54 protein-coding genes (1 of these 54 running past the window's edge) are annotated in these 56,441 nt (G+C 68.9%); 31 read left to right on the forward strand and 23 right to left on the reverse strand.

Going from position 1 to position 56,441, the window contains the following annotated elements; genetic code table 11:
* From VKV26_16365 to otsB, 5 genes are all read left to right on the forward strand, one after another.
* A partial coding sequence (locus VKV26_16365) for an AAA family ATPase (GenBank protein ID HLZ71477.1) occupies window positions 1-2,092 on the forward strand: 2,092 nt, incomplete at its 5' end.
* A 532-nt stretch (window positions 2,093-2,624) separates the two neighbouring features.
* A complete protein-coding gene (locus tag VKV26_16370; protein ID HLZ71478.1) occupies window positions 2,625-4,514 on the forward strand; it encodes a peptide ABC transporter substrate-binding protein in 1,890 nt (629 codons plus the stop codon).
* 149 nt (window positions 4,515-4,663) lie between these two features.
* A complete protein-coding gene (locus VKV26_16375; GenBank protein HLZ71479.1) occupies window positions 4,664-5,581 on the forward strand; it encodes an ABC transporter permease in 918 nt (305 codons plus the stop codon).
* Window positions 5,582-5,595: 14 nt separating this feature from the next.
* Window positions 5,596-6,522 carry an ABC transporter permease gene (locus tag VKV26_16380; GenBank protein HLZ71480.1) on the forward strand — a complete coding sequence of 309 codons (927 nt, stop codon included), beginning with the start codon at window positions 5,596-5,598 and terminating at the stop codon, window positions 6,520-6,522.
* A gap of 8 nt (window positions 6,523-6,530) precedes the next feature.
* Window positions 6,531-7,355, forward strand: a complete 825-nt coding sequence (gene otsB / locus VKV26_16385; GenBank protein HLZ71481.1) for a trehalose-phosphatase — start codon at window positions 6,531-6,533, stop codon at window positions 7,353-7,355.
* Between the two features lie 178 nt (window positions 7,356-7,533).
* On the opposite strand, the gene VKV26_16390 is transcribed toward otsB, so the two are convergent.
* The gene (locus tag VKV26_16390; GenBank protein ID HLZ71482.1) at window positions 7,534-8,190 is read right to left on the reverse strand and encodes an NUDIX domain-containing protein; all 657 of its coding nucleotides are present in this window, start codon (window positions 8,188-8,190) and stop codon (window positions 7,534-7,536) included.
* 159 nt (window positions 8,191-8,349) lie between these two features.
* Here VKV26_16390 and VKV26_16395 point away from each other — a divergent pair, with 159 nt between their 5' ends.
* The 5 genes from VKV26_16395 (at window position 8,350) to VKV26_16415 (ending at window position 13,453) form a co-directional block, all read left to right on the forward strand.
* Window positions 8,350-9,015: a hypothetical protein gene (locus VKV26_16395; protein ID HLZ71483.1), complete on the forward strand. Its 666-nt coding sequence runs from the start codon at window positions 8,350-8,352 to the stop codon at window positions 9,013-9,015.
* Complete coding sequence (locus VKV26_16400; protein HLZ71484.1) at window positions 9,008-9,385, forward strand: hypothetical protein; 378 nt, start codon at window positions 9,008-9,010, stop codon at window positions 9,383-9,385. Before VKV26_16395 ends, VKV26_16400 begins: the two co-directional genes overlap by 8 nt.
* On the forward strand, window positions 9,382-10,125 hold the full coding sequence (locus VKV26_16405; protein ID HLZ71485.1) for an ImmA/IrrE family metallo-endopeptidase: 744 nt from the start codon (window positions 9,382-9,384) through the stop codon (window positions 10,123-10,125). Before VKV26_16400 ends, VKV26_16405 begins: the two co-directional genes overlap by 4 nt.
* A 97-nt stretch (window positions 10,126-10,222) precedes the next feature.
* Window positions 10,223-11,500 (forward strand): hypothetical protein, encoded by a 1,278-nt coding sequence (locus VKV26_16410; protein ID HLZ71486.1) that lies wholly within the window; start codon window positions 10,223-10,225, stop codon window positions 11,498-11,500.
* Between the two features lie 36 nt (window positions 11,501-11,536).
* Window positions 11,537-13,453, forward strand: coding sequence for an ATP-binding protein (locus VKV26_16415; GenBank protein HLZ71487.1), 1,917 nt, complete (start codon window positions 11,537-11,539; stop codon window positions 13,451-13,453).
* 15 nt (window positions 13,454-13,468) lie between these two features.
* On the opposite strand, the gene VKV26_16420 is transcribed toward VKV26_16415, so the two are convergent.
* The 3 genes from VKV26_16420 to VKV26_16430 are packed head-to-tail and all read right to left on the reverse strand — an operon-like array spanning window position 13,469 to window position 16,653.
* Window positions 13,469-14,875, reverse strand: coding sequence for a DNA methyltransferase (locus tag VKV26_16420; GenBank protein ID HLZ71488.1), 1,407 nt, complete (start codon window positions 14,873-14,875; stop codon window positions 13,469-13,471).
* Window positions 14,876-14,926: 51 nt separating this feature from the next.
* Entirely contained in the window at window positions 14,927-15,796 is an 870-nt protein-coding gene (locus tag VKV26_16425; GenBank protein HLZ71489.1) for a S8 family serine peptidase, read from the reverse strand.
* Window positions 15,793-16,653, reverse strand: a complete 861-nt coding sequence (locus VKV26_16430) for a GAF domain-containing protein (GenBank protein ID HLZ71490.1) — start codon at window positions 16,651-16,653, stop codon at window positions 15,793-15,795. The genes VKV26_16425 and VKV26_16430 overlap by 4 nt, the downstream gene beginning before the upstream one ends.
* Before the next feature lie 147 nt (window positions 16,654-16,800).
* Between VKV26_16430 and VKV26_16435 the strand changes: the two genes are divergently transcribed.
* The 3 genes from VKV26_16435 to VKV26_16445 all read left to right on the forward strand — a co-directional run bounded on the left by VKV26_16435 (window position 16,801) and on the right by VKV26_16445 (window position 19,563).
* Entirely contained in the window at window positions 16,801-17,139 is a 339-nt protein-coding gene (locus VKV26_16435) for a hypothetical protein (protein ID HLZ71491.1), read from the forward strand.
* A gap of 281 nt (window positions 17,140-17,420) precedes the next feature.
* Complete coding sequence (locus VKV26_16440; GenBank protein ID HLZ71492.1) at window positions 17,421-18,212, forward strand: RHS repeat-associated core domain-containing protein; 792 nt, start codon at window positions 17,421-17,423, stop codon at window positions 18,210-18,212.
* Window positions 18,213-19,239: 1,027 nt separating this feature from the next.
* A complete protein-coding gene (locus VKV26_16445; protein HLZ71493.1) occupies window positions 19,240-19,563 on the forward strand; it encodes a hypothetical protein in 324 nt (107 codons plus the stop codon).
* A gap of 201 nt (window positions 19,564-19,764) precedes the next feature.
* Here VKV26_16445 and VKV26_16450 read toward each other — a convergent pair whose 3' ends face one another.
* Complete coding sequence (locus VKV26_16450; protein HLZ71494.1) at window positions 19,765-20,313, reverse strand: TetR/AcrR family transcriptional regulator; 549 nt, start codon at window positions 20,311-20,313, stop codon at window positions 19,765-19,767.
* Window positions 20,314-20,608: 295 nt separating this feature from the next.
* Between VKV26_16450 and VKV26_16455 the strand changes: the two genes are divergently transcribed.
* From VKV26_16455 to VKV26_16475, 5 genes are all read left to right on the forward strand, one after another.
* Complete coding sequence (locus VKV26_16455) at window positions 20,609-21,655, forward strand: ABC transporter ATP-binding protein (protein ID HLZ71495.1); 1,047 nt, start codon at window positions 20,609-20,611, stop codon at window positions 21,653-21,655.
* Window positions 21,656-21,689: 34 nt separating this feature from the next.
* A complete protein-coding gene (locus VKV26_16460) occupies window positions 21,690-22,487 on the forward strand; it encodes an ABC transporter permease (protein HLZ71496.1) in 798 nt (265 codons plus the stop codon).
* 112 nt (window positions 22,488-22,599) lie between these two features.
* The gene (locus tag VKV26_16465) at window positions 22,600-22,887 is read left to right on the forward strand and encodes a DUF1330 domain-containing protein (protein HLZ71497.1); all 288 of its coding nucleotides are present in this window, start codon (window positions 22,600-22,602) and stop codon (window positions 22,885-22,887) included.
* A gap of 166 nt (window positions 22,888-23,053) precedes the next feature.
* A complete protein-coding gene (locus VKV26_16470) occupies window positions 23,054-23,623 on the forward strand; it encodes a YceI family protein (protein HLZ71498.1) in 570 nt (189 codons plus the stop codon).
* A gap of 37 nt (window positions 23,624-23,660) precedes the next feature.
* Window positions 23,661-25,907, forward strand: a complete 2,247-nt coding sequence (locus tag VKV26_16475) for an MMPL family transporter (GenBank protein HLZ71499.1) — start codon at window positions 23,661-23,663, stop codon at window positions 25,905-25,907.
* A gap of 70 nt (window positions 25,908-25,977) precedes the next feature.
* On the opposite strand, the gene VKV26_16480 is transcribed toward VKV26_16475, so the two are convergent.
* The 10 genes from VKV26_16480 to VKV26_16525 form a co-directional block, all read right to left on the reverse strand.
* Window positions 25,978-26,994, reverse strand: a complete 1,017-nt coding sequence (locus tag VKV26_16480) for a cytochrome b/b6 domain-containing protein (protein ID HLZ71500.1) — start codon at window positions 26,992-26,994, stop codon at window positions 25,978-25,980.
* Between the two features lie 73 nt (window positions 26,995-27,067).
* Window positions 27,068-27,820: a 4Fe-4S dicluster domain-containing protein gene (locus VKV26_16485; GenBank protein ID HLZ71501.1), complete on the reverse strand. Its 753-nt coding sequence runs from the start codon at window positions 27,818-27,820 to the stop codon at window positions 27,068-27,070.
* Complete coding sequence (locus VKV26_16490; GenBank protein ID HLZ71502.1) at window positions 27,817-28,797, reverse strand: FAD binding domain-containing protein; 981 nt, start codon at window positions 28,795-28,797, stop codon at window positions 27,817-27,819. The genes VKV26_16485 and VKV26_16490 overlap by 4 nt, the downstream gene beginning before the upstream one ends.
* 62 nt (window positions 28,798-28,859) lie before the next feature.
* The gene (locus tag VKV26_16495) at window positions 28,860-31,352 is read right to left on the reverse strand and encodes a xanthine dehydrogenase family protein molybdopterin-binding subunit (protein HLZ71503.1); all 2,493 of its coding nucleotides are present in this window, start codon (window positions 31,350-31,352) and stop codon (window positions 28,860-28,862) included.
* A gap of 26 nt (window positions 31,353-31,378) precedes the next feature.
* Window positions 31,379-32,188, reverse strand: a complete 810-nt coding sequence (locus VKV26_16500; GenBank protein ID HLZ71504.1) for a (2Fe-2S)-binding protein — start codon at window positions 32,186-32,188, stop codon at window positions 31,379-31,381.
* A 468-nt stretch (window positions 32,189-32,656) separates the two neighbouring features.
* The gene (locus VKV26_16505; protein HLZ71505.1) at window positions 32,657-33,412 is read right to left on the reverse strand and encodes a response regulator transcription factor; all 756 of its coding nucleotides are present in this window, start codon (window positions 33,410-33,412) and stop codon (window positions 32,657-32,659) included.
* A gap of 420 nt (window positions 33,413-33,832) precedes the next feature.
* Window positions 33,833-34,813, reverse strand: coding sequence for a phosphotransferase (locus VKV26_16510; GenBank protein HLZ71506.1), 981 nt, complete (start codon window positions 34,811-34,813; stop codon window positions 33,833-33,835).
* 281 nt (window positions 34,814-35,094) lie between these two features.
* On the reverse strand, window positions 35,095-35,277 hold the full coding sequence (locus VKV26_16515) for a flagellar biosynthesis anti-sigma factor FlgM (protein HLZ71507.1): 183 nt from the start codon (window positions 35,275-35,277) through the stop codon (window positions 35,095-35,097).
* Window positions 35,278-35,425: 148 nt separating this feature from the next.
* Complete coding sequence (locus VKV26_16520) at window positions 35,426-35,683, reverse strand: carbon storage regulator (protein HLZ71508.1); 258 nt, start codon at window positions 35,681-35,683, stop codon at window positions 35,426-35,428.
* 134 nt (window positions 35,684-35,817) lie between these two features.
* Window positions 35,818-36,636, reverse strand: coding sequence for a FliA/WhiG family RNA polymerase sigma factor (locus tag VKV26_16525; GenBank protein HLZ71509.1), 819 nt, complete (start codon window positions 36,634-36,636; stop codon window positions 35,818-35,820).
* Window positions 36,637-37,192: 556 nt separating this feature from the next.
* Between VKV26_16525 and VKV26_16530 the strand changes: the two genes are divergently transcribed.
* The 6 genes from VKV26_16530 (at window position 37,193) to VKV26_16555 (ending at window position 43,384) form a co-directional block, all read left to right on the forward strand.
* Entirely contained in the window at window positions 37,193-38,377 is a 1,185-nt protein-coding gene (locus VKV26_16530; GenBank protein HLZ71510.1) for an acyl-CoA dehydrogenase family protein, read from the forward strand.
* A gap of 228 nt (window positions 38,378-38,605) precedes the next feature.
* Entirely contained in the window at window positions 38,606-39,682 is a 1,077-nt protein-coding gene (locus VKV26_16535; GenBank protein HLZ71511.1) for a class I SAM-dependent methyltransferase, read from the forward strand.
* A 199-nt stretch (window positions 39,683-39,881) separates the two neighbouring features.
* On the forward strand, window positions 39,882-40,394 hold the full coding sequence (locus tag VKV26_16540) for an acyl-CoA dehydrogenase family protein (GenBank protein ID HLZ71512.1): 513 nt from the start codon (window positions 39,882-39,884) through the stop codon (window positions 40,392-40,394).
* Window positions 40,286-41,065 (forward strand): acyl-CoA dehydrogenase family protein, encoded by a 780-nt coding sequence (locus VKV26_16545; GenBank protein HLZ71513.1) that lies wholly within the window; start codon window positions 40,286-40,288, stop codon window positions 41,063-41,065. The genes VKV26_16540 and VKV26_16545 overlap by 109 nt, the downstream gene beginning before the upstream one ends.
* Window positions 41,066-41,584: 519 nt before the next feature.
* Window positions 41,585-42,412: an alpha/beta hydrolase gene (locus VKV26_16550; protein HLZ71514.1), complete on the forward strand. Its 828-nt coding sequence runs from the start codon at window positions 41,585-41,587 to the stop codon at window positions 42,410-42,412.
* A gap of 114 nt (window positions 42,413-42,526) precedes the next feature.
* Complete coding sequence (locus VKV26_16555) at window positions 42,527-43,384, forward strand: MBL fold metallo-hydrolase (GenBank protein HLZ71515.1); 858 nt, start codon at window positions 42,527-42,529, stop codon at window positions 43,382-43,384.
* 139 nt (window positions 43,385-43,523) lie between these two features.
* Here VKV26_16555 and VKV26_16560 read toward each other — a convergent pair whose 3' ends face one another.
* Together VKV26_16560 and VKV26_16565 are read right to left on the reverse strand one after the other, a co-directional pair.
* Window positions 43,524-43,892, reverse strand: coding sequence for a hypothetical protein (locus tag VKV26_16560; GenBank protein HLZ71516.1), 369 nt, complete (start codon window positions 43,890-43,892; stop codon window positions 43,524-43,526).
* On the reverse strand, window positions 43,883-44,113 hold the full coding sequence (locus VKV26_16565) for a hypothetical protein (GenBank protein HLZ71517.1): 231 nt from the start codon (window positions 44,111-44,113) through the stop codon (window positions 43,883-43,885). The genes VKV26_16560 and VKV26_16565 overlap by 10 nt, the downstream gene beginning before the upstream one ends.
* 136 nt (window positions 44,114-44,249) lie before the next feature.
* On the opposite strand from VKV26_16565, the gene VKV26_16570 reads away from it, so the two are divergent.
* From VKV26_16570 to VKV26_16590, 5 genes are all read left to right on the forward strand, one after another.
* Complete coding sequence (locus VKV26_16570) at window positions 44,250-45,071, forward strand: SDR family oxidoreductase (GenBank protein ID HLZ71518.1); 822 nt, start codon at window positions 44,250-44,252, stop codon at window positions 45,069-45,071.
* A 204-nt stretch (window positions 45,072-45,275) separates the two neighbouring features.
* Window positions 45,276-47,315: a S9 family peptidase gene (locus VKV26_16575; GenBank protein ID HLZ71519.1), complete on the forward strand. Its 2,040-nt coding sequence runs from the start codon at window positions 45,276-45,278 to the stop codon at window positions 47,313-47,315.
* An 80-nt stretch (window positions 47,316-47,395) separates the two neighbouring features.
* Window positions 47,396-48,616: an LLM class flavin-dependent oxidoreductase gene (locus VKV26_16580; protein ID HLZ71520.1), complete on the forward strand. Its 1,221-nt coding sequence runs from the start codon at window positions 47,396-47,398 to the stop codon at window positions 48,614-48,616.
* A 50-nt stretch (window positions 48,617-48,666) separates the two neighbouring features.
* Window positions 48,667-50,325 carry an amidohydrolase family protein gene (locus tag VKV26_16585; protein ID HLZ71521.1) on the forward strand — a complete coding sequence of 553 codons (1,659 nt, stop codon included), beginning with the start codon at window positions 48,667-48,669 and terminating at the stop codon, window positions 50,323-50,325.
* Between the two features lie 82 nt (window positions 50,326-50,407).
* Window positions 50,408-50,875: a nuclear transport factor 2 family protein gene (locus VKV26_16590; protein ID HLZ71522.1), complete on the forward strand. Its 468-nt coding sequence runs from the start codon at window positions 50,408-50,410 to the stop codon at window positions 50,873-50,875.
* Between the two features lie 14 nt (window positions 50,876-50,889).
* Here VKV26_16590 and VKV26_16595 read toward each other — a convergent pair whose 3' ends face one another.
* The 6 genes from VKV26_16595 to VKV26_16620 form a co-directional block, all read right to left on the reverse strand.
* A complete protein-coding gene (locus VKV26_16595; protein ID HLZ71523.1) occupies window positions 50,890-51,711 on the reverse strand; it encodes a class I SAM-dependent methyltransferase in 822 nt (273 codons plus the stop codon).
* Window positions 51,712-51,961: 250 nt separating this feature from the next.
* The gene (locus tag VKV26_16600; protein HLZ71524.1) at window positions 51,962-52,438 is read right to left on the reverse strand and encodes a pyridoxamine 5'-phosphate oxidase family protein; all 477 of its coding nucleotides are present in this window, start codon (window positions 52,436-52,438) and stop codon (window positions 51,962-51,964) included.
* 86 nt (window positions 52,439-52,524) lie between these two features.
* Window positions 52,525-53,466, reverse strand: a complete 942-nt coding sequence (locus tag VKV26_16605; protein ID HLZ71525.1) for a hypothetical protein — start codon at window positions 53,464-53,466, stop codon at window positions 52,525-52,527.
* A gap of 150 nt (window positions 53,467-53,616) precedes the next feature.
* Window positions 53,617-54,120 (reverse strand): MerR family transcriptional regulator, encoded by a 504-nt coding sequence (locus tag VKV26_16610; GenBank protein ID HLZ71526.1) that lies wholly within the window; start codon window positions 54,118-54,120, stop codon window positions 53,617-53,619.
* A 5-nt stretch (window positions 54,121-54,125) separates the two neighbouring features.
* Window positions 54,126-54,512, reverse strand: coding sequence for a hypothetical protein (locus tag VKV26_16615; protein ID HLZ71527.1), 387 nt, complete (start codon window positions 54,510-54,512; stop codon window positions 54,126-54,128).
* 93 nt (window positions 54,513-54,605) lie between these two features.
* Window positions 54,606-55,445 (reverse strand): family 1 encapsulin nanocompartment shell protein, encoded by an 840-nt coding sequence (locus VKV26_16620; GenBank protein HLZ71528.1) that lies wholly within the window; start codon window positions 55,443-55,445, stop codon window positions 54,606-54,608.
* Window positions 55,446-55,645: 200 nt separating this feature from the next.
* Here VKV26_16620 and VKV26_16625 point away from each other — a divergent pair, with 200 nt between their 5' ends.
* Together VKV26_16625 and VKV26_16630 are read left to right on the forward strand one after the other, a co-directional pair.
* Window positions 55,646-56,182 carry a hypothetical protein gene (locus tag VKV26_16625; protein ID HLZ71529.1) on the forward strand — a complete coding sequence of 179 codons (537 nt, stop codon included), beginning with the start codon at window positions 55,646-55,648 and terminating at the stop codon, window positions 56,180-56,182.
* Window positions 56,183-56,376: 194 nt separating this feature from the next.
* Window positions 56,377-56,441: the 5' end (the start) of a type I phosphomannose isomerase catalytic subunit gene (locus tag VKV26_16630; protein ID HLZ71530.1), read on the forward strand. The gene runs 880 nt beyond the window's last position; only the first 65 of its 945 coding nucleotides appear in the window; its start codon is at window positions 56,377-56,379; its stop codon lies off the right edge, out of view.

Raw genomic sequence — 56,441 nt, forward strand, 5'->3', positions numbered from 1 at the left:
CATCGGCCGCGACGAGGAGATTCGGCGCGTCATCCAGGTGCTGTCGCGCCGCACCAAGAACAACCCCATGCTCATCGGCGAGCCCGGTGTCGGCAAGACCGCCGTCGTCGAGGGACTGGCCCAGCGCATCGTGCGCGGCGACGTGCCGGAGGGCTTAAAGAACCGGAAGATCGTCGCCCTCGACATGGGCGCCCTCATCGCCGGGGCCAAGTTCCGCGGCGAGTTCGAGGAGCGCCTCAAGGCGGTGCTCAAGGAGGTGCAGGAGTCGCAGGGGCAGATCGTCCTGTTCATCGACGAGCTGCACACCATCGTCGGCGCCGGCAAGGCGGAAGGCGCGATGGACGCCGGCAACCTGCTCAAGCCGATGCTGGCCCGCGGCGAGCTGCACTGCATCGGCGCCACCACGCTGGACGAGTACCGCAAGCACATCGAGAAGGATGCCGCGCTGGAGCGCCGCTTCCAGCCGGTGCTGGTGGGCGAGCCGACGGTGGAGGACACGATCAGCATCCTGCGGGGCCTCAAGGAGCGCTACGAGGTGCACCACGGCGTACGCATCAAGGACAGCGCCCTGGTCGCCGCGGCCGTGCTCTCGCACCGCTACATCGCGGACCGCTTCCTGCCGGACAAGGCGATCGATCTCGTCGACGAGGCGGCCAGCCGCCTGCGCATGGAGATCGACTCGATGCCGCAGGCGCTGGACGAGACCGAGCGGCGCATCATGCAGCTCGAGATCGAGCGCGAGGCGCTGAAGCGCGAGCACGACGCCGCTTCTAAAGAACGGCTGGTGAATCTCGAAAAGGAGCTGGCCGACCTCAAGGAGCAGAGCAGCGCCCTCAAGAGCCAGTGGCAGCGCGAGAAGGCGGTCGTGCAGTCGATCCGCGGTCTGAAAGAGCGCATCGAGCGGCTACAGGTTGAAATCGATGCCGCCAAACGCCGGGCCGACTGGGAGGCTGCGGCGCGGCTGGAGTACGGCGAGCTACCCGAGCTGGGCCGCCAGCTCGCGCACCAGGAAGCCGAGGTCGGCGCCCTGCGCATGGTCAAGGAAGAGGTTGGCGAAGAGGACATCGCCACCGTGGTCAGCCGCTGGACGGGCATCCCGCTGAGCAAGCTGATGGAAGGCGAGCTGCAGAAGCTCGTGCAGATGGAAGAGCGGCTGCACCTGCGTGTGATCGGCCAGGACGAGGCGATCACCGCCGTGGCCAACGCCGTGCGCCGCTCGCGCGCCGGGTTGCAGGACCCGAACCGGCCGCTGGGCAGCTTCATCTTCCTCGGCCCCACCGGCGTGGGCAAAACCGAGCTGGCGCGGGCGCTGGCCGAGTTCCTCTTCGACGACGAGAGCGCGATGATCCGCATCGACATGTCCGAGTACATGGAGAAGCACACGGTCTCGCGCCTGGTCGGCGCCCCGCCCGGCTACGTCGGCTATGACGAGGGCGGCCAGCTCACCGAGGCGGTGCGGCGCCGGCCCTACAGCGTGGTGCTGCTGGACGAGATCGAGAAGGCGCACCCCGACGTCTTCAACGTGCTGCTGCAGGTGCTGGACGACGGCCGCCTGACCGATGGCCAGGGCCGCACCGTGGACTTCAAGAACACCGTGGTGATCATGACCAGCAACATCGGCAGCCCCTACATCGCCGAGGCGGGTGGCAACGTGACCGCGGCCGTGCGCGAGCGCGTGCTGGAGGCGCTGCGGGCGGCGTTCCGGCCGGAGTTTTTGAACCGCGTGGATGAGATCATCGTCTTTCACGCCCTCAGCCGCGAGCACCTGGCGAAGATCATCGCGATCCAGCTCGCCGGCGTGGCCAGGCGCCTGGCGGAGCGGCACATCGGCATCAGCTTCACGCCGGCGGCGGAGCAACTGCTGATCAGTGAGGGCTTCGACCCGACGTACGGCGCCCGCCCGCTGAAGCGCACGGTGCAGCGGCTGGTGCTCGACCCGCTGGCGTTGCGCGTCTTGCAGGGCGACTTCCGCGACGGCGATCGGATCACGGTCGATGCCGCAGGCGGGGCGCTCAGCTTCCAGGCGGAGCATCCAGCGAAGGCCGAAGGCGAGCCGGGCGTGGTCCAAGGCGAAGCGGTGCGCTCGTCGTAAGGGAATGAGCCGGTAATTCAAGCGGCGGTGCGGAGACGCGCCGCCCCTTTTGTGCGCCGTCGGGGACAAGCCCTCACTCCGCCGTTGCTCGCTCCCAGTTCTGGGAGAGCGGGGACGGCGGTGCTGGCACCGGCAAACCGGCCGCGGTGTGGCGCGGCGCCGCCGGGACAGGCGCACGCCATGCGCCCCTGCAGGAGCTTGCTAACCCGATCCCGCCTCGGACCTTCCTCCCCAGGATCGCCCCTCTCCCTCGCCCAGGATTGGGAGAGGGAGAGGGGCCACACAGATGAGGTGAGGGTGAGGGCCACTCCCGCGCCCGCCGCTCATCCGCAAGCGGCTTGTTCACGCTGGGCGGCGCGCGTATGGTAAGTGCCACCTGAAAGATTGCTGAAAAACTGACGGGCGGGCGCCCTGCGGCCCCGCGCGCCGTTGGCCACGAAAGGAGAGTTGCGGCTAACACAAATCTATGCTTTTCTATCTGCCAATCGGTGCGGGATCTGCCCGTGGACGTCAAACAGGAGGGAAGTGCTTCATGCTCCGCGAGAAACGATCGCCGGTATTGCTCACCGGCGTCATGGTAGCGGTGGCCGCGCTCGGCCTCGCCTGCGGCAGCAGCAATAACAACAAGACCAGCAAGGCGACCAACGCGGCGCCGTCCGCCAGCGCGGCAGCGGCGGCAGCGGCGCCCTCTGCCAGCGCGGCGGCCGCGGCGCCCACCGGTGGCTCGCCTGCCGCCGCCGCGGCCAGTGCGGCCGCGAAGCCCTCGGCTGCCGCCAACGCCGCGAGTCCGGCAGCGCCGGCCGCCAGCGCGAAGCCGGCCGACGCGGCGCCGGACGATCAGCAGAAGATCACGATCAACCTGGGCGCGGTGCCGGAGACGCTGGACTGGCAGGTCTCCGAGTTCGAGCAGGACATCGCCGTCGAGCACCTGCTGGCGCGCGGCCTCTTCTACTTCGACAAGGACTCGAACGTTGTACCGGCGCTGGCGGCGCAGATGCCAAGCAAAGACAACGGCGGCATCTCGGCCGACGGCATGACCTACACGATCAAGCTGAAGCCCGGCCAGAAGTTCAGCGACGGCAATCCGCTGACGGCCAAGGACATGGCCTACACGGTGCAGCGCGCTTTTGACCCGAAGCTGGCCGGCAACTACGCCAGCTTCTTCTACGACATCGTCGGCGCCGAGGCCTACAACGAAGCGCTGGGCACCAAGGACAAGCCCAAGACGCCGTCCGATGCCGAGCTGCAGCAGATGCGTGATGCGATCGGCGTGAAGGCCGTCGACGACACGACGCTGGAGCTGAAGCTGACCAAGCCCAGCGGCTCGTTCCTCACGCGCATGGCGCTGTGGACGATGTACCCGGTCGAGAAGTCGGTGATCGACAAGTTCGGCGACAAGTGGACGGATCCGGCGAACATCGTCGGCAACGGCCCCTACGTGCTGAAAGAGAACGCCGAGAAAGACCACATCACCCTCGCCGCCAACCCGAACTACACGATGGACCCGAAGCCGATCATCAAGACGGTCACCCTGCGCGAGATCGAGGACCCGGTGCAGGCGCTGAACGCCTGGAAGAACGGCGAGATCGATGTGGCGTCCGTGCCCTCGCAGCAGGCGCAGCAGATCCTGAACGATGCCTCGCTCAAGGATCAGATCCACCGTGAGCCGCGGGCCGAGACGCGCGGCTGGGAGTTCAACAACACGCAGAAGCCGTTCGACAACGCCAAGGTGCGCATGGCCTTCGCCAAGGCCGTCAACCGCGACGACCTGATCAAGGCCGTCTACGGCGGCATCGGCACGCCGGCCGCCACCTGGCTGCCGCCGGGGCTGCCCGGCTACGACAAGGCGAATGAAGAGATCCAGAAGTTCGACCCCGCCGCGGCGAAGCAGTTGCTGGCCGACGCGGGCTATCCCAACGGCCAGGGTTTCCCGGACGTGAAGCTGCTGCTGACGGATACGCCGATCAACAAGACGCTGTTCGATTTCCTGCAGAAGCAGATCAAGGACAACCTGAACATCACGATTCAGGCCGACCTGGTCGACAGCAAGACGCGCTCCTCGCGCTACAGCAACAAGCAGTTCAGCCTGTTCTACGGTGGCTGGGTGCAGGATTACCCCAACGCCGACGACTGGCTGCCCGGCCTGTGGACGACCGGGGATTCGCTGAACAAGCCCGGCTACTCGAACCCGCAGTTCGACGCCGCGGTGAAGACGGCGCTGGCCGAGATCGACCCGAAGAAGCAGGCGCCGCTGTGGAGCGCGGCGGAGAAGATCATGCTCACGGATGCGGCCGGCGGCTGGCTGTACCACGGCGAACTGGTGCAGCTGTTCAAGCCGAAAGTGAAGGGCATGGTCGGCACCGGCATCGACTCGAGCTGGTTCGGCAGCGAGCTGTTCGAATCGACCTACATCGCCAAATAACGGGCGCCAGACGGTGGAGTAAGGCCTGCCGGAAGCGGAGTACGCTTCCGGCAGGCTCTTCCGCCTATGCTTGAGCCGGCGGCGTCCACCAGCAGGTTGCCGCACGTTTATGTTGTAGTGGGATAGCGGGCAGCGCGGGAGGCGAGGAAGTGACCGGGTATTTGTTGCGTCGCTTGCTCTGGCTGGTGCCGGTGCTCTTCTTCGTCGCCACGATCACCTTCTTGCTCATGCACAACGTGCCCGGCGGACCCTGGTCGCAGGACCGGCCGCTGCCGCCGTCGGTGCAGGCCAACCTGAACAAGAAGTACAACCTCGACAAGCCGCTGTTCGAGCAGTACGGCCTCTACCTGAAGAACATCGTTCGCGGCGATTTCGGCGTCTCCTTCGCGCAGCGCGGCCGGCCGGTGTCGGACATCATCAAGAAGGGGCTGACGAAGACGGCGGAGCTTGGTGTGCTCGCCTTCGTGGTCGCCACCGTGATCGGACTCGCGCTCGGCACGGTCGCCGCCTTTAATCAGAATGGCCCACTTGACTATATCGCCGTATTCTTCGCCACCATCGGCGCAAGCTTTCCAAATTTCATCATCGCGATGTTCTTGATTATCATCTTCGTGGTCAAACTGCACTGGTTCAACGTGATCGGCTTCGGCAGTTGGAAGAACTCCGTTCTGCCGGTGCTGTCGCTGGCCTTCTTGCCGGCGTCCTACATTTCGCGCATTACCCGCTCGTCGGTGCTGGAAGTGATCCGCCAGGACTACGTGCGCACGGCGCGGGCGAAGGGTCTGAGCGAGCCCATCGTGGATCTGCGCCACATCGTGCGCAACTCGCTGATTCCGGTGCTCACCGTGCTCGGTCCGATCTTCGCCGCGCTGGTCTCCGGTTCGTTCATCATCGAGTTCGTCTTCTCGATCCCCGGCATCGGCCGGGAGTTTGTGCAGAGCGTGTTCAACCGCGACTACGGCGTGATCATGGGCACGACGCTCTTCTACGCGCTGGTGATCGTGCTGGCGAATCTCGTCGTCGACGTTCTGTACGCGGCCGTGGATCCGCGCATTCGCTACAGCTAGGCGGGGGCGGCAGGATGGCAACAGCATCATCGCAAGCCGCGATCTCGGCGTTCGGCGCCGGCGAGGTCTACGGCAAGCAGCGCAACCTCTGGCTCGACGCCGTGCGCCGCCTGTCGCGCAACCGCCTCGCGCTCGTCGGGCTGGCCGTGGTCGGGCTGTTCATTGTGCTCGCGCTGCTGGCCCACACGCCCTTCGGCATCAGCCTCGATCGCTACGAGCCGTACTCGTACCAGAACTACAGCGAGATCAACAAGGGGCCGAGCCTGCGGCACTTCTTCGGCACCGATCCGCTCGGCCACGACAACTGGAGCCGCGTGCTCGTCGGCCTGCAGGTGTCGCTGCTCGTGGGCTTCGTGGTGGCGGCGATCGACCTGTTCATCGGCCTGAGCGTGGGCACGCTGGCGGCGCTCGGCGGCCGCTGGTCGGATAACATCGTCATGCGGGCCACCGACGTCGCCTACGCCTTTCCCGACCTGCTGCTGATCATCCTCATCCAGGCGACGTTCGGCGGCGGCCGCTGGCAGGTGATCGTGGCGATCTCGCTCGTCGCCTGGACCGGCATCGCCCGGCTGGTGCGCGCCCAGATGCTGAGCCTGCGCGAGAGCGATTTCGTCACCGCGGCGCGCACGCTGGGCGCCTCACAGTTACGCGTCGTCGTCGTGCACATCCTGCCGAATACCCTGGGGCCGGTGATCGTGGCGCTGACCTTTGCGATTCCCGCCGCGATCTTCGCCGAGGCGGCGCTGACCTTCATCGGCATCGGCCTGCCGCCGCCGACGGCCAGCCTCGGCCGGCTGGTGAACGACGGCTACACGCTGGTCAGCGTCAACCCCTGGATCGTGGTCTTCCCGGCGCTGGCCATCGGCCTGCTGATGCTCTCCTTCACCTTCATCGGCGACGGCCTGCGCGACGCGCTCGACCCGCGTACGCGCGGCGCCTGACGGCCCCAATGTCCACTGAAGCCGAACCGGCGGACGCCGCGCGGCTGCGTGGCCTGCTGGCACGCCGCCCCTTCGGCCTCTTCCTCGACATCGACGGCACGATCAGCCCACTGGCCGCCACGCCGCTCGAAGCGGTGGTACCCGCCGACATTCGCACGTTGTTGCGCGAGTTGAGCCGGCGCGTGCAGGTCGTGATCGTCTCCGGCCGCACGCTGGTCGATGCGCGGCGCATGCTGGGCGTGGACAGCCTCAGCTACGTCGGCTCGCACGGACTGGCGAGCTGGATCGACGGCCGCGAGGAACTGGATGCCTCGGTGCGGCCGTACGTGCGCTTCGCCCAGCGGGCGATGGTCGAGCTGGCGCCGCTGCGCCGCATCGACGGTATCCTCTTCGAAGAGAAGGGCACCGGCCTCGCGATCCACTACCGCCTCACGCGCGACGCCGCCGAGGCGCGCGCCGACATCCTGCGCGGTATCGCCGCCTCCGGCTCGGCGGCGCACTTCGACCTGCTCGAAGGGGTCAAGGTGATCGAGCTGCGGCCGCGGCTGGGCCTGAACAAGGGCACGTCGGTGCGCTCGCTGGTCAACCGCTTCCGCCTGGAAGGGCTGATCTACGCCGGCGACGACGTGACCGATGTCGAGGCGTTCGAGGCGGTGCGCGACCTGCGCCGCGGCGGCCGCGTGGATGGCATCGCCGTCTGCGTGCTGCACCCGGATTCCTCGCCGTTGGTGGAACGGGCCTCGGACTACACGGTCGAAGGGGTTGACGGCATGCGCCAGCTCCTCGCCTACACGTTGCGCGAGCTCGCCCGCGACGCGTCCGGCCCTCGCTGAAAGTCACCGACGGTTGCGCTGCGGCCGTTCGGCCCTCACCCCCGGCCCCTCTCCCAATCCTGGGCGAGGGGAGCATCTACGCCCGCCTTCAGCCTCGTTCATCCGTTTAGCGATCGCCCCTTCCCCGGCTATTGGGGGCAGAGAGATGAACCGGCGGACGGGGGCCGCGCGCCCGACGTCAGAAGGTCGCCCGCTCGCGTGAGCAGAAGCGGTAGAGCCGCGCCGGCCGGTGGGCGCCGCTGCGCAGAAACTGTGCCGTCTCTTCCACGAAACCAAGTGAGAGCACGCGCTTGCGGAAGTTGCGCTTGTCCAGCCGCCGGCCGAGGATCGCCTCGTAGACGCGCTGCAACTGCGTGAGCGTGAAGCGCTCCGGCACCAGCGCCCAGGCGACGTTGCTGTAGCCGAGCTTCGCCTGCAGCCGTTGCAGCGCGTAGGCGACGATCGCGTTGTTAGCGAAGGCCAGCTCGGGCAGCTCGGCGATCACGAACCAGGCCGGCCGCCAGGCGGTGCGCTCCTCCAGGGTCACCTGGCCCTCGTCTACCAGCGCGAAGTAGGCGACGGTGGCGCGCGGGCCGCCGTTCTGATCCGCCGCGTCGAAGGTGAAGAGCTGCTCCAGGTAGACATCGGCGACGCCGGTCTCGCGCACCAGCCGGCGCGCCGCCGCGGCCTGCAGCGTCTCGCCGGGGAGCAGCAGGCCGCCGGGCAGGGCCCAGCGGCCGACGAAGGGCTCGGCGGCGCGGTTGATCAGCAGCACGCCCAGCCCCTCGCGTCGCACCGTGAAGATCACGACGACGACGGCCACGCCCGCGGCGTCGGCAGTGAGAGGATCGGACATCGCGAGCCTCAATCGATCAATTGCGCCCACTGTGCGCCGTCTCCGCTATAGTAATGGCTACTTCGCCGGCAAGCCGCGAATCGGCCAGCGGATCGCGCGACATTCTCTCCCTTGCGCCCCGCGTGGCGATGAAAACCGACGGGCAGGCGAGTGCGTCACTTGCGGGAGGAAGCGAGCACGGACGAGGAAGCCGCCATCGCCGTATCTCTGCCCACGGCCGACGAGGCCCGGGCGCTCCACCAGAGGCTGCTCGACGGCTCGCGCACGGTATCCGCCGACATCGCTGATGCGTATTTCGATCACCTGGTTCGCAGGTTGCGGGCAAGCTATCCAAACGTGGACGAGCATCTCTGGTCCACCGCGGCCGGCGATACACTGATCTCCTACCTCAAACGTCCGACCGCCTACGATCCGATCCGACTGGACCTCGAGCCGTATCTGTACATGTCGGCAAAGCGCGATCTGCTCAACGAGCTAGCGAAGCAGCGGCGTCACCAGCTACGCGCCGTCGAACTTTCGGAGGAAACACCGGAACACCGCGTGAACGAGTTCGGCGATCCTGCACGTTTTCTTGAACGCCAGGAGACCCTGGCCGAGGCACTCGCCGGGGCGCGGCCTCCATTGCCGCCGTCGCTTGAGGATGGACTGACACCCGTGGAAGCCCGAGTTATGGAGATGATCCGCGACAAGGTTCGCCGGACCGCAGAGTACGCCGAGGTCATGGGCATCACCCACCTGCCGCGGCGTGAACAGGCCGAGTTGGTCAACAATATGAAGGACAAGTTGAAGCACCGGATCCGCCGGGCCGGAGTCGGAGATGGCTGAAGTGCTGGACATCCTGGCCCGCCGCACAGCATCAGACCCGGCCTTCCTCGGACAGGTGCTCGACGAGTATGCGCGCAGCGAAGCGCTTGACGACGACGGCCTCGCCGCCGCGCTCCACTGCCGGCGAGCCGATCTGAATCTCCTGCGTCTCTGCCTGCGCCCGCGGCTTGAGCCGGCGCACTTCCGCGGCGATATTGAGGAGATCGCCGCCCGCTTCGGCGCCGACGGCGCCGTGCTTGCCGAGGCGGTGCGGCGCAGCGATGCCTTGGCGGCCCTGCGCGGCGCCCCCGCCGCGCAGGGTACGTTGCTGGCAGCCCGCGATCGAACGCGCGGCGAGGCGGACGACAGCGAACAGGGGGAACAGCCTTGAGCGTCCCCCTCTGGGTGATCGAGGCGGCCGAGCATTTCTGGAAGCTGGCAGGCGCCGAGGAGCCGTTTCCCCGCGAGCTGCGATGCGCGGTCGGCTTCGCGGTGCCGGTTTCGGTGTGGTACCTGCCCAGGTTGCGGACGGCAGAGATCGACGACTGGGCGCGGCGCTACGGTCTTCCTTGTCGACTCAGCCTGCGCGACCGGCCATTGCGTGCGTGTACGGTTGCGCACGACGATCGCGCCGTCGTCCTGATCGACTCGACCGACGATCCAGACGAGCAACGCTTCTCGCTCGCCCACGAGCTGGGGCACTTCCTTCGAGACTATGATGAGCCGCGGGAACGAGCACGGCAGGTTCTGGGGCGGCAAGCGGTCGAAGTGCTCGATGGACGACGCTTGGCTACGTTTGACGAGCGGGTGGGCGGCGTCTTGCGTGGCGTCGAGCTGGAAGCATACGTCCACCTGATGGAGCGCACGCCCGACGGCCACGCTGCCAGTGCGGCGATTTCAACCGCGGAGCATCAGGCCGATCTGCTCGCCTACGAGCTGCTGGCGCCGCACACCGCCGTGCAGAAGCTGCTCTCGCAATTTCCCGCCGGCGAATGGCGGTTTCATGGCGCCCGCCTGCTGCAGGAGGCCTTCGGGTTTCCTCCCGCGCCAGCGGCGCGCTATGCGGCGCTGCTCGCACCCGCGCCTCCTGCGCCCGGCGGACTGGTGACGCGCCTGCGCGGGGGCGTTTGAGCCGTCGTACTTCTGCGGCCGGCTCCGGAATGTTCTGTGAGGCGGCAACTGCCGATGCATAGGACAGGAATAGCCGCGATCCGGGAGGCGATCGGTGATGGCTGAAGCGGGCGAAGAGATGCTGCGGAGCACTGCCCCCATCGCACCGGATGCTGGAGGTGTCGACGAGGTTGATCCCGCATCGTTCAGGGAAGGCTTCGGCGAAGACCTGCACCACGTGCTGGATCTGCACAACTGGACAGCAGGCACCGATCTCGCCAGTCTGCACGACCGTGCCGAAGCCGAGGTCCGAGCCGCCATCGCGCAGGAGAGCGCGGCCGCACGCCAGATACGCCGCGATATCTTTCCGCGCATCGGCGATCCGGAGCACGGCGCACCTGAGGGCGCAGGCGTGTACTGTGCCGAACGGGCCCAGCTTGAGCGTATCCACACCGGATTGCTATTCAGCGGCGGCGTCGAGGCGTGCGATGGCACCTACCGGGCGTTCGACACGATTCCGCTGACGCTCTACCAGATTGGCGTCAGCCTCGCCTCCTACAGGGGCGACCAGGGAAGCTGGGGGCACCGCCTCTTCCGGCGCGATCTGCGTCTCACTGGCGGCACCCTGTCGGGCGATATCATCGAGCTGCTCTCCCGCCGGCACCAACGTGGCGGGCTCAATCAGCAAGCGACCTCGGACAAGCTCAGCGAGTTGGCGCAGCGGGGCATTATGGCCTACGCGGAGCGGGCGCTCTTGCTTGAGCGGTCGATCGCGGCCTGGCGCATGGGGCACGGCAACCCGGCTCCGTATGAGATCCTCACCGGCTCGGGCAACATGGACCTGATGGTGGCCGGTACGACCGTCATCCGTCGCCTGGTCGAAGAACATCAGCGCTTCGTCTTCGTGGCAAGCGAGCCGCGCGAGCGGATGCTGCTCACCATCGGGCAGGCGTTGCGCCCGCTGGAATATGCAATTGTCGACACGATCCGCGAACGCGTCCGCTCGGTTACCGAAGAGGGGCACTACCGCAGCCACGGGGCTATGGCCGGGGAGTGGGACGGCAAGCACCTTACCCCGAGCCAGTGGATCGGCCGTTTTCTCGATGAAGTGACGCCGAAGATCGTCGTGGGCGTCTACCGGGCGGGGCGGTTCGCGCCGCCCCAGGTGTTCTACGCGCACGTCGATCACGCCCACATGGCCGCGCACATCGCCATCGCCGACAGCATGTTGCAAGAGCACCGGGGATTCCCGCTGCTGATCGATCTCGCCGACAGCGTCTGCCGGCGCGTCTTCACCGCCGACACGCTGGCGGCCCCTGTCTCGGCAGCGCAGGCCGGTGCGGACGGCCCCTACATGGCGGCCAGCGAGCGCGTCGGGCGTTACCGCGCGAGGTAGTCCTGCTTCTCAACGGCATGGCAGAGGGGTGATGTGATGACGGGTCCAACTCGCGGCGCCAACGATCGCGTCCACAACGGCGCGGAGCCTTCCGCGGTCGCCACACCTGGCCCTGACTTCGCCGATCGGCTGACCAGCGAGATTCGCGATGCGGGCGGTGATGGGCAGGTGGATCCCGCCTGGGAGGGCGCGGTTGGCTCTACCATGTTCGACCTACCGACCAGCGAAGACGGGACCGTGACGATTCTGGTCCCGCAAGACAAGATCGACCAGGCGCCTTCGCAGGCGCTGGTGCGGATCATGAGCCGCGACGAGAAGCGCTATCTCGGCGTCGTTTCCGCGGGCCCGTTTGCGGAGCCGGACATCCTGCGTGGCGATTCGGGCGTCATCGTCACGCCGAGTGTGCGCGGTGCGCCGTACAACCCGCCCTATCACGGACGCGTACAGGTCACGCTTCTGGGGGAAGAGCTGACGGACGAGATCGGTCAATCCGTGCTCTCGCCGCCGCGCCTGCGCCCGTTGCCGAACAGCCCGGCATTCGTGCTCGACGATGACGAAGCGGCGCGCATCCTAAAGTCCGAGGGCGACATCGAGCTGGGGCTTGCCAGCGGCTACAACGATCTTCGAGTCACGGTCCCTTCAAAGAACAAGCAGGTGCTGCCGCGCCATACCGCGATTCTCGGGACAACGGGCGGCGGCAAGTCCACCACGGTGGCTCGCCTCGTGCAGCGGGCGCAGGCCGCCGGCATGGCGGTGGTTATCCTGGATGTGGAAGGCGAGTACACCTTTCTGTACGAACCGACCGACGACCGGCGCATGCTGGCGGGCCTCGCGTCCCGCGGCCTTGAGCCGGCGGGCGTGCCCGCGGAGATGATGGCGCTCTACCACCTGGTGGATCGCAAGACCGCCAACCCACGCCACCCGCACCGGCACGAGTTCTCGCTGGAGTTCGCTCGGCTCTCGCCGTACACCGTAGCCGAAATCCTTGAGCTGACCGAGGCGCAGCAGGAGCGCTTCCTCCGCGCGTACGAGATCGCGAAGCTCATCATGCGCGATCTTGGGATCTATCCGCGGCGCGGCAACGCAGACGAAGAGCAGCAGGCGATCGGGCTTGATGAGTTTGAGCGGGGCTATCCGCGCATGACGCTCTCCCTTCTCATCGACGTGACCGAAGCCTGTCTGGCGTCGGTTGAGAAGCGGTCGGGTTTTGAGCCGTTCAACTCGTTTCTCGGCAGCGATCAGGGCATGAACGTGCTCGCTGGCCGCGTTCACGCAAAGGAGCTGCCCGCAAGTCCGATTTCATGGCGGGTGTTGCTATCGCGCTTGTGGCGTCTTCAGCACTTGAAAGTATTCGATGCACCGCGTCGCGAAGAGCGAGAGGGTGCGCCAATCAGCTATCCCGATCTGCTTCGACCGGGCCAGGTGTCGGTGATCGATCTCTCCGACTCCGGCATGTCCGTACTGACCAACATCGTCATCGCCGACCTAATGCGCGGCATCCAGCAGGCACAGGAGCGCGCCTACCAGGCGGCGGAACGACAACGTGAACGCGGCGGAGTCGCCGAGCCGGCGCGCGTGCTGCTCATCGTAGAGGAGGCGCACGAGTTCCTGAGCGCCGAGCGCATCGACAAGATGCCGAACCTCTTCCAGCAGATCGCGTCCATCGCGAAGCGCGGGCGCAAGCGCTGGCTCGGGCTCGTCTTCGTCACGCAGCTGCCGCAGCACCTGCCCCGGCAGGTGTTTGGGCTCGTGAACTCCTACGTTCTGCACAAGATTACCGACCCACAGGTCGTCAGCACGTTGCAGCGCACGGTCAGCGGCATCGACGCCAGCCTCTGGCAACGGCTGCCCGGCCTGGCCCCGGGGCAGGCGATCGTCTCTTTCCCGCACCTGACGAAGCCGCTTTTGGTATCGATTCACCCGACACCGGCACGTCTACGGCTGATCGATTGAAGGGCCTGCGCCTGGCTAAGGCACGTCGGTCGCGGTCAGCCCGGACGGCACAGCGAAGGTTCGCGACGCCGGCTGCCGCTCGAACGCGAGCACACGCTCGATCCGCATACCTTCGCCGTTGCGCCCGCGTTTGATCGGAAGCTGGCGATTTTGTTCGCGAATGGTGCGGAGATAGGTGTCTCGGTGGACAAGCCGATCCCCTTCATGCCCGAGCGACCCGGCTATCTCCGCCAAACAGGCCGCCGTGGGCACGGCGACGCCGGCGAGCAGCGAATCGCCGACCACGAGCACCGCTGCTCCGCCGGGTCGTAGCACGCGCAGGATCTCGCCCATTGTTGCCCGCATGTCCTGGAAGTAACGCCGGGCGCGGCCGCCGCGTATCTCGCTGATCGCATCGAGTTCGGCGGCGACACGATCAATGAGTGCCAGCCCTGTCCCACGCTCACGCAGCGCCGCCCGCTCAGCGCGATGGACGTTCTCGGTACCGATATACCGCTCGCGCAGCGACTCATAGATGCGTCCCGGGACGCCGAGCAGCTCTCCGATCCACCAGACGGAGAACTTATGTGCGCGCGGATATTCGATGGCCGTCACGTACGGCGGGCTCGTGAGGACAAGGTCCACGAAACGGCCTCGCACCGGCAGAGCCCGCGCATCCGCGCCCAGCACGACGCTCCTCATTTCGGACCGGGCCGCCTCTTGGAACTCCGCCAGCCCGCGTAGCGCCCGGGCAAACCGCGCCTCGAAACGAGCGCGGACGTCGGGTGGCTTTTGGCGCACGATATGGTGGGCGCGCGAGTGCGCGATGTCGAGCGCGTTGGCAACCGTGGACGGCCCCTTCGCGATAATCACCGAAGAGTAAACAGTGAGCAGGAAGTCGCGTGCGGCTCGGTCACGAATTGCGCCGATGGTATCGCGCAGGTGCGCCAGGTCGTGCTGCACTACGGGATCAAACCAGTAGTCGCGGTTCGGGATGTCGGGAAGCGAGACGCCGCACGCAGCCGCAGTGTCGCTGCCGGGCGGGCAGCGCTGCCAGGCGCGCACGACGGCTTCCCAAGCGATGAGGATGCGGGCCTGGGGCAGAGGCGTTGCTTTCGCGCGGCTAATGAGCAGGGCCAGCGGATCGATCTCCGAGCCGATGGCATTGCGGCCAAGCAACCGCGCTTCGACCAGCGCGGTGCCGCTGCCGGCGAGCGGATCGAGCAGCCAGCCGCCCGGCTCCGTGAACTGCTCGATCGCCCAGCGCGCGAGGGCCGGCGGAAACTTCGCGGCGTATGGATGCAGCGCGTGCGTACCGAACGGGCGTGTGTGCATGTCGAACGTCAGATCGAGCGGCGCCTCGCTATCGCCCGGCGCGGACACGGCGGCTTCGCTTGCCGAGCGTCGGTCGCCTCCCGCGCCTGGCGGAGTCTGGCTGGACACGCTTGCACTCCCTCGATTCGGGACTCTCTGGCATGGAGCGCGGCAGCCGGGTCACCCCGCCGCTTTCTGGTCCTCTTCCCCCGCGTCCGCGCGGGCTGCACGGGCCTCGCGCACGTTGCGCGAGACGGCGCGGAGCACCGTTTTCACCTGCCACGGTGTCAGGCCGGGGTGCTTGCCCAAAATGCGCGCTGCCAGCCCCGCGATCTGCGGCGCCGCGAAGCTGTTGCCCATCACCGTCATACGGCCGCCGCTCAGCCAGGCAACGTCCACGTTGATGCCCGGGGCGCCGAAGTCCACCGGCGGCGTCGGGTTGTAGAGGAGGTTCTCCGGGTTCGGGTCCTCCGTGGCCGCTACGGAGATCACGGAGGCGTACATCGAGGGGAAGCTGGGCACGGGCATGTTGTTCGCCGCCGCCACCAGCAGCACGTTGCGGAAGGCGGCCATGTCCGCCAGCTCGTGCAGCGCCTCGCGGAAGTCTTTGACCGTGGTGCCCAGGCTGAGGTTGCAGACCTGCACGCCCTGCTCGATCGCCCAGCGCAGCCCCGCGGCGAAGACCACGCCCGCGCCGGAGAGCCGCGCGCCCAGCACACGCACGCTTACCAGCTCCACCTCCGGCGCAAGCCGGCGGATGATCGCCGCGCAGGCGGTGCCGTGACCGAAGGCGTCGTCGTGCGGCTCGAACGAATAGCTGATGTTGCCGGCCTCGTCGCGGTCGGGCTGGCAGAAGGTTGTCACCGCGCCGCCGATGTCGGGATGCGTGTTCTCGATGCCGCTGTCGATCACGGCGACGCGCACGCCCTTGCCGGTGCTGCCGCCCCAGGCCTGCTCCGGCGTAAACCCGTCGAGCAACGGGTCGCAGGAGACGGGGGGCAGGTGCTCCGGGTCGAACTGCGAAGACCAGGCCGGCCGGAAGCCGCTCATCGCACGCCTCCGGCCCCGAAGGCGGGGCCGAGGCCGGCCATCACGTCGGCCAGGCCGGCTTCGGCAGAGCCGGTGCCGCGCGAGAATTCCAGCACCGCGTTCAGGATCGCGGAGCAGAGCCGCGCCTGCCGCTCGCCCGCGCCGGCGATCGCGGCGATCTGCCGCGCCAGCTCCAGCGTGCGATAGTGGCCCGGCGAGCCTTCCCCCTGAGCGACGGCGGCGCGGATCTCCGCCGCCAGCTCGGCGTCGTCCTCGCCGTGCAGCAGGCCGGCCAATAGCCGTTCCAGCGACTGCGTTTGCAGCGAGAGGTCGATCGCCAGCGCCGCCTGCTCGCCGAAGGAGGAGAGCACGGCGGTGTCGGCAGGCGTGAAGGGCGTGGCGCCGCCGCCCTTGTCCAGCAGCTCCATCACGCCGATCACGTCGCCGCCGAGCATGAGCGGCACGCAGAGCAGGTTCCTGGGCACGTAGCCGCTGCCCTCGGCGATCTGGCGGGCGAAGCGCGCGTCCTTGGAGGTGTCGGCGATCGCCAGCGCCTGGCCGGTGGAGGCGGTGAAGCCGGCCACGCCCTCACCCAGCGGCACGCGGAACTGCTTGATCTCCTGCGAGCCCGGCCCGACCGCGACCTTGAACTCCAGCTCGCCGGCGGTGCGGTCCACCAGCATCAGCGAGCCGGCGGTGGCGTCGATCACGCGCGCGGCCGTGGCGACCACCGCCTCGAGCAGGCGCAGATGGTCCTCCTGGCGCAGCTCGATCGAGGCCGAGGCGGCGTTTACCGCCTGCCGCAGCCGCGCGGAGACCAGCAGCGGCGTCTCGTTCTGCGGTGCCGGACCCGGTTGGGCGCCAGCGGCGTCTGCCATCGTTCCTCGCTTCCGCGCCGTGCCGGCCGGCCGTGCGGCGTCGTGGGTATCGCCCCCGATTCTACCGCAGTCGGGCGTGCTGCCGCTGCCAGGCGGGGCCGCACAACGCCGCCGTGTCCGCTACGATAGGCAGGACGAGGGATGGCGATGAGCGTGCTGGGACGGCTGTTCGGCAACAGAAGGCGGCGGCGTGAGCAGGCGGCTGCCGGCGCGGGCACGCCTCCGTCGATCGGGCAAGAGGCGCCTGCCCCGGAGCCCGCCGAGATTGAGCCCTCGCTTGCCGAGTCGGATCGTGCAGGCGCGACCGGTGCCGAGCCGGCCGCGCACGCCGGGCAAGCGGCGGCCGAGACTCCGTTGCGTTCGCTGCAACGCTACCGCCACGATCCGGCCTTCAAGAACTTCATGGCGAAGGCGCAGAAGCCGCCGGGCGCCGTGCGCCGAACCAACCTTCCGCCGGATGCCTTCGACCGCGAGCAACGCCGCTGAGCAGGGCCACGGTTTGGCACCACGGTGTCGTGGCCGCTGCTCCTGCGCAGGCTGTCATGCTTCGGGCAGCGCGGCCCTGGACGCGTCACGACCTTCTCAACGCCAAACCGGCACGGAACCGTAACGCGTAACGCATTGCTCCCGTTCCGTGTCTTGTCCACGGAAAGGACGCGCTCGGCTACACGACGACGAACACCTACGACGGCCTCAACAACCTGCTGAGTAGCAGCGACCCGCGCGGCTATCAGACCATCAACAGCTACGACGGCCGCGGCAACCTGGTGGACCGGACGGGGAGTGCCTACGAGGAGTTCCAGTTCGCCGGCCAGCAGACCGACCCCGCTGGCCGGCAATACCTTCGCGCCCGCTACTCTGACCCCGCCACCGGCCGGTTCTTGAGCCGCGACCCCAAGGATGGTTGGTCCTACAGCTACGCCGGCGACAATCCAGCCACGGGCACGGACCCCACCGGCCGCGATACGCTGCTGCACAACCCTTGTATCCGCGGGCGCACGGACGGTACCTTCGCCTATACCCTGGAGGAGGCCGAGAGCGGCACCGGCTCGGTTAACGATGCCATGTATGCGGCCGCCGTCACTGATCCAACCGCGGCCCGCGTTGCCGCGGCGGAAGCCGTGGGCGCGAGTATTGACGTGAGCAACTCCACGCAAATTGCGGCGGCAAAAGAAGGCGAGTCACAGGGTTTAACGCCGCGTGAATCTAGGATGGAATCTGAAAATGCTGGGTGCTTCACCCTGAGCGCCGAGTCTTTGGGTAAAGGCCGGGTGTACGTCCACGTGCAGATGGCCCTTCACGAAGGTGCAGGCGGCATCACCGGCTGGCACATCGGAATCCAATGGCTGAATGAAAAGTCTGGCAGGCGTGGCTACATCACGCTATATAATGACTGGCCACAGCTACCGTCGCAAGAGAAAAGCGACGGTGAGCACAAGTTTGTAGGCGAGGGACCGGTCAGCTTCTCGCTCGACTCGGACAACCGCTACCGGGTTGACGACTACTTTGAGCCCGGTTCCTTCGTTTCCGCGTCGGTGACCATACGGGTCGACCGATGAACATCAGATTCGCTGCTACCAAATTGAGAGGAGACGTTGGCAGTGATCCGACGACAAGACGAACAGGCTGAGGCAGTTGAGGAGCTCGCGGAACGAGCATGGCTGGTGGAGGTGCCAACGCCCAGCCTCCCCGATCGACAGGAGGGCGAGGGGAAGTATGCCGCGTTAATTCGCCGACTAGACGAGGACAATGGTCATATCATGTACTCGGGTGACACAAAGGCAGCCACGACGCTCATGCGTATGCGCGAGAGCAATGGCTGGCGAGAAGCACGGGCAAGTTGGCTACTTAATGACTGCACGCCCATCGCGCCGCGAGGCGCTTTGGCCATCGTCTTCACTGCGCTCCGCCGCGATCCGGAGGGAACTCAGCGCCGGTTTCGGGCAGCGAAGCTCGTTCCAGGCATCACCGTCCGGCGCAACGGGGCTTCGGTAGTTTAGCTGGCCTCTGCGGATCGAGGGCGGAGCTGCCGGGTTCCACTTTTCCTTTATCCCTGTCGCCTGCTGGTTATCCCGCTGGCGGCTACGGACTCGATGCAGGAGGACATTTACTGCGCTTCCCGGACTAGGAGAACGAGTCCCGGCAGCGCAGGCTCCTTCTTGCTAGGGAGAGCGCAATAGATCGCTAACGGTCTTACGCAGGCGAACGTCCGGGCGATCTGCGGCGGCTCGCCCGGAGACGGATGGTTAGATGTGGCCGGGTTGATTAGCCGTTCGCGGCACTCACTGCTTGCCGCAGCCGTCGTCGGTGGGATCGTGATTCTCGGCGGCTGCATCCAACATACGTCCGGACCTGGACTGGCTACGGTCTCGAGAGAGTCCACGGCCGTGAGTCGAACGGCAGCCGGCGCTGGCCAGCCATCTCCGGCCGCAAAGGTGCTCTCCAACGCCGCGCTTCGATCGGGCGATCTTCCCGGCTTTCACATGCCCCGGCAGGCCAGCGGCGTCGAACCTGATGGATAGTTGGCGGCGGGAGTCTACCACCGTAGCAGATGGTGGCGAAATGCGGACGACTGACGTTGTACGAATGGTCGTCGACTGGTTCGGCTCGGCGAAGCATGCGAACATCGTGCTCCCAAGTGGCTGGGTGGGTCGCCCCTATGATGAATTCGTTGACCTCACGTGGTCCACAGCATTGGATCGGACGGTGCTTCTCGAGTTCCGCCGACAGAACGTGCTCGTCGTCACCGAACCCGGACGGGTCATAGCCGATGCGTTCGAACTTCGGATCGAGGAGTGCGCGCTAGTAACCTATACTCTGCGTGGCTACGGCACTCCAGAATGGCGTGCTTTGGACGCCGGCGCGGGTACTGTGCGCTTTCTCTCTCCGCAGGCGGCCCTCCGTCATTAAGGGCCTATTCATATGAAATCTGCACGCATGAGGGCGATATACGCACAGGCCAAGCGGATGTTGCCGGCGGGTGACGCGCTCCCAGGCGCCGGTACTGGCCATCCACGCTCACTCGCTCACTTACAGATGGTTTCAAAACCGGCGTTCAGGTGCGATCGCACACCTACAAGCGGGAACTCGAGCCGGTTTTGAAACCATGTCTTAGAAAGAGCCTGTTCGGGCCTTGTCGGCGGCGAAGGCGGGCCAGAGGGTGGCGACGACGCGCTCGGCCCAGCCGCGCGCCGGCGGGCCGACGGCGATGTAGTGGAAGAGGAAGCTGCCCATCACCGCGTGGGCGGCCAACTGCAGGTCGAGGTCGGCGCGCACCTCGCCGCGCGCCTGGCCGCGCGCCAGCGCCGCCATCACGTCCTCGCTGCGCGGCGCGATCATGCGCTCGCGGAAGCGGCGCAACAGCTCCGGGTGCTGGCGCTCTTCCACCAGCAGCGTGCCCATCAGCGTCGTGTCGAACTTCTGCCGCGCCTGCTCCAGGTGCCGGACCAGGTCGGCGCGCGTGTCGCCGCTGTCCGGCGCCGCGGCCTGGTTGCGCATGTAGGCGATCGCCGCCAGCACCAGCTCGGACTTGTCGCGGTAACGGCGGTAGATCGCCGGCCGCCCCACGCCGGCGGCCTCGGCCACGCCGGCGATCGACATGCGCGCGTAGCCCTGCTTGATCAGCAGCCGCACCGCCGCGCGCAGGATGGCCGTGTCCACCGCCTCGTCGAGCGGGCGGCCGCCGCGCGCCGCGGGCGCGGATACAGCAGCTTCGGCGTCACTTGCTAGGTGTGGCATCGGCGCCAGTGTAGCAAAGCCCGCGCCTGCCGCCATGCGTGCGGGCGCCGGTACCTGCCCAAACGGCCAGTGCCCGCCTCGGCCGCTTTGCCCGGGGCCGATCGGACCGCAAGACGCGAGCGCCGCGCGGCGGCATCGCGCACCGTGATCATAGATACGTTACGTATCTGCATTGGAATCTATCCTGAAGCACGGAGCCAACACGGAAGGAGCAGTCATGGCCGCTGAACCGCGCGGACGTCCCCCGGCAGTGGGCGACACTGGCCCGCACGCAGCAGACCGCACGGCGGGCACATCCGCCGCCTCGCCTCCCCTGCCCATGCACGCCGGCACAGGCGTCTGGGTACGCGAGCTGTGCAAGACCTACGCGGGCGGCGTCGAGGCGCTGCGCGGCGTCTCCTTTGAGGTGCGCCGCGGCGAGGCGTTCGGCCTGCTCGGCCCCAACGGCGCCGGCAAGTCCACCACGATCGGCATCCTCACGACGACCGTGCGCCCCACCAGCGGCAAGGTCATGCTCGCCGGCCACGACGTCGATCGCGAGGCGATCGCGGCGCGGCGCGTCTCCGGCATCGTCTTCCAGGACTCGGTGCTGGACGGGGCCTTGTCGGGCCGGGCCAATCTGACGCTGCACGCCCGCCTCTGGGGCGTGCCCAAAGACCGCGCCAGCCAGCGCATGGCCGAGCTGATCGAGCTGATGGGCCTCGGCGAGGTGATCGACCGGCCGGCGCGCAGCTTCAGCGGCGGCCAGCGCCGGCGGCTGGAGATCGCCCGCGCCGTGCTCAGCGACCCGCAGGTGCTCTTTCTCGACGAGCCGACCGTCGGCCTGGACCCGGCGATCCGCCACGAGTTGTGGGCGCTGATCCAGGACCTGCGCGCCCGGCAGGGGCTCACCCTCCTGCTCACCACGCACTACCTGGACGAGGCCGAGCGGCTCTGCGACCGCATCGCGATCATGCACGCCGGCCGCATCGTCGCCATGGATTCGCCCGCGAACCTGCTGGCCGCCCTGGGCGCCGAGGTGCTGGAAGTGGACGCGGCCGGCGCCGCGGCTGCCGTACGCGAAGCCCTGAGCGCCGGCGGCATCCCGACGGAGAACGCGCTGGCGATCGGCACGCTGCTCACGATCCCGCTGCAGGAGGGCCAGGGCGACGTCGCCGTGCGCTGCCTGCGCGACGCCGCCCTGCCGCTGCGCTCGATCGCCGTGCGCCGCCCGACGCTGGACGACGTGTATTTGCGTCACACCGGCGCCCGTCTCGCCGCCTGACGCCGGCCTCCCAACCCTGAAAGGAAGCGTAATGATGCTCTCGCAACTGATCACGCTCTACCGCCGGCGCCTGCGGCTGCTCGCGGGCAGCCCGCGCGAGCTGCTGGTGCCGCTGACCACACCGCTGCTCTTCGCCCTGGTGATCGCGCCGGCGCTGAACGATTCGCTCGGCTCGTTCAACCCGAGAGTGAATTACATGACCTTCGTCTCCGTCGCCACCGTGGTGCTGCTCGTGCCGCTGAACGCGCTGTTCACCGGCATCAGCGTCTTCGCCGACCGCGAGCACGGCGGCCTGCGCGAGCTGCTGGCGGCGCCGCTGCCGCGCTGGCTGGTGCCGCTGGGCAACGTGCTGGCAACACTGACGGTGACATCGTTGCAGGTGGTCGTGCTCGTGCTGGCGGCCGTGGTGCGCGGCGCCACGCTGCACACCTCGATGAGCGGCGTGCTCTGGTTCGCCGTGTCCGCGGTGCTGTTGGCCGCGATCGTCGCGGCGATCGCGGAGGTGCTGGCCTTCCGCGCCCGCTCGCAGGAGGAGTACGTCGGCATCATCCCCGCGATCGCGATCGTGCCCTGGTTCTTCGCCGGCTCACTCTTCCCGATCGACGTGCTGCCGAAGGGGCTCGCGGGCGTCGCCAAGGTCTTGCCCTCGACGCACGCGCTGGCGCTGATGCGGCACGGCCTGGTCGGAGGCTCGCCCAGCGGCCTGCAGTCGATCTGGGGCAGCCACTCGGAGACGGCGCTGGCGGCGGCCAGCCTCGCCGTGCTCGCCGGCTTCGCCGTCCTGTTCGTCTTCGCCTCCATGCAGGTCTTCCGCCGCTCGGCGCTGCAGTAGCCCTGCCGCGTCTGCTCGACACCCCGCCTGGACGCCGACCCGAGCAACGGCTGCCGCTCCCGCGCAGCCCTACATCTAAAGCCATGAAGACATGAAGACAGGAGCAAGAGAGATGTCCGCATTCGTCGTCGTGCAAGCCCTGGAGGTCACCGATGCCGAGGGCATGAGCCGCTACGCGCAGGTCGTCGGGCAGACGATCCAGCAGCACGAGGGCCGCGTGGTCGCCGGCAGGCAGCCACGCGTGCTGGAAGGGGAGCTGCAGCCGCTGAGCATGTTCGTGATTGAGTTCCCCAGCCCGGAGCATGTGCAGCGCTGGTACGACTCTGAAGAGTACCGCGAGCCGAAGGAACTGCGGCTGCGCTCCTCGCGCATGAACCTCTTCGTCGTCCCCGGCATCTAGCGAAGCGGGCGGCGGCGCACCCGCCGTCGACTGGTTTCGTCCCATCCACCCCGCAGCCATCGCAACTCTGCACAGCACTGCCGGCGGCGACCGCCTGCACCCCGGCGCGCCGCCTCGGCAGAGCGCGCCGCCGATTCGGCCCCAGATTCACCTGAGGAACAAGACTATGACGACGCCAGCTACCGCCAACGACTCCGACACCGCGACCACCTGGCAGATCGATCCCGCCCGCTCGCGGGTGAGCTTCGCCGTTCACAAGCGCCAACTCGTCGTGCCGCGCCGGGTGCGCGGCCGCTTCACCGAGGTCGCCGGCACGATCGCGCTCAACGCCGCCCAACCGTCCGAGTCGCACGTGGCCGCCACGATCCAGACCGCGAGCGTAACCACCGGCAACAGCATGGAGAGCCGCATGCGCGACAAGCATCTGCGCGGCCGCGACTTCCTCGACGTCGAGAGGTACCCCGCGATCACGTTCGAAAGCCGCGTAGTGACGCCGGTGGACCCAGCGGCCGGCAGCTACCGCATCAGCGGCGATCTCACCATCCACGGCGTGACGCGTCCCGTGGAGCTGGAGACGCATGCCGCGCCCGAGCAGGATCCGCGGCTGCCGCGGCTCAGCTTCAGCGCCACCACCGTGGTGAACCGGCGCGACTTCGGCCTGACCTGGCGCGCGTGGTACCTCGGCGTCGGCGATGAGCTGGCGATCAGCATCGACATCGAGGCCGTCCGCGCCTAACGAGCGCCGCCGGCTGGTGGAATACAGGACACTCTCGATGCACACCGCACACAGACGCAGCAACAGTGAACGCAACGGACTGCTGAGCCGCTGGGCGGGCGTGGTGACACGCCGTCGCGGCCTGGTGGTCGGTATCTGGGTGGTCGCCCTGATCGGCCTGCTCGCCCTCTCGCGGGCGGCGGGCGGCAGCTTCTCCAGCAACCTCGATATCCCCGGCACCGAGTCGCAGAAGGCCGCCGACCTGCTGAAGAGCCGTTTTCCGCAGCAGGCCGGCGACAGCGCCACGATCGTCTTCAAGGATGCCCGCGGGCTGAACGACCCCGCCGTGCAGGGCGTGGTGGCGACGGTTCTGCACGAAGCGGCCGGTCTCAAGGGCGTGGTCGGCGTCGGTTCGCCGTATCAGCAGAACGGCGCCGGCGGCATCTCGCAGGACGGCACGATCGGCTACGCCAGCGTGCAGTACGCCAAGCGCGCTAGCTCGCTCACGGCGCCCGACGTGAAGCCGCTTCTGAACCTGGTCGACCGGGCGAAGGGCGGCGGGCTGACGGTCGAGGCGGGCGGCGCCGTGGTCTACCAGACGGACGTGGCGCCGCCCGGCGCCAGCGAGGCGATCGGCGTGCTCTTCGCCGTCTTCATCCTGCTGCTCGCCTTCGGCTCCGTCGTGGCGATGGGCCTGCCGCTGGCGACGGCGATCGTGGCGCTCGGCGTCAGCTTCGCCGGGATCGCCTTTCTGGCCAACGTGCTGGAGTTTCCCTCGTTCGCAAGCGAGTTCGCCGCGCTGATCGGCCTCGGCGTGGGCATCGACTACGCGCTGCTCGTCGTCACCCGCTACCGCGAGGGGCTGCACGCCGGCAAGAGCGTCGCGGAGAGCGTCGAGCTGGCGCTGACGACGGCCGGCCGCTCGGTGATCTTCGCGGGCAGCGTGGTGGTGATCGCGCTGCTCGGCCTCACGCTGGTCGGCATCCCCTTCGTCGGCGCCCTGGGCGTCGGCTCCTCGCTGGTCGTCGCCGTGGCCGTGCTGGTGGCGCTGACGCTGCTGCCGGCGCTGCTCGCTTTCAGCGGGCGCGGCATCGACCGCTGGTCCGTCCCCTTCCTGCACGTGGAGCTCGGCGGCAGCCAGCAGACTGGCGGCTGGTACCGCCTGGCGCGGCGCATCCAGCGACGGCCGCTGCTCTGGTTCGGCGCCTCGCTGGCCCTGCTGCTGGCGCTGGCGCTGCCGGTGCTGCGGCTCCAGCTCGGCTCGTCGGACGCCGGCAACGGGCCGACCTCGCTGCACTCGCGCCGCGCCTACGATCTGCTGAGCGACGGGTTCGGCGCCGGCTTCAACGGCCCGCTGGCGATCGTGGTGGACACGAAGGGGGCCGGCGCGAAGGGCGGCGCAGCGCTGGCGACCCTGGGCCGCGTGCTCTCCGCCCAGCCGGGCGTGGCGCAGGTCTCGGCGCCGCTGCAGAACGCGGCCGGCGACGCGGCGATCATCCAGGTGACGCCGTCCACTTCGCCGCAGGACACGGCGACGCAGGACCTGATCCACACCCTGCGCCACGGCACGCTGCCTCCGGCGCTGGCAGGCACGGGTGTCCGCGCCTACGTCGCCGGACCGACCGCGGCGTTCATCGATATCGGCGACCGCATCCAGAGCCGCCTGCCGCTCTTCTTCACCGCGGTGATCGGCCTCTCGGTGCTGGTGCTGACGGCCGTCTTCCGCTCGGCCGTCGTGGCGCTGAAGGCGGGCGTGATGAACCTGATCTCGATCGGCGCGGCCTACGGCGTGCTGGTCGCGGTCTTCCAGTGGGGCTGGTTCTCGAACGTGGTCGGCGTGCGCAAGGGGCCGGTGGAGAGTTTCCTGCCGATGTTCCTCTTCGCCATCCTCTTCGGCCTTTCGATGGACTATGAAGTGTTCCTGATCAGCCGCGTGCGCGAAGCGTACCTGGCGACGGGAGACAACAAGTCGGCCGTCGCGCACGGCCTGGCCGTGACCGCGCGGGTGATCACGGCCGCGGCGGCGATCATGGTCGTCGTCTTCCTCAGCTTCGCACTGGGCGACGCGCGCGTGGTCAAGGAGTTCGGCGTCGGCCTAGCGACGGCAGTCTTCGTCGATGCGACGATCGTGCGGCTGGTGCTGGTGCCGTCCACGATGGAGCTGCTGGGCAACGGCAACTGGTGGCTGCCTGCCTGGCTCGACCGCATGCTGCCCCACCTGGATGTTGAAGGCAAGGCGGGGCACGGCGCCGGCCTGCCCGGCACGCCGCTGCTCCAGCCGGTGCCGGTGCGCCGGGACGACTGACCGCGCCGATCCCTTCGCCCGCCTACGGACGCTCGTGCTTCCGTAGGCGGGCTTGCCCCGCCTCGATCGCTTACAGAATGCGGCTGGCGCCCCGCGCGTCTTCCTCCCGCTCGGCCTCCGCTTCCCAGCCCGGCAGGTGGTGCTTCGCGTAGGCTCGCGGCACGCGCGTGGTGAACATCGAGCCGACGAGCGGCCAGTTGCGCGGCACCAGGACTAACGCCGCCACGTGGATGCAGAGGAAGGCGAGGATGAAGAGCGTGGCGCCGTCGTGCAGGAAGGTCGCCGCCTGCCTGAGCCCGGCCGGCATGGCGAAGACGTAGTGCAGCGACTTGACCAGGCCCGTCAGCACGATGATCGCGATCAGCACCGTCCAGATCGTGTAGGAGAGCACCTTCTCCGTGGCCAGGTACTTGCCCGGCGGATCCGGCGCGAGCTTCAGCGCCCGCAGCGGCTTCTGCAGCGGCCGCCGGATCACCGGCGGCAGCTGCACGCCGAAGGCGCCTCGCAGGCCGCGGTAGACGCCGGTGTAGCTGATCACCTCGGCCAGCGCATTCTTAACGTCGGCAAGCCGGCGCGGCACGAGGCCGGCGCCGCCGCCAGCCAGCTCAAAGGTGAGGTGGTAGGCGACGGCCGCGAGCGTGAGCCCGGCGCCGATGAAGTGCAGCAGGTAGGTCGTTTCCAGCGAGAAGGGCCGGCCGATCCAGCGCTTCAGCCAGGCCGCCGTGATCAGGCCGATACCGATGCCGGCGGCGTTGGCCCAGTGCGTAACCACTTCGCTCCACTCGTGCCGGCGCAGCGAGGTGCCGACCACGAGCACATGACGCCGCCCGCGGCCGCGCACGATCAGCGCCAGGCAGACGCCGGCCGCGAGGATGAACGGCGCCAGCCGCGCGAAGGCGACGTCCAGCCGGTACAGCCCGCTGCCGCCGAGCAGACCGCGGTACCAGCTACGCGCCCCCTGGTCGTGCGTGACCATCGGCAGCACCAGCACCGCCCCGACGACGGTCAGCAGCAGCAACAGGGCGGGCAACCAGCGCGTGGACGGGCGTGGCGCTGCGCCGGGGATACGCTCCTGTCGTGCGCTCATCGCTTCTTCCTCATGCCGGCGATTGAAACCGCCCTGAAGCTGCTGGAGGCCCGGCCTCAGCAAGACCGGCGCATCAGGCCGGCGCCGTCTGTTGCGCCCGCATCTTCTCGAAGTTGCTCTTGTTCTCGGGCTTCAGCAGGTCGAGGCACATCACGTCGCTCTTGATGATCCCCTGCTTGATGCGCACGTTCACCGGGCAGCGCTCGATGCAGGCCGGTCCCTCCGGCCGGAAGTTGCAGAGGTCGCACTTGGCGAAGACGTTCAGCTTCGTGTCGCGCGTGATGCGCGACGTTTGGTGGTAGTGCTCGCTGGAGACGGCCTGGCTCTCTGGCGGCGTCGGGAAGATGCAGGCCTGCTCGCACTTGCCGCAGGCGATGCAGGTCTTCGGATCGATCACGCGGGCGCCGGTCTTCCCGTCCACATGCAGCGCATTTACCGGGCAGACGGGCACACAGGGCGCGTCCGGGCACTGCAAGCAGACGTGTTGGAAGAAGCGCCCGCGGTCGCCGAAGTTCGCCACGATCTGCGGGTCCACCTGCACCGTGTCGCGGTGGTAGATGCGGATACGCGGCACGTCGGAGAGGCCCGCCTGCTTGTGGACTTCGGAGCACTGGACTTCGCAGGTGAGGCAGCCGATGCAGAGCGACGGATCGGGCATGATCACGCCGCTCGCGTTGGCGATCGAGGGGAAGGCGACGCCCTTGAGCGCCCCGACGAGCCCCAGCCCGACGAGCGCCACGGAGGCGACGGCGCCGCCCGTCGTCTTCAGAAACGCCCGCCGGTCCATGTCGGCCTGGACCGGCGCGGCGCCGCCTTGCTGCGTCACCCTTGCCCCCACGCCTCGAGGATCGAGCGCACGATCAGGCTCTTCGCCAGGCCGACCTTGTAGGCGTTGTTCGTCATCGGCCGCGCCGGCAGCAGCGCCTGGTCGGCCGCCTGCTGGGCAAGCCTGGCGTCGACGGCCTGCCCTTTGATCACGTCTTCGGCCGCCGTCGCGCGGTAGGGCGTCGGCGCCACACCGCTGAGCACGATGCGGCTTTCGCTGACCTTGCCGTTCTCCTTGGTGATCACCGTGGCGATGTTCGCCATGGCGAAGTCGTAGGTCTGGCCGCGCCGCTGCGCCTTGAACCAGGCCATCCCCGTGCCCGGTTTCGGCGCCGGGATGCGGATCTCCTTGAGCAGATCCCCCTGCGAGAGGATGTTCTCGCGCAGCACGTCGACACGCGGGCCGGTGAAGTAGTTGTCGAACGAGACCGTCTTGTCGGCGGTCGGCGTGCTGATCACGGCGCTTGCGTTCAGCGCCATCAGGGCGGGCGCCGTATCCGAGGGGTGCACGATGTAGCAGAGCTCGCCGTTGAGGATGGCGTGATAGGTGTTGGAGCCCGTGACGGCGAAGCAGAAGTTGCCGCCCTTCTTGTAGCAGTCGAACTCCGTGTTGCGGAAGTACCAGCAGCGCGGCCGCTGGTTGATGTTGCCGCCGATCGTGCCCACGTTGCGGATGTTCGGCGAGGCGGCGGCGCCGGCAGCCCTGGACAGCACGGAATACGTCTTGACGATGTCGGGGTGCCGTTCGATCGCGGAGAGTGTGGCCAGGGCGCCGATCGTCAGGCCGTCGGACTTGGCGGTGATCGCGTCGCTGCCGTCGATCGTGCGGATGTCGACGAACGTCTCCCAGCGCGGCAGGCCGCTCCCCTGCAGGCCTTCCTTAACCATGTCGAGCAGGTCGCTGCCGCCGGCGATGGCGCGCGCCTTCGGCGCCTTCGCCAGCGCAACCGATGCCTGCCGCCAGTCTGTGTGCTTCATGTAGCCAATGGTTCGCGTCTCGGCCTCCTCGCAGCCGTCTCAGCCCTCGGCCAATCAGCAGGCTAGGCGCCGCGCAGCGCGTCCAGAATGCGCGGAGGCGTCATGGGCTGGTGGTCGACGTAGATGCCCAGCGCGTCGTGGATGGCGGCATGGATGCTGGCCGAAGCCGGCAGCAGCGCCGGCTCGCCGATCCCCTTGGCGCCGAACGGGCCGATATGGTCATACGGCTCGACAAAGTCCACCTGCACCTTGTCGGGCAGCGCGTCGAGCATGTGCAGCTTGTAGTCGTCCAGGTTGGGGTTCATGATCACGCCCGTCGGCGGATCGTAGAGCAGCTCCTCGGTCAGCGCCTTGTTCATCCCCTGCGTCACGCCGCCGTGGATCTGGTTGATCACCCCGGTCGGATTGATGGCGCGCCCGACGTCGTGCACCTGGACGGCCTCGGTGACGTGCACGTAGCCGGTGCCCGGATCGACCTCGATCTCATAAAAGCCGGCGCCGAAGGTCTTCTGCGAGTACCCGCTCGGCGCGGGCACGCGCGATTCGCCGATCAGCGTGCCGGAGACCGGCTGCGGCTGTCCGTCGACGATCACGACGCTGGAAGCCGCGGCCTGGGCCATGGTGAACTGGAAGTCCCTGTTGCCGGGATCGCTCTTGCGGAAGACGATGCCGTCTTTGATGTCCAGGTCCGAGGTGTCGGGCAGCTTCCACTTGACGGCGACGCCCTCCAAGAGCTTGTTCTTCGCGTCCTGCGCCGCGGCCAGCATCGCCAGCCCGACGGACTTGGTGCCGCGGCTGCCGGCGACGATGCCCGTGTTCGGGCCGGCGTGGGTGTCCATGCGCGCGATGCTGACCTGAGAGAGCGGCACGCCGATCGCCTCGGCGGCGATCATGCTCCAGGTCGTGCCCTGGCCGCCGCCGATATCCGCCGCGCCGGTGTTCAGCAACACCGAGCCATCGGTCTGGATCTGGACGAGGCCGGTCATCGGCGGTCCGGCCGCACCCTTGTTGCAGGTGAAGCACATCATGCCGATGCCCTTTTGGGGCCGGGTGAGGTCGAATGGCCCCTTCTTCCAGCCCTTCCAGCGCGCCTGCCAGTTGAACAGCTCCGCGCCGCGCATAATCGCCTCGCGCAGGCCGTTGCTGGAGTAGGGCAGGTTCACCACCTGGTCGACGTCGGTGACGATGTTCTTCAGCCGGAACTCCAGCGGGTCCATGTCGATCGCTTCGGCGGCCTTGTTGATCAGGTTCTCCGTCATGAAGTTGCCGGAGGCCTCGCCCACCGAGCGCAGCGCCGCGGTGATCACCGTATTGGTGAAGGCGGCGAACCCGGCCACCTTCACGTTGGGGATGCGGTAGGTGCGCGTCGCGGACTCCCAGTCGTCGGCGTTGGCGACCGTGCCGTAGGCGCCGCCGGCGATGTACGACGTGCCCTCGATCGCCGTGATCGTGCCGTCCTTCTTGACGCCGAGCCTGGCGCTGGCGAAGAGCGGATAGTTGTGACCTGTATCGACGAAGATGTCCTTGCGGCTCAGCTCCCAGCGCACCGGGCGCCCGGTCTTCTTCGCTAGCAGCGCCGTGAGGATGTGGTAGGCCTGGCGGCCCGTCTTGTCGCCGAAGCCGCCGCCGGTGTCGTGCGCGAGCAGGTGCACGGCCGACTGCGGCATGCCCAACTCCGCGGCGATCGCGGAGGCGACGCCGTGCGCGTACTGCGTGCCGCTGTAGATCGTCAACTGGTCGCGGTCCCAGACGGCAACGGCGTTGTGCGGTTCGAGCGCCACGTGCTGCTCGTAAGACGTCTCGACGCTGATTTCGACCGTCACGTCCGCCGCGGCGAAGCCCTGGGCCGTATCGCCGCGGGAGTAGCTGAACTGCGGATCGCGGATCGCGTTCGCCTTCAGCGCATTCCGCACGGCCGCCGCGCCCGCCTTGAGCGCCTCGCGCGGGTCCAGGACGTGGGGAAGTTGCTGGAACTTGACGTCGATCAGCGCCAGCGCCTCTTCGGCGATCGCCGCGGAGTCGGCGGCGACGGCGGCGACCGGCTCGCCGGCGAAGGCGGGTTCGCCGGTCAGCGCCGGCCGCGGAACTTTGGTCGGTACGTCCTTGTAAGTGATCACCGCGCGCACTCCGGGGTACGCCTCGGCCTTGCTCGTATCGATCGAGGCCACGGTCGCGTGCGGCAGCGGGCTGCGCAGCACCTTTGCCCAGAGCATGCCGGGCAGATAGGTATCGACGGAGTACTGGGCGCGCCCGGTCACCTTGTCACGCGCGCGAAAATCCACCGTGGGCTTGCCCACCACGCTGCCGGCCGCGACGCGCAGCGTGGTGCGGGGTCCGGCCTGCGGGCCGAGCGCCCCCAGGCCGCGCAGGCGCTCCCGGTCGCGCTCCACGTCGGCGGGGCGCTCTTCCCCGCTGAGGACGCGCTCGATCTGCGAGATGCCGGTGCGGTCTTTAGACTCAATCTCCCGCTGCTGGTGGAGGGCGTGGGTCGAAAGCAGGTCGCCGTAGACGTAGTCGATCGTGCGGCGGCCGGGCCTTTGCGTATTCTCAGCCATCGTGATCGCCTCTTTCCGCTCACCGCTCAGCCGGCGCTCGCCTTGGCGGCCTGCGCGACCGCCGCCAGGATGTTTGGATAGGCCGCGCACTTGCAGAGGTTGCCCGACATCGCGCGCCGTATGGCCGCTTCATCCGGGCTCTTGTTGGTCTGCAGCAGCGCCGTGGCCTGCATGATCTGACCCGGAGTGCAGAAGCCGCACTGCAGCCCCATGTGCTCCATGAACGCCTGCTGCACCGCGCTGAGCGTGGTGCCCTGCTCAAGACCCTCCACGGTCGTGATCTTCCTGCCGTCTTCACGGATGGCCAGCAGGGAGCAGGAGTTTTGCGGCACGCCGTCCACGATCACGGTGCAGGCGCTGCACTCGGAGCGATCGCAGCCGATCTTGGTTCCCGTCAGGCCCAGGTTCTGCCGCAGGACTTCGGCCAGGGTCTCGTGCGGGGCGACGCTGAGCCAGTGGTCGGCGCCGTTCACGTTGAGCCGCACCAGCGCCTGCGAGATCGTTTGCCCCGCGGGTAGGCCGACCGTCACGCCCTGGGCCGCGGCGCCGCCCGCGGCGCCGGCCGATGTGCCGTTCGTCCCCTTGGCAGGCTGTGCGTTTGTCGCGCCGCCGCTGCTCTTCTTGCCGCCGCCGAGCGAACCGATGCCGACCGTGCCCGCCGTACCCGCCGCCGCCCCCGCCGCCGCCGCCACGCCGGCGCCGACGAGAAAGCGTCGCCTCGAGACGGCGCCCCGCGGCGCACCTCCCTCCTGGCCGGGTTGGCCCTGGGCAGGCGCGGACGCGGGCTCCTGCGGCTTCTCCGGCTCGTCGTCAAACAGACTTCCGTTGTCTGCCATACTGACGCTCCCGACGCAGAGCACGGTCGACGGTCGGCTGTGTCCTTTTCTGCGCCTTACGATGCGTAAGGTGGAACTGTCCGTACCGGTTGTCAAGCCCGTTTGTACGGCATTGACGACATATTCTGTATCGGGACGCGGGCGGAGGTTCAGCCAGATTTGCGCGAGTTCTGCGCGGCGCGCTCAGCGCAGCATGCCGGGCTGCCGTTGCGCTGGGCCGGCAAGGGCAAGCGGCGTCTGCTGCCGCCGTGCGGCCGGCCGGAGAGGCCGCGAGGGCCGAACGCGGCCATCACGTCCAGATCCAGGGCTCGAGCGTATGCAGCGCGGTAGGCGGGCGAGTCTGGACGGGTCGCTCGCGGTTCCGGCTACGCCGGAGGCGGGCGCGGAGCGTTAGATCGCTTGAGAGAATCGCTGTAGACAGCTGTAGATATAGATCGCTGTAGATATAGATCAATGAGGGGATGGCGATTACGACGGCCCCGCCGCGAGGCCGATCTGGCTGTCGGTCTCGATGAAGATCAGCCCCTTGCGAATCGCGTAGTGAATCAGCTCGGCGCTGCCGCGGATGCCCAGCTTGCGCACAATGTGCTCCTTGTGCGCCTCGACGGTCTTGGGGCTGATGAACAGCCGCTCGGCGATGCCCTTGTTGCTGTGGCCCTCGGCCACCAGTTGCAGCACTTCCCGTTCGCGGGCGGTCAGCACCGGCTCCCGCTTGGCGGGGTCGGCGACGCTGCCCAACCCGTCGCGCTCTCCCGCGCGGTCGGCGATCGTGGTGGAGAGGTAGGTGCCGGACTGGCTGACCTGCTGAATCGCCTTGAGCAGCTCTTCCACCGGCGCGTTCTTGACCACGTAGCCGGCTGCCCCGGCGCGCAGCGCCGCGGTCACGCGGTCGTCCTGGTCGTAGCCGCTGAGCATGAGCACACGGGTGCGGGGCAGGCGCCGGCGGATCAGTTGCGTCGCCTCGATGCCGTTGAGGGCGGGCATGCCCATGTCCATCAGCACCACGTCGGGTTTCAGCCGCTCGGCCATGTCCACGGCTTCGCGGCCGTCATCCGCCTCGCCGACCACATCGACTTCGTGGCGCAGCTCCAGCAGCAGGCGCAGCGTCTCGCGCAGGATGCGGTGGTCGTCCGCGATCAGCACGCGGATGCTGCGCGCCGGCCGGCGCGCCCCCAAGGGCATGGACGCGGCCTGCTGGCCGTCGGATTCGAAAGTTCGCGCCATCGTTACTCCTCGCGGGGCAGGCGTATGCTGGCGCCCGCGGCACCTTCCCCTGATCGGACTTTCTGCCGTCGACGCATTATAGGCGTGGCCAGCGATCCCTTCGTCTCGCAGGTTTCTGGCGGATCTGGCAAATTCCGCGCTCCTGCAATGGTTGCGCCACGCCCCGCGCGGTCAAGCCGCGCGGCGGGGATGGGCGAAGGGCGCCGGGCGAGGATCGTGCTGCCGGCGGATCACGCTGCAGCGCCAGCCCTGCCGAACCAGCAGCTGCTCGCAAGATTTCTGTCACAACAATACGCAGCCGGCACGATTGGGCGCATCAGGAAATCCCCTAACTTATGGCGAGCAATGGCTCATTCGGGCGACGCGGCGCTACTGTGCCACTGCCCGCAGATCAGCGGAGGCGTCGGCGCGGGTGGCCGCTCAGGCGATCGCGAGCTGGAGCTTCGTGCGCTTCTCAATGAAGCGGCGCACGCGCTTGACGTAGCGCGGTGTGGTCAGCGTGGCGGCGTCGGGATTGAGCACGGCGGGGCCGGCGTCCGGCAGATACGAGGGCAGGAAGATCAGCAGCCAGCGCAGGGCGCCGTAGACCTCGCCCCAGCGCAGCGCCCGCCGGTCCAGGCCGCCCGCCTTCCACAGCAGGCCGAGGTAGATCTTGTGCGCCACGCTGCGGTAGGGCGCCAGCCGCCGGTCTTCCCTTTTGTCCGGCGATGAGACGGTGGCGATCAGCATGCTGGACCAGCCGATGTCCTCCCAGCGCGTGGCGAAGCCGCAGCCGCCCCAGTCGAGAATGCCGCTGATGCGCGTGCCCTCGACGAAAATGTTGAGCGGGTGAAAGTCGCCGTGCACGAAGACCTCGGGCGCTCGCTTCAGCATGCGGCGGTTCTGCTCCAGCCAGTCGGCGACCGGCAGCAGCGTGGTGAGGCCGCGCGCCTGCAGCTCGGTCCGTGCCGCCTGCAAACGCCCCGGCGCCCAGGCCAGCGCGTCGAAGGCGCTGTTCGCCTGTGCGGCGCGCAGCAGTTCGCGGCCCTCCGGCCAGTCGATCGCCTGGATGCGCGTCTGCATCTCGGCGTAGGCCTTGAGCAGCTTCACCACGGTGACCGTGCCGCTCGCGAGCGCCGCCTCGTCCATGCGCCGGCCCGGCACGACGCCGAGGACGAGGAAGGGGGCGCCGAGCGGGGCCGCGTCCGGCTCGTAGAGATAGAGCGGCGGCGTGGGAATGCCACGGGCCTGCATCGCCGCGATCGCCGTCGCCTCCCAGCGGCCGCGTTCGACGACGTTCACGCCGCGGTAGATGCGCACGATCAGCTCCGGCCCGGCAGGCAGCAGCGCGCCCCGTCCTTCCAGGCGCGCGCGGTAGATGAACGTCTCGTAGCCGCCGGAGACGCGTTCGCAGGCGATCACGCGCAGGCCGGCGTCGCGCCCGTCCAGGTAGGCTTGCAGGGCGGCGCCGATCGCGGTAGCTTCGGGCGCGGTTTCGAGCTGAGGTTCTTCGGCGAGCGTGGCCTCACCCCCGGCCCCGCTCCAGTTACTGGAGAGGGGTAGAGCTGATTTCCATCGTAGCGGATCGGGCTCACGGCGCGACGGCAGACGGTTGTGAGGCGGTTCCTGCGGGCGGTGTCCGCTGCTGCCTGGCGGTCCGGTGGGGCGCAGGTAAACGCCGGCTTCCAGCGGCGGCCGCTTCGCTAGTCCGGGTGCAGCAGCTTCTTTGCCACGGCGGCATCGTCGATCTGGTAGGCGCCGGCGCGGATTCGCGCCTTCAGTTCGGCCAGGCGCGCGGCGCGGGCCTTCTCGTCGAGTACCGGGTCTTCAGCCGGCCGGCCGGCACGCACGGGGGGCCGCGCCGCGTCCGGCTGCGCCGGCGCCACGCTGCTCCGTCGTGCCCGCTTCCTGCTCACCGCTCAAGCGTACCGCATCGCCCGCGGGTGCAGGACCAGCCGGCGGCGTGCCACGGACCGTTATGCGCGCGAGCCGGCCGCGACTTCACGCGACTTCAGAGGAGACGACGAAGGACGGTCACGAAGGCTTCGGCAGGGGGTTGTCGACCGGGGCGGCGAGGTCGGGCGGCGCCGGCGCGTCGCAAGCGGCTGTGGGCAGCTCGGCGCGGCGGTTCCCGAGGGCCATGCTGCGTTGTACCTCTTCGCGGAGCACCGGCACCTCGGCCGGTGCTTCGATGCCGAGCTTGACGCGGTCGCCGTCCACGGCCAGCACGCTGATCACGATGTTGTCGTTGATGATGATGCGCTGGTCCGGCTTGCGTGTGAGGATCAGCATCCCTGCCCGTTCCTTGCCCGCGGCGGCCCGGCGGGCTTCCCCTGATCATCGAGCCCCGGCCCGATCTCCTTTAGACAACTAGAGTAGACAACTAGACAACCGTGTCGGGGCGGCGGGCGAATGGCCGCTTCGCATCACCTGCCGGCGAAGAAGGCGGGGGTCTTTTGGCCCAGCATCACGCGCAGCTTGTGCAGGGCGCGGGCGTGCAACTGGCAGACGCGGCCTTCCGAGATCTCCAGCACCTGGCCGATCTCGCGCATCGTCAGCTCTTCGTGGTAGTAGAGGCTGAGGATCAGCCGCTCGCGCTCGTCAAGGCCCTTCAACGCCTCGCTCAGCTCGTCGATCGTCTCCGCGCGCTCGACCGTGCCAAGGACGTCGTCGTCGCGGTTGCGCGAGGTGAGGGCGCCGAGGTGGCCGTCGCTCTGCGCTTCGAGGATCGAGTCCAGCGAGACGGTGACCCACGACGCATCGACCATCTGCTGGTTCAGTTCGGCCGGCGTAATCGCGAGCGCGGTGGCCAGCTCGTCGTCCGTGGGCGTGCGCCCGAGCGTTTGTTCCAACTCGATCGAGGCCTTCTGCAGCCGCTTCGCCTTGTCGGTCACCGACTGCGGCAGGCCGCGCAGGGAGCGCAGTGCGTCGAGGATGGCGCCGCGGATGCGCATCACCGCGTAGGACTGGAACTTGACACCGCGGCTGGGATCGTAGCGGTCGAGCGCCTGGATCAGGCCGAGCGTGCCGTAGGCGAGCACGTCTTCATAGTCGATGACCTGGGGCAGGTGAATCGCCAGCCGGCCGATCACGTACTTGACCAGCGGCGTGTGCTGGACGATGAGCTGCTCGCGGCTGGCGGGGTCGTTGTCCCTGAGGAAACGCTCCCACGCCTCTTCAACGCTCTGCGGTGCGCCGCCGGGCGCCGCGATGGGAGTCCTGGCCGGGGCGATCATCGTGACCATTGCCGTCCTCGCCGTTCAGGTTGTGCTGCTTGGGCAGTAGCCTTCTCGGCGGTGCGGCATCCGTGCCGCGGTCCAGAATCGGTCCCGCCCAGGGCTTGTTCGCGGCAGGCTCCGGCGGAAAGGGAGAGCGAGTACCGGTTCCTGCCGTACTTCACTCTCAGCCGCGGGCGAAGCACCAGCCATACCGGAAATCCCCTATTCTCGACGTTCGCGGGCGGCGGCGCCGCGGGTTGTTACTGTTGCCGGCGGGCCCTCACCCTCACCTCATCTGTGTGGCCCCTCTCCCTCTCCCAATCCTGGGAGAGGGAGAGGGGAAGGGGGTGAGGGTGAGGGTGAGGGCCGCCCGCCGCCTTCGCAATGATCGTGAAATGCGTGTGCACACGCATGACAAGGCGCGCGGGCGGGTGCAGGCTGGTTGCACCGGCGGCCCGCCGGACGCGGAAGGTCTCGCCGGTCCGCACCCGGCGAGCCCCCGGCGCTTCGCCGTCACCCGGCGGGCGGGGATTCTCCTCCTCCCCGCCCGCCGGCCAGGCATGCTGCACCGCCGGAGCGATCGATGACCGCCCTTGCCACGGACCTGAGCAGCCAACTGATCGCGGCCGCGCGGGAGCTGGCGCCGCGCATCGCCGCCCGCGGCGACGAGATCGAGCAGGCCCGCCGCCTGCCCGACGACATCGTCCAGGACCTGAAGGACGCGCGCATCTTCTGCATGTTCCAGCCCCGCGCCTACGGTGGCGACGAAATCGACCCGCTCACCGCGCTGGTCGTGGAGGAAGAGCTGGCGCGCGCCGACGCCTCCGTGGCGTGGTGCATCATTCGGGGTCTTGCCAGCAGTTACTTGATCGGCGCACAGCTCGATCCCGAGGGCGCCGCCGACATCTTCGGCCCGGACCCAACCGCCACGCTGGCGGGGGGACTCAACCCTCCCGGCGATGCGCTCGTCGCCGACGGCGGCTTCCGGGTGAGCGGCCGCTGGCCCTTCGGCAGCGGCTGCCGCCACGCCTCCTGGCTGGGCGGCATCTGCCGCGTGATCGAGAACGGCGAGGCTCGGCTTACGTCGAACGGCCAGCCGGAAATGCGTTTCGTCTGCTTCCCGGCGGGCGAGGCCGAGATTCTCGATACCTGGTACACCACCGGCCTGCGCGGCACCGGCAGCCACGACGTCGAGGCGCGCGACGTCTTCGTGCCGGCGCGCCGGACCGCCCTTGCCGGCGCTGCGCGGGTGCGTGCGCCCGAGACGGGGCCGCTCTTCAACGCCTATCCCCTGATGATCTTTCCGATCGAAGGCGCCTTCGCCGTGGGCGTGGCCCAGCACGCGCTGGACGCCCTGGTCGAGCTGGCCGAGCGCAAGACGCCGTATATGGCGACGCAGCCGCTGCGCGAGCAGCCGGGCATGCAGGAGACCGTCGCCGAGGCGTATGCGCTGATCAGCTCCGCCCGCCACCACCTGCGCGGGGCGACACGCGAGCTGTGGCAGGCCGCGCTGGCCGGCGAGGACGGCACGCCGATGCAGCGGCTGGACCTGCGCATGGCGGCCTCGCAGGCGATGCGCAGCGCCGTGCGCGCCGTGGACCTGATCCACAGCGCCGCGGGCACGACGGCGATCTACGCCCGCAGCCCGATCGAGCGCTGCTTCCGCGACCTGCACACCGCCGAGGCCGACGTCGCGATCAATGCGCTGACCTACCGCACCGCGGGCCGCGTGCTCTTCGGCCTGCCCGCGAACAATCCCAACTTCTGAACGCCGTTGCGTGCATGCACCGTCCGCTGGAACGGCGTGGCCGAGATCACGCGCACGATATGAAAGCCTCCGTAGAATGCGTGCCATGTTGCTGAAGGATCGCAGCATTCCAACCGGTAAATCCCTCAGGGCGGCCGCGCCGGGAGAGGAGGCGGGCGCGGCGGCCACGGTCTCTCGGCGTCACTACCCCCAGCCCGCCACGCGGGCAGAACGCGGAGGAACAGAAAGATGACCGCGCAGCAACTGGACCAGGCGAAGGTCGAAGCGTTTGCCGGGCAGATGCTCGGCGCCCTCAACGGCGCCTCGCTGGCGCTGATGACGAGCATCGGTCACCAGACGGGCCTGTTCGAGGCGATGGCGACGCTGCCGCCGTCCACGAGCGAGCAGATCGCGCGGGCAGCGGGCCTGCAGGAGCGCTACGTGCGCGAGTGGCTGGGCGCGATGGTCGCCGGGCACATCGTGACCTGCGACGCGGCCGGCAAGACGTTCACGCTGCCGCCCGAGCACGCCGTCTGCCTGACGAAGGCCGCCGGCCCGAACAACCTGGCCAACTTCGCGCAGTTCATCCCGGCCCTTGGCACGGTGGAACAGAAGATCATCACCAGCTTCCGCAACGGCGGCGGCGTGCCCTACTCCGAGTACGCGAACTTCCAGGGCTTGATGGCGCAGATGAGCGGCCCCACGGTGGACGCCACGCTGCTGCAGACGACGCTGCCGCTGGTGCCCGGCCTGGTGCAGAAGCTGCGCGACGGCATCGACGTGGCGGATGTGGGCTGCGGCAGCGGCCACGCGATCAACACGATGGCGCAGGCCTTTCCGCAGAGCCGCTTCACCGGCTTCGACTTCTCCGAAGACGGGATCGCCGCGGGCACGGCCGAAGCGGCGAAACTCGGACTCACCAACGCCCGCTTCGTCCTGCAGGATGCCGCAACGCTGGATACGCCCGCGCAGTTCGACCTGGTTACCGTCTTCGACGCGATCCACGACCAGGCGCAACCGCGCAAAGTGCTGCGCAACATCGCGTCGGCGCTGCGGCCGGGCGGCGCCTATCTGATGGTCGATGTCCGCGCTTCAAGCAACATCGCCGAGAACGCCGAGCACCCGCTGGCGCCGTTCCTCTACACCGTCTCCTGCATGCACTGCATGACCGTCTCCCTGGCGCTGAACGGCGAGGGGCTGGGCGCGGCCTGGGGCGAGCAGAAGGCGCTGGAGCTGCTGGCCGAAGCGGGCTTCCGCGACGTCGACGTGAAGCAAGTCGAAGGCGACATCGTCAACAACTACTACATCTGCCGCGCGGGCGGCTAACCCCGCTTTCGCGTGCGCGCAATCTCCCTTCCCAACACGGGAAGGGTTGGATTGGGGAGACTCGGTCGTTCTCAGACCAACCCCTCCTGTCTCGGGAGGGGACAGGTTGCGAAGCAACCAGCGGTAGGCGACCGGGCGGGCGCCCGCCGGCGGTTTCTGAACGAGGAACGCGCGTAGTCGGAAAAGAGAGGAACGCGCCATGACCACCACAAGCACCGCCCCAACCGTGGACGAGATGGTCGCGCAGGTCGAGCCGACGCTGCGCCAGTACACGGCCCAGGCCGAAGCGGACCGGCGCCTTGCGCCCGAAGCGATCGAGGCACTGCACGACGCTGGCGTGTTCCGCTCGATGCTACCCAAAGCATACGGCGGCCTGGAGATGGATCCGGTCTGCGCCCTGCGGCTGTTCGAGGCGATCGCCTGCATCGACGGCGCGGCCGGCTGGATCGCCGCGAACCAGTCAGGCATCAGCACGCTGCCGATGCTCTTTCCCGCCGCCTGCGGCGATGAGTTGTTCGCGCAGCCGCGAACGCTGCTCGCCGGCGGCTGGTTTCCGCCGGGCAAGGCGGAGCCGGTGCAGGGCGGCTATCGTGTGAGCGGCCAGTGGGCGTTCGCAGCGGCAGCAACTACGCGACCTGGTTCACCGGGCAGGCGCTCGTCTTCGACAACGGGGCGCCCAAGCTCGGTCCGGACGGCAATCCGACCCCGATGATCGTCTGGATGCGCGCAAGCGAGGCGCGGGTGCTGGATAACTGGAACACGCTCGGTATGCGTGGCACCGGCAGCCACGATTACGTGGTCAACGATGCCTTCGTGCCGGAGCACCGCACCTGGAGAATCGGACCGCTCGGCGACCTGCCGCCCGCGTACGCCGGCCCGCTCTGCCGGCTGGGCATCTGGTGGGTGGGGCCGCTGAACGCCAGCGTCGCGCTCGGCATCGCCCGCGCGATGGTGGAAGACGCGATCGCGCTGGCGGCGACAAAGACGCCAAGTTACACGATGACGGGACTGGCGGACCGTCCCGTGGCGCAGGACCGCATCGCCCGGGCGAAGGCAGCGATCGACGCCGGCATGAGCTACATCGAGCGCTCGGTGCAGCGCGCCTATGAGCACACGTTGATGAGCGGGGATCGCATCGGCGTCGAGCAGGGCATCCCTCTGGCGCTGGCGGGCAGCTACGGGCACGAGGCCGCCAACCAGGCGGTGGATCTCGTGCACTCGGTCGTCGGCACCAGCGGCATTCGCGCCGAGCAGCGCTTCCAGCAGTACTTCCGCGACGTACACACCGTCAGCCAGCACGCCTTCTCGACGCCAAGCCGCTTCGAGTCGATCGGCAAGCTCTTGCTCGGCCGCGAGACGGACTGGGCGTTCTACACGCTGTAGCGGGCTGCGGCCCTCATATCCCCCGTTCCCTTCTCTCCCATACACAATCTGTGAGAAATCCGCATCTGTTCGAGCGCGTATGGGAGAGAAGGGGCGATCCGGCGGCGGAAGCTCGGTTGGCGTTCGGCTCCCGAACGACGGTAGGGGCGGTTCGTGAACCATCAGGACCAACTAATAGGGCCGCTGAGCGGTATAGACCTGTGCAATGCTCGCAATTCCTCGTCGCCGGATGACCTCGACGGACGCGGCCATCGAGGCGCCGATGTGCACGCCGCGCGGGCACCATACCGATCCCCCACTCTATTAGTTGGTTCCGGTCTTCGTGAACCGTCCGTCGCGGCGCCAGCCGCGAGCAACGGCGCCCCGACAACTACACGCCGGCTGGTCTGCCCGCCGCCGCCTCTCCCCTCTCTCCCATTACCACAATTCATTCACATGAAAGCGATGGGAGAGAGGGGCGGGGGGAGTGAGGGCCAACCCGACCGCAGCCGGCAACGAGCATCTCGAAGGAGGAACGCGATGCAAACCACACAGATCAACGGCGCCACAATTGAATACGAGGTTCAGGGCACGGGCGAGCCGGTGTTGCTCATCCACGGCAGCATCATTGCCGACGCCTACGCGCCGCTGCTGGCGGAGCCTGCTATCGCCAATCGGCTCCAACTCATTGCGTATCACCGGCGGGGTTTCGCCGGCAGCAGTCGTGCCGTCGCCCCCTTTAGCATTGCCCAGCAGGCGGCAGATGCACGGGTGCTGCTGCGTACGCTCGGTATCGAGCGCGCGCATGTGGCCGGGCATTCCTACGGCGGCGTAATCGCGCTACAACTGGCGCTCGATGCGCCGGAGGTGGTCCATAGCCTTGCGCTGCTGGAGCCGGCGGTGATGGCGGTGCCCAGCGGGCAGCAGTTCGCCGAGAACATGGCGCCGGCAGGAGAGCTGTATGCCTCCGGCAAGGTCGCCGAGGCGGTCGATGCTTTTCTGCAAGGGGCCGCCGGCGCCGGCTACCGCGCCGTGACCGAGCGCGTGTTGCCGGGAGCGATGGTGCAGGCGGTGGCCGACGCCGCTACCTTCTTCCAAATCGAGTTGCCCGCGCTCGCGGAGTGGAGCTTCACGCAGGAGCAGGCGGCGCGCATCGCCGCACCGGCGCTCAGCGTGCTCGGCGGCGAAAGCCCTGGCCTCTGGCCCGGATGGACGGAGATCGACAATCTGCTGAAGACCTGGCTGCCGCAGACTGAGGGCTTCGTGCTGCCGAACGCCACCCACCTGCTGCAAATCCAGAACCCGCGCGGCATGGCCGAGGGACTGGCCGGCTTCTTCGCCCGCCACCCAATACCCGTCACCGCCTGACCGCAGCTGCCGAAAGCAGGCTGCCCCACCTGCTGGAACCGTTCGCGGTATGTTGCATCGTCATGTCGGCGCACCAGGCTCGGGCGCCGGCGTGGCACGGAGAGGAGAGACACGATGACCACGCATACGACCACCGGCACGTTCCGGGTCGGCAACGTCGAGATCCAGTGCCTGACCGACGTCGACTGCGTGATGCCCTTCCCGCTCGACGCCGTCTTCCCGAACGCGCCCGCGTCGGCCTGGGACGAGTACAAACGGCGCTACCCGCAGGCGTTCTCCGCGGATGGTCTGTGGAGCGCGCACATCGGCTCGCTGCTGCTGCGCTCCGGCGGCAAGACGGTGATGGTCGACACCGGCGTCGGCCCGGAGAAGGTGGAGATGCTGGGCGGTGTCTCCGGCACGCTGCCCAATGACATCAAGGCGAAGGGCGTCAACCTCGACGACGTGAGCAGCGTGGTGCTCACGCACCTGCACTTCGATCACGTCGGCTGGAACACGCTCAACGGCCGCCCGCTCTGCCCGAAGGCGCGCTACATCATGGGTGGGGCCGACTGGGAGTTCTTCAGCCAGCCGGAAGTCCAGCAGAACTTCCCGCCCTACTTCGACCGCACGCTCTCGCCGCTGAAGACGCTGGACATCGTTGACCTGGTGTCCGGCGAGACGGCGGTGACCGATGAAATCACGCTGCTGCCGACGCCGGGCCACACGCCGGGCCACCTGGCCGTGCTGATCGCCTCCGCGGGCGAGAAGGCGCTGATCACCGGCGACGCGCTGGTGCACCCGGCGCAAGTGAGCGAACCGGAGTGGAAGTTCGGCTTCGACGCCGACGCCGACCAGGCGGTCGCCACGCGCAAGCAAATGATCGACCGACTGGAGGCCGACGGCATCCGGCTGATCGGCTGCCATTTCCCCAGCCCCGGCTACGGCAGCGTCGTGCGCATCGCGGGTAAGCGCTACTTCCAGGCGGTGTAGGCAGCCCTCTACCACGGCGGGCGGCAGTCGAGAGGCGCAACATGCCGGGGTCGCTTCTCCGCCAGATCGCCATCGTGACGGCTGGCGGACGCGGCACCGGTTCGCTACCCCGCCCAACAGCGGTTTCCGCAGCCGTGGACTACGGTTCCAGCGTGAGCCGCCGCGCGTGGTCGATCGTGAGGGTGAAGTGACCGACGACCTGCATACCGATGATAGTTTCGTCGCCGAGATCGGTGATGGCGATGTCGGTCAGCGTGTAGGCGCCGATACGCAGAACCCCGCGGTAGGCCGGAGCAAGCACTGTTGAGCCATCGGCAAGTTGCAGCCTGAGCCGGTGCCGTGGTGCGGCGTCGTTGGGGAAGGAGCCCTGTGGCACCACGACAAAGCCCGTGTACCCGGTATCCACCAGGGCCTCGACGCCCAACTCATGGGCGGAATGATTGGCGCGAACGGAGATCGGCACGTAGGGGACGCGCGTGCTCTCGACACCCCGGGCGTTCAGCGCCATGTGTCGACGGCGACGGCGCCAACTTTGAACAGGAACGTGTCAATGAGCTGCGCCTCTTCTGCCTTTTGCATCGCCTCGGGCAGGGTCAGCGCCAGGACCAGCCGGCCGTCAGGTGCCACCGCGACGTATTCGCCCCGGTGATCGCGCTCCAACGGTTGTACATAGCGGGCATAGAGCTGGTCGGCTTGCTCCAGGAGATCAGCCTGGGACTCGGCGGTCATCGGCGGACACCTCGACGCGGCATGCGCTGTGGTCGGCGTCTCGCATTTGTTTATCTCTCCGGGAAGTTTATCACCGCCGCGCCATCGACATCGAAAGTCGTGTGGGCGCGGCAGGTAGTGGCCGAGGAGCAAGGCGATGGCCGAACTCACGGGTCAGGTGGCGATCGTGACCGGCGGCGGCCGCGGCATCGGCCGCGCGATCGCGCTGGCGCTCGCCGCCGCGGGCGCCGCGGTGACGGTCACGGCGCGCTCGGCCGATCAGCTCGGCGAGACCGCCGCCGCCATCACGGCCGCTGGCGGCAGGGCGCTCGTCCTGCCGGCCGATGTGACCGACCGCCAGGCCGTGGAGGGCGTCGTTTCTGAGACGGAGCAGCAGCTCGGCCCGGTCACGCTGCTGGTGAATAACGCCGGCATCATCACGCCCTTCGGCCCAGTCTGGGAGGTGGATCCCGAGGCATGGCGGCGCTGCATGGACACGAACGTCTACGGGACGTTCCTCTGCAGCCGGGCGGTACTGCCGGGGATGATCGCCCGTCGAGAGGGTCGAATCGTCAATCTGGCTGGGTCGGATCCCGCGCAGAAGGCCGTGCCGATGGCCACCTGCTACGACGGCTCCAAGGCGGTGATCCTGCGACTGAGCGAGGGGCTCGCCGCCGAGACCAGGGAGTACGGCGTGAGTGTCTTTTCACTGATGCCGGGCGGTGTTCACACCGCGATGGTGGACGAGCTGGTTCGCTCCCCGTGGATGCTGAAGCTGAATCCGGCTGTCGGCGACTTCGATCGCTACTGGCGTACACCCCCCGAGCGGGCGGCGGCGCTGTGTGTGCTCATCGCCTCCGGCCGGGCCGACGCGCTTTCGGGCCGCTTTCTCAGCGTCCATGACGATCTGGAGGAACTGGTCCGCAACTCCGAGGAGATTTGCAAGGAAGACCGCTACGTGCTGCGGCTGAAGACCTGAGACGGTGGCGAGTCCTGCCGCGGCAGATGCACGGCGTCCGCGCTGGCGTGGACTGGGTAAACAATCACTGCGCACCGAGGTTCTGTACGAACATCGCAGGCTCCACTCGGCCGCGGCGTGCGGTAATCTTTGGTGTCGGCCGCGGCCGGCCCCTGCCGGAATGGCGAGGCGGCCCGCCGGCCCGCGCGGAGAGGAGCGCCAGCTATGACCGCCGCACCACGGCCGATCAGCCCCGAGGACGTGCTGCGTTTCCAGAACGTGAGCGAGGCGCAGATCTCGCCGGATGGCACGCGCGTCGCCTACACCGTGCACACGACGGACCTCGACGCCGACACGGTGCGCAGCGCGATCTGGCTCGTCCCGTACGACGGCGGCGCGCCCGTACAGTTTACGTCCGGCACGCACAGCGACAGCGCCCCGCGCTGGTCGCCGGACGGCACGCGGCTCGCCTTTCTCTCGGACCGCGAGGGCAAGCCGCAGCTCTATCTCATGCCCGTGGCGGGCGGCGAGCCGCGGAAGCTCACCGACCTACCGGACGGCGCGGGCGTGCCCGTCTGGTCACCGGACGGCACGCGGATCGCCTTCTCCGCCAGCGTCTCGCGCGAAGAGCCGCCGAGCGATCCCAAGGAGCGCGAGCGCTGGGCGCGGCGGCCGAGGCACCTGACCACCACCGCCTACAAGGCCGATGGCGCCGGCTTCGTCGCCGACCGCTGCCTGCGCCTGTACGTCGTGCCGGCCCAAGGGGGCGAGGCTCGGGCGGTCACGGACCTGGCGCAGGACGCGAGCGATCCGGCCTGGTCGCCGGACGGCGCCACGCTCGCCTTCGCCGGCGCCCGGCCAGAAGAACGCGACCTCGAACATCCCTTCGGCCTGCTCGGCCTGAACGGGCTCTACCTCGTGCCCGCCGAGGGCGGCGAGCCACGCCGGCTCTGCGTGCTGGCGAAGCTGGGACAGCCCGCCTTCGCGCCCGACGGCCGGACGATCGCCGTGCATGCGAGTGGCACCGACCTGAGCGATCGCCTCGCCGACTTGCACGTCTGGCTGGTGCCGCTCGCTGGCGGCGCGCCGCGCGACCTGACGCCCGGGCTTGATCGCGGCGTCTCCCTGCCGTTTCCGCCCACGCCGCCGCCGCGCCCGGTCTTCTCGGCCGACGGCTCGCGCCTGCTCTTCGCCGTCGGCGACCACGGCAACGCGAATCTCTGCTCGGCGGGCGTGCAGGATGGGGCGATATCCGTGCTGCTCGGCGGCGAGCGCGAGGTCATCGCCTGGAGCTACGCGCCGGCGGCCGAGCGGCTGGCCTTCGTTGAGAGCGACCCGCGCACGCCGGCCGAAGTCTCGGTTGCGCGGGCGGACGGCAGCGCCGAGCGGCGGCTGACGCGTCTGAACGGCGCGCTGCTCGCGGAGCTGGCCTGGCAGCCGGCCGAGCGGCGCAACTTCGCCACGCCGCACGGCGAGATCGAGGGCTGGCTGCGCCTGCCGCTGGGCGGGCAGCGTCCCGCGCCGCTGCTCGTGCTGATCCACGGCGGGCCGCAAGGGGCACACGGCAGCGCCTTCCTGGGATTGGACCATGCGCTTGCCCACTGCGCGGCGGCGCGCGGCTGGGCGGTGCTGATGCTGAACCCCACCGGCAGCGGCAGCTACGGCCACGACTTCGCCACGCGCCTCGTCGGGCGCTGGGGCGAGGAGGACTTGCCGGAGCAGCTTGCCGCGGTCGATGCGCTGATCGCGGAGGGGATCGCAGACGCAGAGCGGCTGGCCGTCGCGGGCTACAGTTACGGCGGCTACATGACGAGCTGGGTGGTGGGGCACACGGACCGCTTCAAGGCGGCGGTGATCGGCGCGCCGGTCACGAATCTGGAGTCGATGTACGGCACGAGCGACATTGGCGTACCCTTCCTGCCGGCCGAGATGGGCGGCCCGCTGCCGGAGACGCGGGAGACGTACCGCCGCCTCTCGCCGATCAACTCCATCGACCGGGTGCGCACGCCCTGCCTAATTCTGCACGGCGAGGCGGACGATCGCTGCCCGATCGGCCAGGGCGAAGAGTGGTTCGCCGGCCTGCGCGCCCGCGGGCAGACGGCGGAAATGGTGCGCTACCCCGGCGGCAGCCACGGCTTCATCTTGCTTGGCCCGCCGAGCCATCGGCTCGACTTCCTGCAGCGCGTGCTGGGCTGGATCGAGCGCTACACGCTGACCCCCGCGGCCGAGCCGGCGCTGGCTGCCAGCCCGGCGCCGGCCGACTGACGCGGGCTGACTCAGTGGGTGGCGTGGTACCATGCGCCCCGCGGCGCGCTGTTTGTCTCGCGCGCCGCGGGGCGCATGCGATGCCGCTCAAGCTCGGCCTGATGTACATCCCCGCTTACGAGAGCGGCTTCACGCAGCCGTTCGCCGCCTGGTACGCGCAGATGCTGGAGCAGATCGCGCTGGCCGACGCTGCCGGCCTGCACGGCGTCTGGCTGGCCGAGCACCGCATCCCCGGCTACGCCTTCGCCGCGCCGCAGGTCTTTCTCAGCGCTGCTGCCATGCGCACGCGCCGCATCCGCCTGGGCACGGCCGTCTGCCTGGTCTCGCTGCACCACCCCGTGCAGACGGCGGAGGACTTCGCCGCGCTCGACGTGCTTTCCGGCGGGCGGCTCAACTTCGGCGCCGGCCGCGGGCAGTTCCCCTACGACTTTGCCGTAGCCGGCGTGCCGCTGGAGGAGTCGCGCGAGCGCTTCGACGAAAACCTGGACGCGATCCTGCGCCTCTGGTCGGAAGACGGCCCGGTACGGCACCGCGGCCGCTTCCACCTGTTCACGCACCGCCTGCTGCCGAAGCCGCTGCAACGGCCGCACCCGCCCGTCTTCGCCGCGGCGGCGCGCACGCCGGCTTCGTATACCTGGGCCGGCGAGCGCGGCTTCCATCTGCAGATCGCGCCGTTGCTCTTCTCCGACCTCGAGGTGCTGCGCGGCCACGTCGCCAGCTACCGCGCGGCCGCCGCGGCCGCCGGCCACGACCCGGCCGCGCTCGACCTGCTCGCCGCCTATCCGCTCTACGTGGGTGAGCGTGAAGAAGACGCGGTGCGCGCCGCCGACCCGCATCTGCGGCGCCTCGCCCGCTACAACGCCTTCGCCCTCTTCGCCGGCATGGACTGCGGCCGCCCCGGCGCCTTCGAGGAGTATTTCCGCCGGCGCGAAGGCGCCGGCCCGACCGAAGACGGCGTGCCCGCAGGCGCCGGCCGCGACTGGGACGCCTGGAAGCGCGGCCGCGTGATCTTCGGCCCGCCCGACCGCGTGGTGGAGCAGATCGGCCGCGTGGCCGAAGAACACGGCGCCACCTACCTGCTCTTCGAGGTCTTCTACGGCGGCCAGTCGCACGCCGAGACGATGGCCTACCTGGAACGCCTCGCCGCCCGCGTCATGCCCCAGCTCGACCTCGCCCCGCCCCCGCCGGCCGTCACCAACCAACTCGCAGATCCGCGAGCCGACGAACTCGGCAACCTCAAAACCGCCTCCACAGCTCTCCCCTCGCCCAGGATTGGGACAGTGAGATCGTCCCGGGGGTGAGGGCCGAGGGCCGAGGGTGAGCGCCGAACAGCGGAAGTGATGAACGGACCATGTCAGAACAGTCAACCACCGGCCCGGCATTTGACCTGATTGTGCGTCGCGGCAGCGTTTGCGACGGCAGCGGCGGCGAGCCGTACGCGGCCGACGTGGCCGTTGCCGGCGATCGCATCGCCGTCGTGGCGCGGGAGGGCGATCTGCGGCTGGCCGGCGCCCGCGCCGAAGTCGTGATCGACGCGGCCGGCATGGCCGTGGCGCCCGGCTTCATCAACATGCTCAGCCACTCCTACATCACCATGCTGCACGACGGCCGATCGCTGGGCGAGCTGAAGCAGGGCGTGACCACACAGATCTTCGGCGAAGGCACCTCGATGGGGCCGCTCACTGACCAGGACCGGCGCCGCCTGCAGGGGCTCGACCCCGCGCTCGACTACCGCGTCGAGTGGCGCTCGCTGGCCGAGTACCTGCAGTACGCCGAGAAGCATGGCATCAGCCAGAACGTCGCCTCGTACATCGGCGCCACCACGCTGCGCACCTACGCCGCCGGCCATGCGAACCGCCCGCTGACGGCCGGAGAGCTGGACACCGTGCGTGGCCTGATCCGCGAGGAGATGGTGGCCGGGGCGCTGGGCGTCGGCTCGGCGCTGATCTATCCGCCCGGCTTCTTCTCCGACACCGACGAGCTGGTCGCGCTGTGCGCCGCCGCGGCGCCGTATCAGGGCAAGTACATCTCGCACATGCGCAGCGAGGGGCTGGGCCTGTTGCAGGGCGTGGACGAGCTGATCCGCATCGCGCGCGAGGGCGGCGTGCCGGCCGAGATCTACCACCTCAAGGCGTCGGGCCGCGAATCGTGGCCCTTGATGGCCGATGCGATCGCGCGCGTCGAGCGCGCGCGGGCCGAAGGCTTGCGGATCACGGCCGACATGTACACCTACACCGCCGGCGCCACGGGCCTCTCCAACTGCATCCCACCCTGGTTCCACGAGGGCGGCCAGGACCGGCTGGTCGAGCGGCTGGGCGATGCGGCGGTGCGGCGGGAGATCCGCGAGGCGATCGAGACGACAAGCGACGGCTGGGAGAACCTCTACCGGGCGGCCGGCGACCCGGAAAACATCCTCCTCCTGCAAACGCGCAGCCCCGATCTGCGCCACCACCAGGGCAAGACGCTCGCCGCCGTCGCCCGCGCTGAGGGCAAAGACCCGATCGAGACGATCTTCGACCTCGTGGCGCAGGACCGCTCCCGCATCGGCACGGCCTACTTCATGATGTCCGATGAGAACGTACGGCTGGGGTTGAGCCAGCCCTGGGTCTCGCTCGGCTCGGACGCCGGCTCGATGGCGGCGGAGGGCGCCTTCCTGCTGCGCTCCACGCACCCGCGCGCCTACGGCAACTTCGCCCGCTATCTGGGCAAGTACGTGCGCGAGGAGCGGCTGGCGCCGCTGGGCGAGGCGGTGCGCCGGCTCAGCCGCCTGCCGGCGGAGAACCTGGGGCTCGCCGGGCGCGGCCGCATCGAGGAAGGCTGCTTCGCCGACCTCGTCGTCTTCGACCCCGTGACGATCGCCGATCGCGCGACCTACGAAAACCCTCACCAATACGCCGTGGGCGTGCGCGACGTGATCGTCAACGGCCGCGCCGCCCTGCGCGACGGCGAATTCGCCGGCCACCTCCCCGGCCGGGCGCTGCATGGGCCGGGCAGAAGCGGCCGGGCTTAGACGTTAGATTGACAGCATCGGATTTCGGATCATACGCGTCAGACCATTCGGCAGTTTTTCATAGCCGGTCGGGAGAATCACGATGCGTATCCCTGCCGTCGCCCTGCTGCTCAGCGTTTTCCTGCTGTTCCCGGCCCGCTCGCTGCAAGCGCAGCAGGCGCCGGACATCAAGACCGTGATCGAAACCTACAAACAGGCGCTGATGAAGCTCGACGGCCCGACCGTAGCGAGTCTCTTCGACGACAATATCGTGGTCAACGATCTGGGGATGACTGCCAAAGGGAAGGCCGAAGCGATCGCCGAACTGGGGCAGGCCGTCGCGCAGAACCCCGGCCTGACGATCACCTTCGGCGACACGGTGTACGTACTGGATACCGCACTGGAGCGCTTCGCCTTCAGTTCCGATCCGGTTACGGCGGCCGGATTTAGCCGGCTGTGGGTGATCGAGACGATCGTGGTGCAGAACGGCAAAATCGTCAGCTACACTGCCATCTTTGACAGCAGCGACGCCGAAACTGCCCGCTTCCTTGCCGCAACAGCCGGCGGCTAACGTCCGGCGGCCGGTCAGGCTTCGCCGGTGCCCAGCATCACCACGCCGGTGAAGTTGACCTGGCGGCCGTCGTACTGGCTGGCGATCGACTGCAGGACGCGCGACTGGGCCGCGGCCCGCTGTGCGGGCGCAACGCCGGCGAAGAGCCGCTGCACGTCAGGCTGCAGCTCGAAGAGACCCTGCCAGGCCTGCTCCGGCCCACCCGGCCAGGGAAACGGCAGCGTGTGCTCGCTTTCGCGGATGCCGGTGAAGCCTGCCGCCCGGAAGGCCGCGGCGAGGGCGCCGGGCCGCGCGTAGCGCAGGGCATCCGGCAGGCCCGCGGCGACCGGTGCGGCGTGGTTCGCCAGCAGCGTGCGCACGGCGAACAGCGTGTTCCGCTGCGGCGGACCCCAAGAAAGCACGGCAAGTCGCCCGCCCGGCTTCAGCACGCGGCGGCACTCCAGCAGCGCCCGCGCGGGATCGGGAAAGAGGGTGATCGCCAGGCGGCAGACCACCGCGTCGAATACGCTGTCGGCGAAGGGCAGCGCCTGCGCATCGGCCTGTTGCAGCCGCACGTTCGTGCAGGCCGCGCGGCGCAGCCGCTCCGCCGCGCCGGCCAGCATGGCCGGCGCCAGGTCAACCGCGGCCACGCTGCCGCCGGGCGCCACGGCTCCGGCCAGGGCAAGGGTCAGATCGCCCGTGGCGCAGGCGAGGTCGAGCGCGCGGGCGCCGGGCGCCGGGCGCGCCGCACGGACCGCCAGCGCCGTGGCCCCGGCGTAATGTGCCGCGAACTCATGCTGCCAGCGGCGCCAGGCCGGCGCCCGCTCGCTCCAGGTTTCGAGTGCGGTGTTCTGCATTTGCTCTCCCGGCCGGGGCGAAATCATTCGCACGGCGCGCGACGCCCCTCCATCCAGTCGAGCGTAGCGGCCGAACGTTACGAATGCAGAACGAAGCTTGCAGGGTATGCACGCTGCCGGGTCGCCGTGTGGGGTAGGGCGATGCAGTCGCTTTCCGTGCACACTGCGGGTGCGGGCTGGGTCGCTTGTCGCCTCGCTGCCTGGCGCCAGTGTGGCATACGACGGCATGCCGCAGCGTGCTCCCACAGAGTCATTGCCGCGGCAGTTTGGTGTTGTCCCAACTGACGGTGTGCGCCGGCTGAAAACGCACCCAGCGCCAGTGGCGGCCGCGGGCCGTGCGGCTGGCATATTCGCGCCGGCCGGCCTCGCCGTGCCCCAGCGCGTACTTGTCCGCCATCTGCTCTTTCGCCTTCGCCAGGTCTGGGTCGGCCTGCTCGGCGGCCTGGTCTTCCAGCACGGTGGCGCGGCCCTGCAGCATCACGCCCTGCAGCTCGGGGAAGCGCTCGTTGCGGTCGACCAGCACCGTGGCGATCGGGTTGCGGCGCAGGTTCACGACCTTCTGCCCGCGGCAGTAGAAGTAGACTTTGCCGCCGGCCCAGCCGAACCAGAGCGGCGTAAGGTTGATGCGGCTGCCGGGGCCGATCGTGGCGACGCGCATGTTCCAGCAGCTCGCCATCAGCTCGTCCAGCTCGGCGGGTGAGAGCGCCAGTTCGGCGGGAATGGGCATCGTTGCGCCTCCTGCGGCGGGCTCGGCCGCTGCCGCGAGTGTACGGCCCGGCGGCGCGATCTGTCGCCCGATCTCGGCGACGGGCGCTACTGTCCCGCCGGTGCCAGGTATTCCGCGGCCACGAAGCCTTGCTGGCCGTTGTAGGAGACGCCGATCCAGTCGTGGCCGTCGGCGTTCGGCGGCGGGAAGGGGCCGACCACGCTCACCGTCGTGCCTTCCGGCAGCAGCGTCAGCTTGTTGTCGCCGATGCCGGCGCCGCCGCGCAGGTAGGCGCCGTCACCGTCTGTGCCGCTGACCCTGGCCTGCATGCCGGCGTGCAGGGCGCCGCGCCCCGGCGCGTAGACGATCAGGCCGTACGGCCCCGGCTGCGCCTTCAGCATCGCCTGCTCGAACAGCCCCAGCGGCAGGGTGATGTCGCCGCCGCGGATCCAGCCGTCCCAGCGCGGGCGCTGGTCGTCCGAGTCGAGCAGGTGCACGCTGTCGTCGCCGAAGCCGACCACCACCACCCAGTGATCGCCGTAGTCGGGGCTGCGGCCGAGGACCGTGCCGTGGACTTCGGCGATCACCAGGTTGCCCGCGGCCACCGCGTCGCGCATCATCTGCGCCTCTGCCGCGGGCTCGCCGGGCAAGCTGGAGGGCACGTAGTCGTAGCGCAGGCCGTATCGATCGAGGGCGCGCTTCAGATCGTCGTAGACCGTGCCGATGGAGACCGGCTCGCCGGTAGCGCGACGCACGGAGGCGACGAAGGCCGCGTCGGAGAGGCCGGCCGGCCGCAGGCCGTAGCCGGTGAGCACCATCGCGATGCTGGTCGGGCCGCAGTCGAAGTCGTCGCTGGCGTTGCCCAGGTACTGGTGGATGTAGCGCAGCGGCAGGTCGTTCATCAGGTCGTGGCCCAGCGCCGGACGCGGGGCGGCGAGCGTTGGCGCGTGCAGCAGCGCCAGCAGCACGACGGCGCCGGCGAGCGGGCGAAGGAAGTGGCGAGGGGGCGATGACGCGCGTGTGGCGAGCGGCGCGACCGAGATCCTCATAGGCGGGCGATGCTCCGAGGCGCTGGTATCGTGGGCCAGTCAGCCAGGCCTGGACGGCGTGCCGCCAGACGCATGCAGCATCGGCGCAAGGCCCGAGCGCCAGTATAGCGGCGCCCGGGTAACTGTCAAGTTATGTTAGCAGTTGACGCATTATTGTGCAGGAATAGCGGCCAGGGGCGCGGCGCCGCAGGAGCAGGCGCCGGCGCCGCCCTCCGCCTCGCCCAGCAGACTGCAGCCCGAGCACTCGCCCGCCGGGTGGTCGCAGGCACAGTCACCGGCCAGGTGCGCGTCGAGGTTCTGCAACTGGCTCTGCAGCAGGGTCAGCTCGGCGATCTGCCGGCCCACGTCGTCGATGCGCAGCCCCAGCGCCTCCTTCAGGCGCGGCTCGAAGGCGCGGCAGGGCTCCTCGAAGGCAGCGCGCACCAGCTCGCGCACGGCGGGCAGCGCCAGGCCGAGCGCCCGCGCCCGGCGGATCAGCTTCAGACGGCGTACGTCTGCGGCGGAGTAGAGGCGGTAGTTGCCCTCGCTGCGCGGCGCCGCGCTCAGCAGACCCTGGCTTTCGTAAAAGCGCACCGTCGGCACGGAGACACCGGCCTCGCGCGCCACGGCGCCGATCGTGAAGTGGTGAGCAGGGATCGCGGAGGTCGTCGTCATGCCGGCTAGTTCGTGGAGAAGGGGCCGCTGCCGGGCTCGCCGGGCTGGTCGTCGATCTGCTTGCGCAGTTGCTCGGCCAGCTCCTTCGCCATCTCCTCCATCTTCTCCGGCGTGAGGCCGATGCGCGTCAGCATCTCCTGCATCAAGCGCGAGACTTCGTTGAAGTCCTCCTTGATCAGGGCGGCGGCCAGCTCGAGCTGCGATTCGAGGTGGGTGAACAGCTCGCGGCGGTCGCTGTCGCTGGTGGTGGCGAGGCCGGCGGCCATCAGTTTGGTGAACAGGTTCACCGTGCGCGCCACGTGGATGCGGTCTTCGGGCGCGAGGGGAAACTGCCCGGTGATCGCGATCTCCAGCCCGCTCTGCTTGTCGGTGGCGATGTACTGATCGGCCATAAATCAAGTATAGAGCGACCGGAGCTGCAAGCGCAGGCGTTCGCGAGATCTGGCCGATCTGACCGGCTGCGATCCGCCTCTGAACTCGCCGGCTCAGCCCGCCAGCACCACGATCGCGCGTGGCTGCTTGATGCGCAGCACCAGCATCTCCAGCACGCGGAAGAGGTGGTTGAGGTTCTCCGGTCCCTGATAGGCGACGATCATGTCCTGCGCCAGCGCCAGGTCCATCGTTGCGCTTTCGGCGCTCAGCACCAGCGCCGTCTGCTCCGGCACGACCGGCGACTGGTAGACGCCGCCGCGCACCAGCTTCTGCACCTGTTCCACCGTGAGCAGGCCCGAGTTGCCGTACATGCGGTTCAGCCGCGAGAACAGGAGCGGGCTGGTCAGCACGGTCGCAGCGCCGTAGAAGCCCGCACTGAACAGCGCCTCCGTGGCGGCAACGACGGCGTTCAGCGCCTGCTCGGGGTCGTTCCAGTCGCCCAGCGGCCGCTGCTGGGCGCCGTCCACGGCGCGCAGGCCGGGCAGGCCCAGCAGCAGGTTGCCGTTGACGATCAGGTCGTCCTCGGCGTGGGCGCAGGCGGCGGCGGCCGCGTCGGCGCCGCCCATGTCGAGCGGGGCGCCGGTCTGCGCCGCCGCTTCCAGGTCGCGCCAGGGCAGGCGGAAGTCCTTGTAGATCAGCGGCACGGGCAGATAGCGCCGCACGGAGAGGCGCACGCTGGCCGACTCGGCGTTGCCCATCAGGTCCACGGCGCCGCCCGCGCCGCCGGAGAGGCGATCATCGGGCACGGCCTGCGTGCCGGGGCCGAGCGGCCCGAAGATCGGGATGAAGCGCCGGCAGACCAGCGCCCGGCGCGCGGTCTGCACCACGGTCTCGTCCAGCGCCAACCACTGCTCCGGCGTCAACGGCGCCTGATCGCGCAACAGCAGGTCCATGCTTCGCCCCCATGCCCGGCGCATCGCGCACCGGCGCAGCGCCCAGATCGGCGGCGCCAGCGTAGTACGTCCGCAACCGCTTGCACATGCCCCGATAAGCTGAAGACAGCCGCCGCGCGGCCGCTACGATGCGGGAGAAGCCGCGCGCCGCGATCGGCGCAGGCGCCGCGGCGCAGCAGTGCCGGTGCGAGGTGCGCGAGATGGCTGCAAGCGGAACGGGGAAGCCGGCGCAGTTTACCGTGGGCAGCCTGATCCCCGGCTGGCAGCCGCCGGCCGAGGCTCTGCCGCTGGAAGCGCCGAACTGGGCGGTCAGCGACGGCGTGGTGCGGCAGGGCGCGCCGCTGGCCGGCTACACCGCGGCGGGCGTGGAGCGGCTGCACTACAACAACCCGTACGGCCAGACGATGGAGCGGGTCTGGTTCGACGGGAAGATCGTCTTCGCCATCGATGTCGGCCGCGTCGAGGTCGACGTGTCGAAAGTGAAGGTCGCGCAGGAGTACCAGGTCGTCTACGCCGTCGATCTGGACGAGGAGCTGAAGCTGCGCGCCGAGCCGGAGCTCGTGCCGGACCAGCTCAACATCTACGACTCGGTGCCGGGCATGGCGAAGTACAGCCCGCTCTGGCAGTTCAACTACGTGATCGTGCCGCGCGGCTACGCGCCGAACACGCTGCGCTCGGAGCGTGACTGCCTCGCCAGCGGCTACGAGATACGCCGGAGCAACGTCGTCGAGAACTGACCGGTGGTGTAACGGCCGCCGTGCGCGGCCCAATCACAGCCCGGGCCACAGTTCCCGAGGTCGGTGAACGCTCCCGCGGCCGTATCACGCCCGCGCCGCGTGGCATACACTGGTCGCGTGCCCGGCGTGACCGCTTTGCCGGACACATGTGCGTGCCCGGAACGGCCGGCCGTTGCCGATCTGTCGAGGTGCCGATGGTCCAGCTTGCAGCCATGCTGCTGCTGCCCGAATACCGCCCGCGTGTGTGGGGCGGCCGGCG

Source organism: Dehalococcoidia bacterium (assembly GCA_035310145.1).
Lineage (GTDB): Bacteria > Chloroflexota > Dehalococcoidia > CAUJGQ01 > CAUJGQ01 > CALFMN01.

Excerpts from the sequence above, each read along its gene's own strand:
- VKV26_16370 (HLZ71478.1), top strand. The coding sequence starts at position 2,625 with ATGCTCCGCGAGAAACGATCGCCGGTATTGCTCACCGGCGTCATGGTA.
- VKV26_16380 (HLZ71480.1), top strand. The coding sequence starts at position 5,596 with ATGGCAACAGCATCATCGCAAGCCGCGATCTCGGCGTTCGGCGCCGGC.
- otsB (HLZ71481.1), top strand. The coding sequence starts at position 6,531 with ATGTCCACTGAAGCCGAACCGGCGGACGCCGCGCGGCTGCGTGGCCTG.
- VKV26_16390 (HLZ71482.1), bottom strand. The coding sequence starts at position 8,190 with ATGTCCGATCCTCTCACTGCCGACGCCGCGGGCGTGGCCGTCGTCGTC.
- VKV26_16400 (HLZ71484.1), top strand. The coding sequence starts at position 9,008 with ATGGCTGAAGTGCTGGACATCCTGGCCCGCCGCACAGCATCAGACCCG.
- VKV26_16410 (HLZ71486.1), top strand. The coding sequence starts at position 10,223 with ATGGCTGAAGCGGGCGAAGAGATGCTGCGGAGCACTGCCCCCATCGCA.
- VKV26_16415 (HLZ71487.1), top strand. The coding sequence starts at position 11,537 with ATGACGGGTCCAACTCGCGGCGCCAACGATCGCGTCCACAACGGCGCG.
- VKV26_16425 (HLZ71489.1), bottom strand. The coding sequence starts at position 15,796 with ATGAGCGGCTTCCGGCCGGCCTGGTCTTCGCAGTTCGACCCGGAGCAC.
- VKV26_16430 (HLZ71490.1), bottom strand. The coding sequence starts at position 16,653 with ATGGCAGACGCCGCTGGCGCCCAACCGGGTCCGGCACCGCAGAACGAG.
- VKV26_16435 (HLZ71491.1), top strand. The coding sequence starts at position 16,801 with ATGAGCGTGCTGGGACGGCTGTTCGGCAACAGAAGGCGGCGGCGTGAG.
- VKV26_16445 (HLZ71493.1), top strand. The coding sequence starts at position 19,240 with ATGGTCGTCGACTGGTTCGGCTCGGCGAAGCATGCGAACATCGTGCTC.
- VKV26_16455 (HLZ71495.1), top strand. The coding sequence starts at position 20,609 with ATGGCCGCTGAACCGCGCGGACGTCCCCCGGCAGTGGGCGACACTGGC.
- VKV26_16460 (HLZ71496.1), top strand. The coding sequence starts at position 21,690 with ATGCTCTCGCAACTGATCACGCTCTACCGCCGGCGCCTGCGGCTGCTC.
- VKV26_16465 (HLZ71497.1), top strand. The coding sequence starts at position 22,600 with ATGTCCGCATTCGTCGTCGTGCAAGCCCTGGAGGTCACCGATGCCGAG.
- VKV26_16470 (HLZ71498.1), top strand. The coding sequence starts at position 23,054 with ATGACGACGCCAGCTACCGCCAACGACTCCGACACCGCGACCACCTGG.
- VKV26_16475 (HLZ71499.1), top strand. The coding sequence starts at position 23,661 with ATGCACACCGCACACAGACGCAGCAACAGTGAACGCAACGGACTGCTG.
- VKV26_16480 (HLZ71500.1), bottom strand. The coding sequence starts at position 26,994 with ATGAGCGCACGACAGGAGCGTATCCCCGGCGCAGCGCCACGCCCGTCC.
- VKV26_16490 (HLZ71502.1), bottom strand. The coding sequence starts at position 28,797 with ATGAAGCACACAGACTGGCGGCAGGCATCGGTTGCGCTGGCGAAGGCG.
- VKV26_16495 (HLZ71503.1), bottom strand. The coding sequence starts at position 31,352 with ATGGCTGAGAATACGCAAAGGCCCGGCCGCCGCACGATCGACTACGTC.
- VKV26_16500 (HLZ71504.1), bottom strand. The coding sequence starts at position 32,188 with ATGGCAGACAACGGAAGTCTGTTTGACGACGAGCCGGAGAAGCCGCAG.
- VKV26_16505 (HLZ71505.1), bottom strand. The coding sequence starts at position 33,412 with ATGGCGCGAACTTTCGAATCCGACGGCCAGCAGGCCGCGTCCATGCCC.
- VKV26_16520 (HLZ71508.1), bottom strand. The coding sequence starts at position 35,683 with ATGCTGATCCTCACACGCAAGCCGGACCAGCGCATCATCATCAACGAC.
- VKV26_16525 (HLZ71509.1), bottom strand. The coding sequence starts at position 36,636 with ATGGTCACGATGATCGCCCCGGCCAGGACTCCCATCGCGGCGCCCGGC.
- VKV26_16530 (HLZ71510.1), top strand. The coding sequence starts at position 37,193 with ATGACCGCCCTTGCCACGGACCTGAGCAGCCAACTGATCGCGGCCGCG.
- VKV26_16535 (HLZ71511.1), top strand. The coding sequence starts at position 38,606 with ATGACCGCGCAGCAACTGGACCAGGCGAAGGTCGAAGCGTTTGCCGGG.
- VKV26_16540 (HLZ71512.1), top strand. The coding sequence starts at position 39,882 with ATGACCACCACAAGCACCGCCCCAACCGTGGACGAGATGGTCGCGCAG.
- VKV26_16550 (HLZ71514.1), top strand. The coding sequence starts at position 41,585 with ATGCAAACCACACAGATCAACGGCGCCACAATTGAATACGAGGTTCAG.
- VKV26_16555 (HLZ71515.1), top strand. The coding sequence starts at position 42,527 with ATGACCACGCATACGACCACCGGCACGTTCCGGGTCGGCAACGTCGAG.
- VKV26_16560 (HLZ71516.1), bottom strand. The coding sequence starts at position 43,892 with ATGGCGCTGAACGCCCGGGGTGTCGAGAGCACGCGCGTCCCCTACGTG.
- VKV26_16565 (HLZ71517.1), bottom strand. The coding sequence starts at position 44,113 with ATGACCGCCGAGTCCCAGGCTGATCTCCTGGAGCAAGCCGACCAGCTC.
- VKV26_16570 (HLZ71518.1), top strand. The coding sequence starts at position 44,250 with ATGGCCGAACTCACGGGTCAGGTGGCGATCGTGACCGGCGGCGGCCGC.
- VKV26_16575 (HLZ71519.1), top strand. The coding sequence starts at position 45,276 with ATGACCGCCGCACCACGGCCGATCAGCCCCGAGGACGTGCTGCGTTTC.
- VKV26_16580 (HLZ71520.1), top strand. The coding sequence starts at position 47,396 with ATGCCGCTCAAGCTCGGCCTGATGTACATCCCCGCTTACGAGAGCGGC.
- VKV26_16585 (HLZ71521.1), top strand. The coding sequence starts at position 48,667 with ATGTCAGAACAGTCAACCACCGGCCCGGCATTTGACCTGATTGTGCGT.
- VKV26_16590 (HLZ71522.1), top strand. The coding sequence starts at position 50,408 with ATGCGTATCCCTGCCGTCGCCCTGCTGCTCAGCGTTTTCCTGCTGTTC.
- VKV26_16595 (HLZ71523.1), bottom strand. The coding sequence starts at position 51,711 with ATGCAGAACACCGCACTCGAAACCTGGAGCGAGCGGGCGCCGGCCTGG.
- VKV26_16600 (HLZ71524.1), bottom strand. The coding sequence starts at position 52,438 with ATGCCCATTCCCGCCGAACTGGCGCTCTCACCCGCCGAGCTGGACGAG.
- VKV26_16605 (HLZ71525.1), bottom strand. The coding sequence starts at position 53,466 with ATGAGGATCTCGGTCGCGCCGCTCGCCACACGCGCGTCATCGCCCCCT.
- VKV26_16610 (HLZ71526.1), bottom strand. The coding sequence starts at position 54,120 with ATGACGACGACCTCCGCGATCCCTGCTCACCACTTCACGATCGGCGCC.
- VKV26_16615 (HLZ71527.1), bottom strand. The coding sequence starts at position 54,512 with ATGGCCGATCAGTACATCGCCACCGACAAGCAGAGCGGGCTGGAGATC.
- VKV26_16620 (HLZ71528.1), bottom strand. The coding sequence starts at position 55,445 with ATGGACCTGCTGTTGCGCGATCAGGCGCCGTTGACGCCGGAGCAGTGG.
- VKV26_16625 (HLZ71529.1), top strand. The coding sequence starts at position 55,646 with ATGGCTGCAAGCGGAACGGGGAAGCCGGCGCAGTTTACCGTGGGCAGC.